At 41.2% G+C, this 45384-nt stretch carries 42 protein-coding genes and 2 tRNA genes; 15 read left to right on the forward strand and 29 right to left on the reverse strand.

The genetic code is table 11. From position 1 onward, the window contains the following. Positions 1-120: 120 nt before the first annotated feature. Positions 121-1098: a phosphoserine phosphatase gene (gene serB / locus PR761_RS08245; protein ID WP_006815877.1), complete on the reverse strand. Its 978-nt coding sequence runs from the start codon at positions 1096-1098 to the stop codon at positions 121-123. 159 nt (positions 1099-1257) lie between these two features. Here serB and PR761_RS08250 point away from each other — a divergent pair, with 159 nt between their 5' ends. After that, on the forward strand, positions 1258-2016 hold the full coding sequence (locus tag PR761_RS08250; protein WP_006815878.1) for an AhpA/YtjB family protein: 759 nt from the start codon (positions 1258-1260) through the stop codon (positions 2014-2016). Between the two features lie 25 nt (positions 2017-2041). Here PR761_RS08250 and PR761_RS08255 read toward each other — a convergent pair whose 3' ends face one another. Then, positions 2042-2824 (reverse strand): energy transducer TonB, encoded by a 783-nt coding sequence (locus tag PR761_RS08255; RefSeq protein ID WP_039855640.1) that lies wholly within the window; start codon positions 2822-2824, stop codon positions 2042-2044. Between the two features lie 165 nt (positions 2825-2989). Between PR761_RS08255 and PR761_RS08260 the strand changes: the two genes are divergently transcribed. The 5 genes from PR761_RS08260 to PR761_RS08280 all read left to right on the forward strand — a co-directional run bounded on the left by PR761_RS08260 (position 2990) and on the right by PR761_RS08280 (position 11919). After that, positions 2990-3526, forward strand: coding sequence for an RNA polymerase sigma factor (locus PR761_RS08260; RefSeq protein WP_126436368.1), 537 nt, complete (start codon positions 2990-2992; stop codon positions 3524-3526). Beyond that, positions 3526-4503, forward strand: coding sequence for a FecR family protein (locus tag PR761_RS08265; protein ID WP_112836149.1), 978 nt, complete (start codon positions 3526-3528; stop codon positions 4501-4503). The genes PR761_RS08260 and PR761_RS08265 overlap by 1 nt, the downstream gene beginning before the upstream one ends. Before the next feature lie 129 nt (positions 4504-4632). Continuing rightward, the gene (locus PR761_RS08270) at positions 4633-7386 is read left to right on the forward strand and encodes a secretin and TonB N-terminal domain-containing protein (RefSeq protein ID WP_154611216.1); all 2754 of its coding nucleotides are present in this window, start codon (positions 4633-4635) and stop codon (positions 7384-7386) included. 47 nt (positions 7387-7433) lie between these two features. Further along, the gene (locus PR761_RS08275; protein WP_154611217.1) at positions 7434-9140 is read left to right on the forward strand and encodes an ABC transporter ATP-binding protein/permease; all 1707 of its coding nucleotides are present in this window, start codon (positions 7434-7436) and stop codon (positions 9138-9140) included. Beyond that, complete coding sequence (locus PR761_RS08280) at positions 9130-11919, forward strand: M16 family metallopeptidase (protein ID WP_154611218.1); 2790 nt, start codon at positions 9130-9132, stop codon at positions 11917-11919. Before PR761_RS08275 ends, PR761_RS08280 begins: the two co-directional genes overlap by 11 nt. A 79-nt stretch (positions 11920-11998) precedes the next feature. On the opposite strand, the gene PR761_RS08285 is transcribed toward PR761_RS08280, so the two are convergent. Beyond that, positions 11999-13006 carry a hypothetical protein gene (locus PR761_RS08285; protein WP_154611219.1) on the reverse strand — a complete coding sequence of 336 codons (1008 nt, stop codon included), beginning with the start codon at positions 13004-13006 and terminating at the stop codon, positions 11999-12001. Positions 13007-13175: 169 nt separating this feature from the next. Here PR761_RS08285 and PR761_RS08290 point away from each other — a divergent pair, with 169 nt between their 5' ends. After that, positions 13176-13676, forward strand: a complete 501-nt coding sequence (locus PR761_RS08290; RefSeq protein ID WP_115163966.1) for a GNAT family N-acetyltransferase — start codon at positions 13176-13178, stop codon at positions 13674-13676. 44 nt (positions 13677-13720) lie between these two features. On the opposite strand, the gene PR761_RS08295 is transcribed toward PR761_RS08290, so the two are convergent. From PR761_RS08295 to PR761_RS08370, 16 genes are all read right to left on the reverse strand, one after another. Then, positions 13721-14080 carry a helix-turn-helix domain-containing protein gene (locus tag PR761_RS08295; RefSeq protein WP_039855678.1) on the reverse strand — a complete coding sequence of 120 codons (360 nt, stop codon included), beginning with the start codon at positions 14078-14080 and terminating at the stop codon, positions 13721-13723. A gap of 2 nt (positions 14081-14082) precedes the next feature. Further along, positions 14083-14388: a type II toxin-antitoxin system HigB family toxin gene (locus PR761_RS08300; protein ID WP_115163965.1), complete on the reverse strand. Its 306-nt coding sequence runs from the start codon at positions 14386-14388 to the stop codon at positions 14083-14085. A gap of 139 nt (positions 14389-14527) precedes the next feature. Beyond that, entirely contained in the window at positions 14528-15244 is a 717-nt protein-coding gene (gene deoD / locus PR761_RS08305; protein WP_006815890.1) for a purine-nucleoside phosphorylase, read from the reverse strand. Positions 15245-15327: 83 nt separating this feature from the next. Continuing rightward, positions 15328-16551, reverse strand: coding sequence for a phosphopentomutase (deoB, locus tag PR761_RS08310; RefSeq protein WP_006815891.1), 1224 nt, complete (start codon positions 16549-16551; stop codon positions 15328-15330). 80 nt (positions 16552-16631) lie between these two features. After that, a complete protein-coding gene (gene deoA / locus PR761_RS08315; RefSeq protein ID WP_115163964.1) occupies positions 16632-17954 on the reverse strand; it encodes a thymidine phosphorylase in 1323 nt (440 codons plus the stop codon). A 101-nt stretch (positions 17955-18055) separates the two neighbouring features. Beyond that, entirely contained in the window at positions 18056-18835 is a 780-nt protein-coding gene (gene deoC / locus PR761_RS08320) for a deoxyribose-phosphate aldolase (protein ID WP_006815893.1), read from the reverse strand. Positions 18836-19295: 460 nt separating this feature from the next. Next, positions 19296-20591 carry a NupC/NupG family nucleoside CNT transporter gene (locus PR761_RS08325; RefSeq protein ID WP_154611220.1) on the reverse strand — a complete coding sequence of 432 codons (1296 nt, stop codon included), beginning with the start codon at positions 20589-20591 and terminating at the stop codon, positions 19296-19298. 295 nt (positions 20592-20886) lie between these two features. Further along, a complete protein-coding gene (locus PR761_RS08330) occupies positions 20887-21672 on the reverse strand; it encodes a TatD family hydrolase (RefSeq protein ID WP_006815895.1) in 786 nt (261 codons plus the stop codon). Then, entirely contained in the window at positions 21662-22741 is a 1080-nt protein-coding gene (locus PR761_RS08335) for a patatin-like phospholipase family protein (protein WP_115163963.1), read from the reverse strand. The genes PR761_RS08330 and PR761_RS08335 overlap by 11 nt, the downstream gene beginning before the upstream one ends. 136 nt (positions 22742-22877) lie before the next feature. Next, positions 22878-23291, reverse strand: a complete 414-nt coding sequence (locus tag PR761_RS08340; protein ID WP_006815897.1) for a BON domain-containing protein — start codon at positions 23289-23291, stop codon at positions 22878-22880. 216 nt (positions 23292-23507) lie between these two features. After that, entirely contained in the window at positions 23508-23756 is a 249-nt protein-coding gene (locus PR761_RS08345) for a Hok/Gef family protein (protein WP_272519350.1), read from the reverse strand. Positions 23757-23940: 184 nt separating this feature from the next. Further along, complete coding sequence (locus PR761_RS08350) at positions 23941-24084, reverse strand: Hok/Gef family protein (protein WP_006815898.1); 144 nt, start codon at positions 24082-24084, stop codon at positions 23941-23943. Positions 24085-24372: 288 nt separating this feature from the next. Further along, positions 24373-25962 carry a peptide chain release factor 3 gene (gene prfC / locus PR761_RS08355; RefSeq protein ID WP_006815902.1) on the reverse strand — a complete coding sequence of 530 codons (1590 nt, stop codon included), beginning with the start codon at positions 25960-25962 and terminating at the stop codon, positions 24373-24375. A 186-nt stretch (positions 25963-26148) separates the two neighbouring features. Next, positions 26149-27219, reverse strand: coding sequence for a tartrate dehydrogenase (locus PR761_RS08360; protein WP_115163962.1), 1071 nt, complete (start codon positions 27217-27219; stop codon positions 26149-26151). Between the two features lie 113 nt (positions 27220-27332). Beyond that, positions 27333-27803 carry a ribosomal protein S18-alanine N-acetyltransferase gene (gene rimI, locus PR761_RS08365; RefSeq protein ID WP_006815904.1) on the reverse strand — a complete coding sequence of 157 codons (471 nt, stop codon included), beginning with the start codon at positions 27801-27803 and terminating at the stop codon, positions 27333-27335. Next, positions 27772-28182 (reverse strand): DNA polymerase III subunit psi, encoded by a 411-nt coding sequence (locus PR761_RS08370; protein WP_006815905.1) that lies wholly within the window; start codon positions 28180-28182, stop codon positions 27772-27774. Before PR761_RS08370 ends, rimI begins: the two co-directional genes overlap by 32 nt. 135 nt (positions 28183-28317) lie before the next feature. Here PR761_RS08370 and rsmC point away from each other — a divergent pair, with 135 nt between their 5' ends. The 3 genes from rsmC to PR761_RS08385 all read left to right on the forward strand — a co-directional run bounded on the left by rsmC (position 28318) and on the right by PR761_RS08385 (position 29873). Continuing rightward, complete coding sequence (gene rsmC / locus PR761_RS08375) at positions 28318-29331, forward strand: 16S rRNA (guanine(1207)-N(2))-methyltransferase RsmC (protein ID WP_115163961.1); 1014 nt, start codon at positions 28318-28320, stop codon at positions 29329-29331. A gap of 165 nt (positions 29332-29496) precedes the next feature. Beyond that, positions 29497-29582, forward strand: a tRNA-Leu gene (locus PR761_RS08380). Positions 29583-29787: 205 nt separating this feature from the next. Further along, positions 29788-29873 (forward strand) — tRNA-Leu (locus PR761_RS08385). 50 nt (positions 29874-29923) lie between these two features. On the opposite strand, the gene PR761_RS08390 is transcribed toward PR761_RS08385, so the two are convergent. From PR761_RS08390 to PR761_RS08405, 4 genes are all read right to left on the reverse strand, one after another. Next, positions 29924-30178 (reverse strand): DUF1435 family protein, encoded by a 255-nt coding sequence (locus PR761_RS08390; RefSeq protein ID WP_039855648.1) that lies wholly within the window; start codon positions 30176-30178, stop codon positions 29924-29926. A gap of 167 nt (positions 30179-30345) precedes the next feature. After that, positions 30346-31785 (reverse strand): alkaline phosphatase, encoded by a 1440-nt coding sequence (phoA, locus tag PR761_RS08395; RefSeq protein ID WP_115163960.1) that lies wholly within the window; start codon positions 31783-31785, stop codon positions 30346-30348. Between the two features lie 140 nt (positions 31786-31925). Next, positions 31926-32540 (reverse strand): DUF3156 family protein, encoded by a 615-nt coding sequence (locus PR761_RS08400; RefSeq protein WP_112836129.1) that lies wholly within the window; start codon positions 32538-32540, stop codon positions 31926-31928. Then, a complete protein-coding gene (locus tag PR761_RS08405; protein ID WP_039855650.1) occupies positions 32515-34008 on the reverse strand; it encodes an APC family permease in 1494 nt (497 codons plus the stop codon). Before PR761_RS08405 ends, PR761_RS08400 begins: the two co-directional genes overlap by 26 nt. A gap of 396 nt (positions 34009-34404) precedes the next feature. Between PR761_RS08405 and PR761_RS08410 the strand changes: the two genes are divergently transcribed. Then, a complete protein-coding gene (locus PR761_RS08410; RefSeq protein WP_006815913.1) occupies positions 34405-35073 on the forward strand; it encodes a LuxR C-terminal-related transcriptional regulator in 669 nt (222 codons plus the stop codon). A gap of 65 nt (positions 35074-35138) precedes the next feature. On the opposite strand, the gene PR761_RS08415 is transcribed toward PR761_RS08410, so the two are convergent. From PR761_RS08415 to PR761_RS08435, 5 genes are all read right to left on the reverse strand, one after another. After that, entirely contained in the window at positions 35139-36632 is a 1494-nt protein-coding gene (locus tag PR761_RS08415; protein WP_154611225.1) for an aldehyde dehydrogenase family protein, read from the reverse strand. A gap of 29 nt (positions 36633-36661) precedes the next feature. Then, positions 36662-37030, reverse strand: a complete 369-nt coding sequence (locus PR761_RS08420; protein ID WP_154611224.1) for a cupin domain-containing protein — start codon at positions 37028-37030, stop codon at positions 36662-36664. A 54-nt stretch (positions 37031-37084) separates the two neighbouring features. Continuing rightward, positions 37085-38386: an NAD(P)/FAD-dependent oxidoreductase gene (locus PR761_RS08425; RefSeq protein ID WP_006815916.1), complete on the reverse strand. Its 1302-nt coding sequence runs from the start codon at positions 38384-38386 to the stop codon at positions 37085-37087. 287 nt (positions 38387-38673) lie between these two features. Continuing rightward, a complete protein-coding gene (locus PR761_RS08430) occupies positions 38674-39420 on the reverse strand; it encodes a helix-turn-helix transcriptional regulator (RefSeq protein WP_006815917.1) in 747 nt (248 codons plus the stop codon). Positions 39421-39653: 233 nt separating this feature from the next. Continuing rightward, the gene (locus PR761_RS08435) at positions 39654-40640 is read right to left on the reverse strand and encodes a glycosyltransferase (RefSeq protein ID WP_006815918.1); all 987 of its coding nucleotides are present in this window, start codon (positions 40638-40640) and stop codon (positions 39654-39656) included. Positions 40641-40850: 210 nt separating this feature from the next. Here PR761_RS08435 and PR761_RS08440 point away from each other — a divergent pair, with 210 nt between their 5' ends. From PR761_RS08440 to idi, 4 genes are all read left to right on the forward strand, one after another. Then, positions 40851-41780: a DUF808 domain-containing protein gene (locus tag PR761_RS08440; protein WP_006815919.1), complete on the forward strand. Its 930-nt coding sequence runs from the start codon at positions 40851-40853 to the stop codon at positions 41778-41780. A 66-nt stretch (positions 41781-41846) separates the two neighbouring features. Then, complete coding sequence (gene narX, locus PR761_RS08445; RefSeq protein ID WP_039855652.1) at positions 41847-43625, forward strand: nitrate/nitrite two-component system sensor histidine kinase NarX; 1779 nt, start codon at positions 41847-41849, stop codon at positions 43623-43625. Between the two features lie 37 nt (positions 43626-43662). Further along, positions 43663-44301: a two-component system response regulator NarL gene (gene narL, locus PR761_RS08450; RefSeq protein ID WP_006815921.1), complete on the forward strand. Its 639-nt coding sequence runs from the start codon at positions 43663-43665 to the stop codon at positions 44299-44301. Positions 44302-44460: 159 nt separating this feature from the next. Beyond that, positions 44461-44985, forward strand: a complete 525-nt coding sequence (idi, locus tag PR761_RS08455) for an isopentenyl-diphosphate Delta-isomerase (protein WP_006815922.1) — start codon at positions 44461-44463, stop codon at positions 44983-44985. Positions 44986-45165: 180 nt separating this feature from the next. Here idi and PR761_RS08460 read toward each other — a convergent pair. Beyond that, the coding region (locus PR761_RS08460) for a hypothetical protein (RefSeq protein ID WP_272519351.1) at positions 45166-45384 on the reverse strand (219 nt) is incomplete at its 5' end.

The raw sequence follows: 45384 nt of genomic DNA on the forward strand, positions 1-45384 counted from the left end.
CTAAATAGTTCGGCGTTGTAGGTAGGCGGCAATTGAGGATATTCCTAGGAGCATACATAAGTATGTGACTAGGATAGCCGAAAGAAGCCAACACCCCTACAATCCGAAATATGACGAAAATTAGCGTTCCTCGTGCTTGAGCCCCCCGCTCAGGACACACAAAACCCCCATGAGATCCGCATGCTTAATCCCCACTTTCGCCCTCGCATACACTTTCGGCTTCGCATGATACGCAATTCCCAACCCTGCTTTTCTGAGCATTTTGAGGTCGTTTGCTCCATCACCAATAGCCACAGTCTGTTCCAGTGGAATGTCTAATTTTTCAGCCAGTTTTACGAGGGTTTGTGCTTTGTATTTGGCATCCACGATAGGGCCTTTAACTTTCCCCGTCAGTTTGCCATTTTTCACTTCGAGTTGGTTAGCCACGGCCGCGACCAGTTTTAAGCGTTGGCGCAAGTTATCCGCGAAGAAAGTGAAGCCGCCGGACGCAATCGCAATATGCCAATCCATCGCTTGGAGTTTGCGAACCAAGCTGGTCAATCCGGGCATCAGTGGCAAGGTTTCAAGGACTTGATCGAGGATTGCAGCATCTGCACCTTCGAGAAGTGCAACACGAGCACGCAGACTTTCTGTAAAGTCTAGCTCACCTTGCATCGCCCGCTCAGTCACTTCAGAAACTTGTTCACCCACACCGACTAGTCGAGCAATTTCATCAATACACTCGATTTGGATCGCCGTAGAATCCATATCCATCAGCAAGATCCCAGGAGATCGTAAACGCGGAATTTTACCTAATGGCACCACATCCAATTGACTATCATCGGCAAGTTTTTTAATTCTAGGAGTAATGCTGCCGGCGATGCGGACAACTTGATAGTCATCAATGCGCCAAGAAGAGACGATCACAATAGCGATCCCTAAACGCTGCTGGAAATCACTGATCCGGGCTTTATCTAAACCACGGCCATATAATAACCACCCTGTGTCCCCTGCACGATAATCTAATGGCATCACTTCTTCACCACTTAGTGAAAGTGGTAAACCCGGCCATTTCTGGATTTCATCGGGCAGATAACAATAGGTCAAACTCGTTGACATGAAAATTAGCTCCTGTAGTGGATACAAACTTTTGTGGGCACAACCTTTTTTTTGTAATGTATACCCTGAATAAAATTACTATACTTAGATTTTCCAGCACGTTATCGTTTTGCTATTCACGCCATTGCGGTCAAACAGACAAAGAGCACCATTAATCTTATGAAACTCCCGTTTAGGCTACACAAAACCGTTATTATCGTTATTTGCGTTGCACTGGTAACCTTGCTGATGCATGGGGTTTCATACTTGGGCTATAGCCAAAATCAAAATCGAGTGGAACAATTTAAGCAATTAACTCAGGTATTAGCTGAGCAAGTGGCATTCAGCTTATCCGATTATATGGTTCCCGGCAGCAAAGATTTTAATTTAGAACGAATTAATGCCAATCTTAATCATCTCGCCCGAGATAAATATATTTTAGATGCGAGTTTATATACTGCCGCAGGCGTGCTAGTCACTCAAGTCGGTGAGCCTACAACCGTCAAAGAAAGGTTGGCTATCGATAGCAATGTCGCACTGCAAAATTTTCAATATCAGCTAGTCGTCCCCGTTCAAGGGGAAAAAGAACCGAAAGGCTATTTACGCCTAACTATCGATACTGAATTGCTCATCGCAGATACTCAACAAACCGATAACAGCACAAATATTATGCGCACTTTTATATTATTAGCATTGTGCATCGGATTTATCTTGGCAAATACGTTATTCCGTTTGAAGAAAAAGAAAGGTCAGCAGCAGCCGTTAATTGTCACGCCAGAAGAGAATGATGAAAGTGATAATGGCAAGGGAGCCGTACAACAAAACAGCCCCCCACTAAAAACACCGAATAAACGTCCTCACGGAAAACGCCGTAAGGAACCGAGTGCACATCGTTCCAGACGAGTGGTAAAAAAACACGTCAATAAACCAGAAAATTAATCGAAAAAAACAACCCATTTATTCTCTAGATTGACGTCGTATCGAACACGATCGGCGCAATTAGCTCCACTTTTCCTTCAACAAGTAACGTTTCTGGTGGTACAGGGAATGGCGCTGCTCGCTGGATAGTCGCCATTGCCTCTTTATCCAGAATCTTAGTTCCTGATGAGTTAATCAAACTCGCACTCACCAGCCCGCCATGGTTATCAACGATAATTTTTACCTGCGATACTCCTGTAGAACGAAAACGCAATGCCGCTCTTGGGTAACGCTTGGATTTTGCTAGTCGCTGATGGACTTCACTTTGCCATCCTTGATGGCCGCTCACCGCTGCCGCAGCATTGCTGGAAAAATTAGCGCTGTTATTCGATGCACTACCGGATGTCGGCACGGAAGTCACCATTGATTCTTGAGGGGAAACCGGCGCGTCTTCCAACACTTTTTTCTCTTGGATTTGTTGCTTTTTCGGTGGACGTTTTTTCTCGGTAACTCGGGTTAACGTTCCATTATCTACGAGGGGAGTTTGGGGTAATTTTTCTACTTTTTCAACGACTTCAGGTTGAATTTCCTCACGCGTCGCCATCTGCTGTTTTGGGGCGTTATTCACCTCAGGCTCATTCTGCTGTTCAAGCTGATATAGCCCCAGCTGCAAAGAGATTGCAGGTGGCAAAACCCCAGTTCTCGGAAGATTCGACGTGAACCATCCAATAAAAATCATTGCGAGTGTTCCATGGAAAACAAGACTAACAAATAAACCGCCCAGAGGACGAAAAATTGGGCGATCCAGCTGACCCATACTGCTGTTCATATTTTGCCTCACATCTTTATTTTTCGCCGATTATAGGCATAATACAAATCAAAATGATATTCATTATTATTAATAAAATAACAATAGTAACTACAAGGTATTGATTTATTTTACAAAGTAAATTTGAGCAAATAATTTGAACTCTTTCACTTTTGACACCAGAAAATGACTATCGATAAATCCCTTGCCCGCAAGATTAGTGGGGCGTACCAATCAACCCATAGCCAGCTTGTGCGATTTTTCCGCAATCGGCTAGGTAATAGTAACGATGCGGATGATTTATCACAGGATGTGTTTACACTATGGCTGAACCGTAAAGCGGAGGATCCCGTCAAAGAGAGCCGCGCTTATCTGTTCAAAATTGCCAGTAATGTGTTAATTGACCATTGGCGACGTAATCAGCAACAAAATCAATCAGCGACTTCGATTGATGATGTCGCTCATGAGCATAGTTTCGAGCAAACTGCGGCAGATCCCAGTGAAATATTGGAACATCAGCAACGTATTACGCAGTTAAGTGAAGCCATTGATCTCTTGCCTCCTCGTCGTCGAGAAGCGTTTTTGCTGTATCGCTTTGATGGCTTATCTCAAAGTGAGATTGCTGAACGGATGGAAATTTCTATCAGTATGGTTGAAAAACATATTGCTGCGGCATTAGTTCACTGTAAAAAACACCTTGAAGATCAGGGCAATAATAAGTAATGGCAGACTCAAAAACTCAGCAACTGGATGAACAACAGCGCATCGATGAAGACGCGGCGCTGTGGTTTACTCGCGTACATAGCCAGCGGCTTAGCGACCAGCAATCTCAGCAATTCAAAGCTTGGCTACAAGCTTCGAAAGCTCATGCTGATGCTTTTGAATCTATCGCCGGAATTTGGCAAGATTTTGATGAAATGCCACGTCCGACGAGTACTGATATCACGATACCCAAACGCCAACTTTCTTTTTTTTGGAAGCCAATGGGTCATCTTGTTGCCGCCTGTTTTATTGCCGCCGTACTCTTTTTACCCTATAGCCACCTACCGTCCATGTTATTAAATAACATGACATTAGCCGCCACTGATTCCCCTAAAGAAGTCACTCTATCCGATGGCTCACGACTGTTTCTTAATCACAATACTCGAATCCGCGTCGCCTATGAGACCCAAGTTCGCCAAGTGTATTTAGACCAAGGCACCGCTTACTTTAAGGTAAAGTCGAATCCTTATCGTCCATTTATTGTTCAAGCGGATCAACGGCGGATCCAAGTGGTAGGAACTGAATTCGAAGTCAATAAACAAGGGCAGCAAGTCGCGGTAAATGTCAGCCAAGGTATCGTCACCTTTCAAAGCCAAAAAGAGGCTAAACCGGTATTTTTACTCGCTGGGCAAAGTGCCGTAAGTCCGAAAGTTGATGGCCAAATCGCGTTACGTAACGTTAATCCCCAAGATGTGGCGAGATGGCGTTACGGTGAACTGGTTTTTGTGGATAAACCGCTTTCTGATGTTCTTGCAGAATTAAAAACCTATTCAAGTTTCAATGTTGAACTTTCGCCAAGCACATTAGCCGATCGAAAAATCTCTGGTCGAATAAATCTCCAGCGTCCTGAAGCCTTTTTTCAGGCTCTTCCCTCATTGCTTCCTGTACAAGTTGTCTATCAAGACAAAACTAATCTATTGATTATTCAGAATAAATAAAAATAACTGAAAAATATTTTCATTTGCAGGTGAGGATAATTCTCATTTCACCCTCTTCTTAAGTAGCTTCATTTTTTATTGAACATTTTATCGCACACTTTTTGTGCAGCTTAAGAATAAGGGATATCCATGGCAATTCAATTCACAATCGGCCGATTTAAACCGATTGCGCTGTCAGTGGCGGTCGCTAGCGCCTTAGTCAGCCAATCAGTTATCGCTCAAGAACTTACGTTTTCACTACCCGAACAAGGGCTTGCTAGTTCCATTGAGCAAATTAGCCGTCAAGGGCAAGTTGCACTGTTATACGATAAGGGGCAGCTTAACGGCTTACGCGCCCCCGCATTATCAGGGACTTATTCTCCGCAAACCGCATTACAAAAAATCCTCATTGGTAGCGGGTTAGAATTAGTCAATGAAAATGGCATGTTAGTGATCCGCCCGCAGAATTTAAACCAAGGCACATTGGTTCTGCCCGAAACCCAAGTTTCTGGCGCGGTGCAAAATCACCCATCAATGGATGTGATGTCGGCACCACAATATGTCACCGCAGAAGAAATTAGCCAAAAAAACACCGGTGACGGCAACATCACAGATTTAATGAAAACCAACCCTGCGGTGCAATTTGCCAATAACGATAGTAACTCCATGAACCAAGGGGAAATCAAGCCTTCCCGTATTTCTATTCACGGTTCGAGCAGCTACCAAAATGCCTATCGCCTTGATGGCGTCAGTTTCAATAATGACTTTGACCCTGCCGATAATGGCTTAGGGGAAACGGCAACGAAGCTCAGCAGTAGCGATCAAGGGATCTACATTGATAGCCGCTTGATTGATAGCATGGCAGTCTACGATAACAATATTCCTGTGGAATTTGGTGGTTTTACTGGGGGCACCGTTGAAGTAAATAGCCGCCGCTGGCAAGGTGAAAATAGCGCCCATGCCTATTATCGCTTGACCCGCTCTGGCTGGAATAATCTGTTCCACGATTCAACCCAAGCCATTGATACCAGCAAGAATGACACCGCAAACCCTGCTCGTTTCCAGAATCGCTATGATAAAAATGATTTTGGTGGTTGGTTTGAACTGGGTGTCACCGAAAATTCTGGGGTGGTATTCTCCGCATCACGCCGTAGCTCGACAATCCCGATGACCGTGACGGGAGGAACAGGCGTCACACTGAATGGTAATGGGGAATTAGAAGAAATTTATTCCGCTGAAGGTACCCGTAAACAACGCCGAGATTCAGATAACTTTTTCCTCAAGTACAGCATGAATCTTTCCCCACGAGATTCTGTCGACTTATCAATAAACTATGCCAAATATGATAGCTATCTTTTTGCTAGCTCCGTACTGAACTCTGGCTATGACAGCACCCATGATGGTCTTGGCTTTACCGGTGTTTTCAAACACGAATATGACATTGGTAAATTAGAGTTAACGGCAAGTACTCAAGATCTCAAAGACGATCGTAAAAACGACCAAACAGACTATGTTGAGTTACTGGATTATAGTGACTGGAAAAATCCTCAATCATTACGTAGTGGTGGTCAAGGGGATCTCACGACAGAACAGAGATTGCATTCGGCAAAAGCCGCCCTGCGTTTCAATCCAATCATTGATGGTTTAGGAATTACTCACCAGCCGACAATCGGTTCAGAGATCGCTTACACCAAAGGAACTTATAAACGAGATAAAGATTATTATCGTTACCGTTTTGTTGGAAATGCCGATAATCTTCAATGGGTTGGTTCAGCCCAAAATATTACTCGTTTCCAAGCTGGTACGCACTCAGCTGATTATACAAACTACGCGATTTTCCTCGATGATAATCTTCAGTACGGCAAACTAACCCTACGCCCAGGATTGCGTTTAGATCGCGATGATTTTGTTAACCGTACCAACATCGCACCTCGTCTTTCAGGAACTTATGATTTATTTGGAGATCAAAAAACTCAGCTGATTGCAGGAGCTAACCGTTATTATGGTCGCTCAATGCTGACCTATGCTCTGTATGGTGCACAAAACGCTGGTATGCAAAACTGCCTTTTCATGTGCGATGTTGACCCAAGTAAAAACGAATGGAACGATGCCCGTGACTACGAAGGGATTGATTCACTTAAAACACCTTACAATGATGAGTTAACCCTCGCACTGCAACAAGAAGTTTTATCTACGACTTGGCGTTTACAGTATGTTCATCGTGAAGGCTACGATGAAGTTCGTTCCCGTACAAAATATAATACTCGAGATGCCGATAAACGTAGTATCCGTATGTATGATAATGGTGGTCGTAGTTCCCACGATACAGTGACTTTATCTGTTAAAAATAGCCAACCTTGGGAATGGGCAGAAGCCTCCCATGTGATGAACGCATCCTTTACTTGGCAACAAAGCGAAAGTAATACCCCAAAAGACACGGGTTATAACGCTTACGATCCAGCAAATAAAGTCAATCTCAATAAAGTCTGGTACGACGGAAAAGTTATCGATTCATCGAAGCTCCCATCCACTAGCTTTAACTCACCAATCAAGTTGAATCTCGAACTAACCAGTGTGTGGGATGAATATAATGTGACATGGTACAACCGCCTGCAATGGTGGGGGTCACGTGACCAAGCTGTTCGTTATGACAACACGTATTACAACGATGCTGAATATGGGCAACTGCGTAAATACACCAAACAAAACTTCGCCAGCAAATATACATGGGATACCCGCTTAGGCTGGAAACCTAACTTCGCTTACGGTTTTGGTTTCTCCGTTGAGGTTAATAATATATTGAATAATAAGAATATTGCAGACCGCTTTATGTTCGATGACCGCGAACTTAAATCCTATGATCCTGGCCGTCAATTCTGGCTACAAGTGAATTACGACTTATAAGTTACCGCAATGAGCAATGTCAAAAACCATAACCAAGAAATAGTGCGATGAAGACTATTAAACAATTTTTCTATTTAGTAACACCTTTTTGGGGGCAGCGTGCTGCCCTTTTGTGCTGGCTATTACTGTTTGCCTCACTGGGATTAACACTCTCCTCCGTCTGGTTCAATGTCAAAATGAACATGTGGAATGGTGACTTTTATAACGCTCTGCAAAAGTTAGATGGACAAGCACTTTACGGGCTATTGCAGTATTTTGTTATTTTAGTCAGTGGGCTAATTTTTGTGGTCGTCATGGGCTCTTACCTCAAGCAGATGCTTATTATCCGCTGGCGTAAAGGTATGACCGAACAAGTTTTGAGTCGTTGGTTATCCAGTAATAGTAAACACTATATGCTGAGATTAGCCTCCCAAGAACCTGATAACCCAGACCAACGTATCGCGGAAGATATCCGCTTACTGATTGAGTCCACCTTGAATTTGCTGGTAACGTTCCTGCACTCCATGCTAACACTAATCTCCTTTGCCGCCATTTTATGGACGCTATCTGGCAGCCTCTCGTTTAGTTTCGCAGACAGTGTTTGGACCATTCCCGGCTATATGTTCTGGGCATGTATTATTTATACTATCTTCGGGATCGCTCTAACCCAGCTGATTGGTTATCCATTACGTCGTTTGCATATGGATAAACAGCGTCGTGAAGCCGATTATCGTAGTAGTTTAATTAACTGCCGCCAGCATGGTGATGCCATCGCCGGACAGCGGGGTGAGAATCAAGATCGTAAAGAATTAATGGGTCGTTTCAGCGAAATCATCCGTAACTGGAACCAGCTAATTCGCTGTGAACGTAACCTTTCGTTTTATACCGTTGGCTATCAGCAAGTGACCGCATTAGCCCCTGTATTACTGGCACTGCCAAAATTTTTGGCAGGGGAAATTATGCTTGGTGGACTGATGCAATTACGCCAAGCATTCTCCAGCGTTGCCACATCATTAGGCTGGTTTATTTTTGCCTATAAAGAAATTGCCGCATGGCAAGCAACCGTTGCTCGTCTATATAATTTCGTGGTTTTACTGGAGCATGATAAAACCCCTGAAGTCACTATTGAAGAAAATCAATCACCACTCAAGGCGACCGTTAGCTTATTTACCGCAGACCATCGCCCTCTATTGGATAACGTTTCTCTCAATGTCAAAACTGGCGAATTAGTGCTAGTTTCCGGTCGCTCAGGGATTGGCAAATCGACCTTACTACGAACGTTAAGCGGTCATTGGCCATTCTTTCATGGCGATATCACGCGAACTCACAACGTAATGTGGCTACCTCAGCGCCTCTATCTCCCCGTCAGTCGTCTCGATAACTTGTTAGCGTATCCACAAGATGCCAGTAAATTTTCACAGGCTGAATTGCAACATGCGTTGAGCCTCGTTGGATTAGAAAAGCTTCACCATCAGCTCGCCTTAGAAACGGACTGGAATAACCGCTTATCGGGCGGTGAGCAGCAACGGGTGATGTTTGCCCGACTGTTACTCAACCGACCAAAACTGATGTTATTGGATGAAACCACGTCTGCATTAGATGAAAACAGCGCGTTAGCCCTGCTACAACTGCTGAAAAACCAGCTCCCTGAAAGCAGCATTGTGTTAGTGAGTCATCAACGCTTTGTCGGTCAGCTCGCTGATCAACATGTTGATTTAACTGAGTCCCGCAATGATGCCCCTTTAATGACAGGAACCCCTGAATATGTTTCGTAAAATTACTTTAGCTGCCGCTGTTGCCCTGCTGCTTGGTGGCTGTGCTGGCAATATGTCGCCAAAAAATCATGGGCAACAGTTGTTGCCTGTTCGCCAAGACTTACAACATTATCAACTCGATAATGGCTTACAAGTTTACTTGCTACAACGAGACCAGCCGGGTGTCGAACTGCGTTTATTAGTCAACGCGGGGTCGTTACAAGAAACTGAGCAGCAGCTAGGATTAGCGCACTTTACTGAGCACATGGCATTCAAAGGTACTAAACATTTCCCGGGAACCACTGGCTTTAAACAGTTGGAGCAACAGGGACTGAAATTAGGAAGCCATGTGAATGCAATCACCAGCTTAAACAGCACGTTGTACAAACTATCGTTACCTAATGCAACACCAGCGCAAGTGACCAGTGGATTGCAGGTCATGGCTGATTGGGCGGCGAATATGACCTTCGATACAGATGCTTTTGAAAAAGAGCGCCCTGTGATTATCGAAGAGTGGCGTTTACGCCAAGGAATGGGCTACCGCATCAATGACAGCTTAGAAAAATTACGCTACCACGGTAGCCGCTATGCCGAACGCAATCCGATTGGTTCACTCGATGTGGTTCGCCAAGCCCCCATTGAACAAGCTAAAAACTATTACCAAACGTGGTATCAGCCTCAACGTATGAGCTTATTGATTATTGGGGACTTTAATTCTTCGTCAGTTCGCAATGAGGTTAACACCTTATTCGCACTTCCGAAGCCAGAAAAAATTTCCCAAGATTCACCGGAGTGGAAGCGCTTTACCGATTCTAATAATATGTTAGTTCAAGGGATTTTTGATAAAGAGCAAGGAGCGCGTTATGTTCAGTTTGCTCTGCAAAAAAATGTCTCTGCGCCGCTAAATACTCGCCAAGGTCAAGCTGAAGATTTGATGGATAATTTATGGTTAACCATCCTAAATCAACGTTTTTCTGTGATGGTGGATAATGGCATTCTGCCGTCTATCAGTATCAATGAGCAGGGATCAATGCTGGATAATCAACGTCTCCAGCAACTCATGATTATCCATCCAAAAGGCAATGATTATGCGGGAGCCACTGAAGTGTTATTCACGGAGTTGCAGCGTCTTGCCACAGAGCCAGTGACTCAGCAAGAATTAGACACAGCAAAACAAGCTATGCTGAAAAAACTCAGCCAACAAGCAGGTTCCGAACAACGTTACAGTAATGACTATATGGCTGGGCAACTGACCACCGCACTCGAATATGAGATGCCAATGTGGAATAAGCGCCAGCAATTAGATAACAGTTACCAGTTAACAAAAGATATCAAGCCACAAGATTTACAACGTCACGTTGCAACACTTTTGCAGGTTGCCTCTCCACGTTTAGCGTTAATTGGCCCTGATACCGATGCCAACAGTGTTAATAAAGCCACCTTTAGCGAACAATGGCAGAAAATTCGCCAAACCTCTCCGGGTCCTTTTGCCTTACGATCTCAGGCGATTAATTTGCAATTACCCGCAGTTACTAAAGGCTCAATTGCACAAGAATCTGACTTACTGATCGCCAAAACAGAGCAATGGATATTAAGTAATGGAATCAAGGTTATTGTTAAATCAGATAAAAATCTGAAAGATGATATTCAATTCAATTTACAGTTACCCGGTGGACGCTCCTTAGAAACCCCACAAACCGCAGGTTTAACCGATTGGGCGTTAAAACTCCCCGAAACCAGTGGTTATGGTAGCTATAGTGCTCGTGATCTAGCCTTGCTCGCAAAACAAAATCAAATTAGTGTGCGACCATACAGTGAGCTACTGACTCACGGTTATCGCGGTAAAACGCCAGTCGATAATTTAGAAACTGCACTAAAACTTCTTAACTTAAAACTAACTGCTCCACAATTTAGTGGTGCAAAGTTAGAACAACAGAAACAAGCATTTGAATTAAATCTGGCAAAAACGCCTGTTGAACGCACTTTCCTCGATCATATTAATCAGCAAAGTTATCAGCACGGCGAGCTATTAGTGATTTCACCACAAGGTGCTTGGAAGCAATTCACCGCCCAACAATTGCAGCAAGCTAACCGCCAATTATTAACGTCGACGGCAGATATGACGTTGGTGATCACCGGAGCCATGAATGCCCGTGAACTGAAACCTTTGTTAGAACAATGGGTTGCTTCTATCTCAGCTCATGATGGTAAGTTGGTATGGCGTAACCAAGGGATCATGCCAAAGATGGAGAGCTTTAATCAGCAATATCCCATCAGTAGCAGCGATAAAAGCATGGTCAGCATTCAATTTGCCGCACCAGCCCAGTGGTCACAGCAAGATCAATTAGCCATGCAGTTAATTGATACGATTGTTAGCCAGCGTTTACGTGGGGAACTACGTGAGAAAGCGAGCGGTATCTATGCCCTTGGATTCTCTCAAATGTTAGCAAAAAGACCGCAACCTTATTATATGGGACGCTTGAATTTTACTACCTCTCCAGAGCGCGCTTCTGAGATGGTACAAATCGCCCAAAAAACGGTGGAAAAAATTCGTCAATCCGGTGTGACAGAGAAAGAGTTAACTGAAGCCAAAAATATCTGGCTCACGGAAAATTCGCAGGTAACAGACAGCTCAAGTTATTGGACTGAAGCGTTAGCTCAAGTGGCAGCGGATGATAAACAGTTCCAACGTATCACTCAAGAGCAAGCAATTATTGAAAAGCTCAGTACTCAAGATATTAACCGGCTTACTAAGCAATATTTAGGTCAAAACCAGAAAGTATTTATGATGACCCCGTAGTGAGATAAAAACAGCCAACCACGGGAAAAAATACCTGTGGTTGGCTAAATTATTCGCTATATTTTCTTCGAGAATCAAATCATAGCATTAGTAAATTTCTGGCTGCTAACTTAATATTTTCTGCTGATAAACTTAATTTATCTATCAAATAGTTACCTACTTGTTTTTTACTTAAAAAATTACCTTCAGTTTTTATTAATTTCGTTACGTAATGTATTCTGATTGTTAATTCATCAGGAATAATCATATTCTCCAATTTATTGATATGCTCTGACACTTTATTTATTTCTTTACTAGAAATATGCAAACTTTCCAGATTTGCTAATAAAATGGTTTTGATGATATTTAAAGATGGAAAATACTCTTCCGGCTCACTGATTTTTCTGACTACATTTTTTTGTGGTGATTCAAGAGTAACTAATTGAGGTTTTACCTCTTCTCGGCGATTGACTTCACATAGTTTATTATTAAGCCCACTTATAATCTTATTATGTGACTTTGCTTTTAACTGGTTATCCACTACAATGTTTTGGATATCCTCTATAATTTTCACTGCCTCTATTTTTGTTTTACCATCAATAACTCTATCAACTCTTGAAATGATTTCATTAACTGTTTTATTCGAAACTGTATCATTATCTTTTTTTATTATGACGATATCTTCAAGTGTATGTTCAGGTTGAATATGACTAATATTTTTTTTATTCAAACTAGTTAGTGAGCTATATAATTTTTCCGTTTTATGCGAAAAATTGTAATTTGCTTCACTTTGATTGGCTAAAGTAGTCTTAGGCTTAGCCAATGCCTCCGCTCCCATATTTGATATACACATAGGAATACTTAATACTTTATCAATTTTACTAGCGACACCATGATTTTTAAAACTAAACAATTCACTCCTTGCAGATTCTATTTGAATTTTAAAATCGTATTCTGAATAGGAATTTTTCATACCAATGATAATTTCACTTATTTTCCTTAATGATTTATCGGTAATTTTTTCATTATTCTTTTTTTTAGCAACAGCATCTATTAATGATGTTTTTCCTGTAATTCTACTACTAAAAATATTCATTAAATTATTCACCACTATTCCCTTATACGTTTTTCTCTGAAGTGAAATAATATATATAAAGAAAAGTAGCTGGATATCAGATATCGCTGCTCATTAGTATTATTGAATAAACAAATTTTCTCTATTGACAGTCAATTTCATTAATGTGATTACTATATGTTATAAACACCAGGAGAATTTTATGAATGACGTAATAATACGTAGAGCGACATTGGAAGATGTACCTGCGATAACTCAAATGCATGCGGACTATTCAACCTATGCTAACACTTTACAGCTTCCTTACCCAACGACCAAAACATGGGAGGTTCGATTAGGCGCGAATGATCCTCTAGTAACACAATTTGTTGCGACAATTTGTGAGGATGCTGTAGGGTTACTGGTCATTCACCAGCCACCACAAATCCGCCGCCGTCACGTTGCGACTTTTGGGATCACCGTGAGTGAGTCTCATCAAGGCAAAGGAATTGGCTCGCAATTAATGCAAGTGATGGTGGATTACTGTGACAATTGGCTCAATATCCATCGCATTGAATGTGAGGTTTTTGCCGCCAACGGCAGCGGTGTTGGGCTATATGAAAAATTTGGATTTACGCAGGAAGGCATCATGCGTGATTATGCATTCCGTGATGGTAAATATGTAGATGCGATCATGATGAGTCGAATTAGACAAAAAAATTGATGTTATTCCCTCGAAAAATGCCACTCAAAAGTGGCTTTTTTCGATCACACACCAACCAAACTACGCAATGGAATACCAAATTGACAATGTAAGCGGCGGATCATCGGAAGTGTTAACTTACGTTTTCCATTAAGAATTTCATATACTCTATTAGCTTTACCAATCGCAGGCTCTAAATCCTTTACAGTTAAACCCTGCTGCTCCATTCTGAATTTAATTGCTTCAATAGGATCCGGCGCCTCAATCGGGTAATGCCGTTTTTCATACTCTTCTATTAATAAACACATGACTTCAAAATAATCGCCTTCGGGGCTATTTATTTCAGGTTCATTATCAAACATTGGAGAAATAGCTTTCAATGCAGCTTCATAGTCTTGTTCGGTTCTGATGGGTTTAATCTTCATAATCATGATAGTAACTCCACCGTTTCTGCATCAATTTCATCATATTGTTCATGAGTACCTACGAACTTAACAAATATCCATCCACGCTGATATGCAATCGCCACAATCAATCGGTAACTATTTCCTTTTATATTAAAAACCACACGCTTATTTTTTAAAATACTCGCGTTTCGGTACATTCCTTTGATATCTGCGGGTGTTTTCCATGCAGCTTTTACAGCTTCATCGACCCAAGCTCTCAATGGCTGCTCCGTTTCAGGGTATCGACCCCAAAAATCTTTCAGAGTTTTTATGGATATAATTTTCATATCCAGATTTATAGTCCCACTCTGGGATGAAGTCAAATTATAGTCCCATTTTAGGACTAACTTCAAGCAGTAATCAAATACAAAAAAAATGCCACTCAAAAGTGGCATTTAATCTTTAGATTTAAACTCTAATAAACGATTATTTATCGCCTAGCAGAACTGAATCCAGTGCGATTTCAATCATTTCGTTGAACGTAGTTTGACGCTCATCTGAAGTGGTTTGTTCGCCAGTTTTGATATGGTCAGAGACGGTACAGATAGTCAGTGCGCGTGCGCCAAACTCAGCAGCGACACCGTAAATACCCGCAGCTTCCATTTCCACACCCAAAATGCCGTATTTTTCCATCACTTTGAACATGTCTGGATCTGGAGAATAGAACAGATCCGCAGAGAATAAGTTACCCACACGAACATTAACATTTTTCGCTTTTGCTGCTTCAACTGCGTTATGCACTAAGTCATAATCTGCAATTGCTGCAAAGTCATGGTCTTTGAAACGCTGACGGTTTACTTTCGAGTCTGTGCATGCGCCCATACCGATAACAACGTCACGCAGTTTGACATCATCCATGACTGCGCCACATGAACCAACACGGATCAGGACTTTAACGCCGAAATCAGTGATTAATTCTTTTGCGTAGATTGAACATGAAGGGATACCCATGCCGTGACCCATCACCGAAATCTTACGGCCTTTATAAGTCCCAGTGAAACCTAACATGCCACGAACGTTGTTCACTTGGCGAACGTCTTGAAGGAATGTTTCTGCAATGTACTTCGCGCGCAGTGGGTCGCCCGGCATCAATACGACGTCAGCAAAATCACCCATTTCTGCATTAATATGTGGAGTAGCCATTATTATTCCCTTTTAATCATCAAAATTATTAAAAATAAATAAGGTGGTTACCCACCTTATTATTAAATCACAATGTCACCAGCTTAAAACATTGGCTTGCCGTATTCCATTGGTGATAAATCAAAATATTTCGCGACGGTTTGGCCAATATCTGCGAAAGTTTCACGGTGGCCTAATGAACCAGGTTTTACTTTTGGACCATAGACCAGAACAGGAATGTGCTCGCGAGTATGGTCAGTGCCCGGCCAAGTTGGGTCGCAACCGTGGTCAGCCGTTAAAATTAGAATGTCGTCTTCTTTGACCAGTTTCAGCATTTCAGGTAAGCGGCTATCGAATAATTCGAGGGCAGCAGCATAACCAGCAACATCACGGCGATGACCATAAGCAGAGTCGAAATCAACAAAGTTAGTGAAAACGATAGTATCGTCTCCCGCAATTTTCATCTCTTCTAATGTCGCATCAAACAGTGCATTGATGCCGGTCGCTTTGATTTTTTTGGTGATACCTACATGTGCATAGATATCAGCAATTTTACCGATAGAAACCACTTCACCTTGTTTTTCATCGACTAATTTTTTCAAAACTGTTGGTGCTGGTGGCTCAACAGCTAAGTCATGACGGTTACCCGTACGCTCAAAATTACCCGCTTTGTCACCAACAAATGGACGCGCAATAACACGACCGATGTTGTAACCGCCTTTGGTTAATTCTTCACGCGCGATTTCGCACAGTTCATACAGTTTGTCTAAACCGTAAGTTTCTTCGTGGCACGCAATTTGGAATACAGAGTCAGCAGAGGTGTAGAAAATCGGTTTGCCGGTTTTCATGTGTTCTTCACCCAGCTGGTCAAGAATGACAGTACCAGATGAGTGGCAGTTACCTAAATAACCCGGTAAGTTAGCTTTTTCTACCAGCGTATCCAGTAGTTCTTGTGGGAAGCTGTTTTCGTGTTTCTCGAAATAGCCCCAATCAAATAGCACGGGTACACCCGCGATTTCCCAGTGACCTGACGGTGTATCTTTACCAGAAGAAAGTTCACTGGCATAACCGTATGCACCGATGATTTCCGCGTTAGGATCCAGACCCGCAGGGAATGTTCCGCTCGATTCTTCCCCTGCTTTACCTAATCCTAATTTTGTTAAGTTAGGCAGGTGTAATGGACCTTTACGGCCTTTATCAGCTTCTCCGCGAGCACAAGCTTCTGCAATATGGCCAAGTGTATTCGAACCTACATCACCGAATTTGTGGGCATCGCCCGCTGCGCCGATCCCAAAGGAATCCAATACCATAATAAATGTGCGTTTCATGTTTATTCTCCTGCGATACAGTTTATCTGTTCATCGCGTCAATCTACCCGCACTCTTCAATGAAAAATGCGGGTATCGGTTTATTCACTAATTTGACGATAGACCATTGGCGTTGCTTCCGGAGCTTTATCCCCAATAACCATAGCAGCGCGGACTTCTTTCGCCGCTTCTTCCCATGATTTTTCGTTATTGGCATGAATAATCGCTAATGGGGTTTGGGTATCAACTTTGCTACCTAATGCTGCGATCTCACTTAAACCAACACTATAATCAATGGAGTCTGTCGCTTTGCGGCGTCCACCACCTAACGTTACCACAGACATCCCCAACGCACGTGTATCCATTTGTGTGATAATGCCCGCTTGAGATGCGTAAACCGCTTTGCTCAGTACTGCTGTTGGCAGATATTTGTTGTAGTTTTCAACAAAATCTTTAGGTCCATTCTGAGCTGCAACCATACGGCCAAAGACTTCTGCCGCTTGACCATTATCCAGAACGGCTTGTAATTTTTGACGAGCTTCATCGCGGTTAGCCGCCAATTTTCCAGACACTAGCATTTCTACGCACAGTGCCATAGTCACTTCGAATAGACGTGGATTACGATATTCGCCAGTGAGGAACTGAACAGCTTCTCGAACTTCAACGGCGTTACCTGCGCTGGATGCCAGCACTTCGTTCATGTCGGTTAACAACGCAGTTGTATTGCAGCCAGCACCATTTGCCACTTGAACAATTGACTCAGCAAGCTGCTCCGATTTTTCATAGGTTGGCATAAATGCACCAGAACCTACTTTCACGTCCATGACTAACGCATCCAAACCTTCGGCTAATTTTTTCCCTAAGATAGACGCTGTAATCAATGGGATAGAGTCTACGGTTGCCGTGATATCACGAGTTGCATAGAAGCGTTTATCCGCAGGCGCTAAGGAGTTGGTTTGGCCAATAATCGCCACACCCACATTTTTGATGATATCGCGGAAGCGTTCATCATCAGGGAAAATATCAAAGCCTGGAATGGCTTCTAATTTATCTAATGTTCCACCCGTGTGGCCTAAACCACGTCCTGAAATCATTGGAACATAACCACCGCAAGCCGCAACCATCGGACCTAACATTAGTGAAGTCACGTCACCTACGCCACCGGTAGAATGCTTATCAACTAATGGACCATTCAGGTTTAATGATTTCCAATTCAATACGCTTCCTGAATCACGCATCGCTAATGTTAGCGCAACACGTTCCGGGGTCGTCATATCATTGAAATAGATCGTCATCGCCAGTGCAGCAATTTGACCTTCAGAAACGGTGTTATCACGTACGCCATTAATAAAGAAGCGGATTTCTTCTTCACTTAACACCTTGCCATCACGCTTTTTACGGATAATTTCTTGAGCTAGAAACACAATAGGCTCCTTAATTCACATTGAATTCTTAGGCTAAAGAGTTATGGCTATCACTCAACTTTCGTTGAGCAATAGTCTGATATAACTCGTCACTGCGATTATTAATAGCTGCTGGTTGATTTTTTAACGTCAAAACCCAGTGTATTTAATAAATTCGCTAATAGGCTTGATGCACCAAAACGGAAATGGCGCGCATCAGCCCAATCATCGCCTAAGATTTTGCTTGCTAAGGCTAAATATTGTGCTGCTTCTTCAGCGGTACGAACACCACCAGCAGGTTTAAAACCAACGCTCTTAGCAACGCCCATATCATGAATAACTTGCATCATGATTTCAGCACTTTCGAGGGTGGCATTAACAGGCACTTTACCTGTTGAAGTTTTGATAAAGTCGGCACCTGCTTTGATGGAAATTTCAGATGCTTTGCGGATCAGTGCCGCGTCTTTTAATTCACCCGTTTCAATGATTACTTTCAGCAATACATTGGAAGCTGCACAAGCTTCTTTACAGGCTTTCACTAAATCATAACCGATTTGTTCATTGCCTGCCATCAGCGCACGATAAGGGAATACCACATCAACTTCATCCGCACCATAAGCAATCGCCGCTTTGGTTTCTGCCAATGCGATATCGATATCGTCATTACCATGAGGGAAGTTGGTGACCGTTGCGATACGGATGTCAGGAGTACCTTGCTCACGTAATGTTTTACGTGCAATAGGAATAAAACGAGGATAAATACAAATTGCGGCGGTATTACCTGCTGGGCTTTTTGCTTGATGACATAATGCAATCACTTTGGCATCTGTGTCGTCATCATTCAATGTGGTTAAATCCATCAGGGTCAGTGCGCGTTGCGCAGCTGCTTTTAAATCAGTCATATAACTCTCCAACGATGTTAATTCTATCAGAACGATACGTTCTTTGTTGGCGAGCGGGCTTGTTCCATAAAGATGCTAGTTGGGAATTTCCAAACACAGCAGCTGAGATCCTTCTCACCGCACGGTGCCCTAGAGTAACTTGACTCTAAGAACTATCAGTTCCGTGGCAACTTACTTGTACCTATTTGACCATGAAACCGGGTTGTTTTATGCGCTACAAATCACATTTATCGACTGAACGTTACATTATTTAATATATTATTGTGAAGATTATCACAATAGTCTGGATTTTGAATTACTCTTTCTCAGCCAATAATTCGTTGCTGATTATCTCATCTTAAATGGATTACGTTAAGAATAGTTGAAAAAGTAAGAATCACGATAAAAAACAGAAAAAGAATATCGCAAAAGAAAATGACAGCGGAAAGACAGATCGTCTTTCCGCGCCAAAATGGAGGAATTATAGTGCAGTCATTGCCGTCAATGTTAAGAAGAATCCAGCAATCGTTGCGCTCATTAAGTTAGATAATGTACCTGCCATAACGGCTTTCATTCCTAAACGGGCAACGTCACTACGACGATTTGGTGCCATTCCACCTAAACCACCAAGCAGGATTGCAACAGAAGACAAGTTGGCAAATCCACACAGGGCAAAAGAAATAATCGCTTTAGTATGATCAGACAGGACTTGTTTGCCTGCTGCGATTACATCCGCATCCGCCTTCATATATTCACCGAAATTCATGAAAGCAACGAATTCGTTCACTACCACTTTTTGTCCGATGAAAGAGCCCGCTATCGTTGCTTCGCTCCATGGCACACCAATCAAATAAGCAATTGGAGCAAATAACCACCCCAATAATAATTCAAGGGATAACTGTGGATAGTTAAACCATCCGCCAACACCACCTAAAATGCCGTTAATCAGTGCAATCAATGCAATGAAAGCCAGTAGCATCGCACCCACGTTCATGGCCAATTGCATACCTGATGCAGCGCCGGATGCCGCCGCATCAATAATATTTGTAGGGCGGTCTTCTTCGGCAATTAAATCAATAGCATTAACATTGTCTTTAGCGACTTCAGTCTCTGGCACCATTAACTTAGCAAATAATAAACCACCTGGCGCCGCCATAAAGGAGGCTGCAATCAGATATTCCATCGGTACACCCATTTGGGCATATCCCGCTAATACAGAACCTGCGACTGATGCTAAACCACCACACATAATGGCAAATAATTCAGACGTGGTCATGGTTGCAATATAGGGACGAACAACCAGAGGCGCTTCTGTTTGACCAACGAAAATATTCGCAGTTGCAGAGAGTGATTCAGTTCTTGAAGTACCCAGTACTTTTTGCAAACCACCACCTAAAACTTTGATGACCAGTTGCATGATGCCTAAGTAATACAGAACCGCAATTAATGATGAAAAGAATACAATGATAGGCAATACACGAAATGCAAATATAAAACCGCCACCACCAAACAGCTCGAACATCTTCTCGGAAACCAGCCCACCAAAGATGAAGCTCATTCCATCTTGACCATAGCCGATGACTTTAGAAACAGCATCAGATATGCCTTGTAATACGCTACGACCCGCAGGTACATACAGGACAAATGCCCCAACCGCTAACTGGATTAAAAAAGCACCGCCAACGGTACGAAGTCTAATCGCTCGACGATTGCTGGAGAAGAGAACGGCTATCGCAATAAGCACCGCCATCCCAACAATACTCATAATGAGTTGCATGGAAGTATCCCTGTTCACTTAATTCTAGGTTAATGTATAAAGAAACTCGCTAGAGTCCTTGAATCTTAGTTCGATGATTATAACCAGTCATCATTAATAACTCGCAACATTCATCACAAATACAAAGTGAAATAAGTAACATAAATTCAAATCTTGTGATGAAAATCACAATTAAGAGTCAGTTTAGTCTGGAATAGCATTTCTGATATAGCTGAGGGAAGTAAAAACTGAATGGCTTTTAGTTGGAATAACAATAAAATAGATAAGTAAAAATAATTAATTAATGAATTTAAATCTAATTTAGATTAAATAAAATTTTGCTATTGTTGTAAAGTTGTTGCGCTATTTCATCCGGTGATTCGTGGCGAAGTTCACATAATGCACGAAAAACCCACTGAATGCGTTCGGGTCTATTTGGTTCTCCTTGAAAACCGGATACTGGCATATCAGGTGCATCCGTTTCAAAAACTAAACAATTCAAGGGTAATTGCGCCATTACTTGCCGAGTTTTATTCGCCCTTTCATAGGTAATCGTTCCTCCGACACCAATGTAATAACCTAATTTCACGAAACTTTGTGCTTGTGACAAGCTACCGGAAAAACCATGCACGACTCCACGAGCTGGCACTTCATGTCGACGTAACATAGCGACTAATTGATCGTGGGATTTACGTGAATGTAAAATGACGGGAAGATCAAATTGTTTAGCGAGTTTTAATTGTCTCTGAAGCAGTGTTTGTTGCAATTCAAATAAAGGGTCTTGCATGTATAAATCCAACCCTATTTCCCCAATAGCGACACATTTTTGACTTGATTGTTTTAAATAAGAAACCAATTCGTCAAATTGAAACTCTTGGAATTGATTTAAATACAGTGGATGAAACCCCATTGCAGCATGTAACTGAGAATATTGATGAGCAAGCGCCCATACACGCTGAAAATTATCCGCACTCACCGAGGGGATAATAATATCAGTTATTCCAGCTTGTTTAGCCAATTCGAGATTTTCAGGGTATGAATCACTGAATGGGGGAAAATCAAAATGGCAATGGGTATCAATAAAACGAGGGCTATGCATCATGAAGTTGATTATCCGGCATGACTGGAGCGCCAAACGTTTCAATGCAATTTTCCACTAATTCTTCAGCGAGGACGTCTTCTTTATGAGCCATTTCTAATGACCGCTTGTGAGATGCAAAACGACTAAAATGGGCATCATTACTCGCAAAATGTTGAGCCAATGTCGCCACGAAATAGCGTCCACAACGCCGACCGACATGATAGTCCTGATTTAATGCACTAATTTTGCTGCCTAAAGCACTGCTTTTTAGTGGAGTTGGTGGATATATTTCAAAAATTTGGACACCATCAGGTGGATTTTCAATAAATTCTTGAGTTCGACGGTAGCTTTTTAAATGTACTTTCAGCATGGCAGCCATCCGTTGTAAAGCGCTGCTATCCCCCTCCAACCAACGAGTCATGCGTTTTAACCACTCAGGGGTAAAATACATTTGTGAAGGGACAGTACGAATAACCACAATCGTATCAGCGCCTCGATGATAAGCTTCCTCGACTGGAACTGCCGCACTAATTCCCCCGTCATGGTACAAACGACCATCAAGCTCAACACCCGTGCGATAAAAACCGGGAATCGCACTGGAAGCACGGATCATATCGAGCCATGAATCCGCATTAGGCTGCAAAAATTCAGCTGAAAAATCATCGCTACGGCTAGCCCCCATATAGAATTCTCGGCCAGAATTGAGTAATTCCAGCCCTGCATCCATGTTCAGTGGAAATTCTTTCGCCGTCGTAGAGATTAACCAATCTAAATCAATCAAATGACCGCCACGAATAAATCGTAATGGGTTAAAAAATTCTGAGTTAGTGGTGTATCGAGTGATCACTCGTCGGGCATATCCAGCCTGACCACAGATATAAGCAGAAAGATTTTGAGCTCCCGCAGACGTACCAATCATCAAATCGAAAGGGTTAAAGTTTTCGATTAGGAATTCATCCAGAACACCAGCAGTAAAGATCCCTCGCTGTCCCCCACCTTCACAAATAAGGGCAGTTTTACCTGAATTGATCTCATCAAAAAATGCGAGCGGCTCAATTGTGCCTAACGTGACTGGAACATGTTTTCCCATACTAACCCTTTTTGCCATTGGCGTATTTGCAACCAAACCCACGAAATAATGTGTTGATTGGTTTTCATTGAACTCTTTTCAGCGGGATAAAGAATGGCAAAATGAGCTTTCTAATGAAAGCTCATTTTTAGACAAATTACTTATTGGTAAGTACTAAGCCATTTTGTACAGATTTAACCCCTTTTGCGCTGGCGGCAATCTGTGTAATTTGATTGATTGTGTCACTAGATTTAATAAAGCCTGATAAGTAAACCACACCATTAACGGTTTTTACCGAGACGCTATTACTCGGGATCCCACTGGTACTCAGTAATTTACTTTTAATGTCAGCGGTAATCGCAGAATCATCGATATAGGTATCGGTGCTTTTCACACCGCTAGAGATGGCATTTCCCGTATCTTTGCCCGCTATCTCAACTGTTTTACCCGCACTATCCCATGTTTCTGACGCTTGTTTTTTCAATGCGCTATCGGATGATGAGCTACATGCAAATAATGCCCAACTCAACCCAATGACACCCAAAGAACGTAAGATGGCGATCTTTTTCATTGGAACCTTCCTCTTGCTATGATTATCAGACTAACGATGTTATAGCCTAAGTAAAAAACAGACAAAGATAAAGCCAAATAATAGGTTAATCAGTCTATTTCATAAGCAATTTGAATATTAGCAGAAAAACATTCTTAATCTGATGATTTAAAAAGGGTGCTTGTATCACCAGCCTCAACAGAAATGAGAAATGTGGGGGAAAGTTCCCCCACCAGACTACTCAGTGCAAGATAGAGTAGCTTGAACCGCCGTATTTCCACTGATCACGCTAAAAGAACACAGCCTATCGCGCATCAATAATGAAAGCCCTAAAACCGTGATACACACGGCTATCAGCCCCATCAGGAGTTGTTGAGGTTTGAGAAACTGCCTCGGGTTAATGGTAAAACATAACTCGGGGCTTTCGTCTTTTTGGCTCTTGGCAAATGCTTGAACCAAAATGATCCAAGCACCCACCGCCATCATAGCAAGAATATGCTAACAATCCGCCATGAAATATCATTATCAGATTGAATTTATTGATTATTTAGTGATTTAACTAACGGGAATAACTCATGTCATTGAGTGAATAATTTCGATATGAGAAAGGGCGCTTGTATCACCAGCCTCAACAAAAATGAGAAATGTGGGGGAAAGCTCCCCCACCAGACTACTCAGTGCAAGATAGAGTAGCTTGAACCGCCGTATTTCCACTGATCACGCTAAAAGAACACAACCTATCGCGCATCAATAATGAAAGCCCTAAAACCGTGATACACACGGCTATCAGCCCCATCAGGGTAAACTTGGTCATTCCTCTTGACTCCTGTATATAAAGGAGACAGAATCAAGTTGTTGAGCGTGAGACTGCCTCGGGTTAATGGTAAAACATAACTCGGGGCTTTCGTCTTTTTGGCTCTTGCAAATGCTTGAACCAAAATGATCCAAGCACCCACCACCATCATAGCAAGAATATGCTAACAATCCGCCATGAAGTGGCATTATCAGATTGAATTCATTAACTATTTAGCGATTTGAATAAAAAAATAGCTCATATTACTGAGCCACTTTGAATGGGATGAATTAATAGAACGGTTGTGAATTAGTGTTCCCGTGTCTTCCTGAATCTAACTTCAGGATAACGTTCACTCGTTAGATTTAAATTTACCATCGTTGGTGCGATATACGATAAATTATCGCCGCCATCTAACGCCAAGTTTTGTTCATTTTTGCGTTTAAATTCTTCGAATTTCTTCACATCATCACATTCAACCCAACGCGCTGTAGAAACGTTCACCGTTTCATAAATTGCTTCAACGTTATATTCGCTTTTCAAGCGAGAAACTACCACGTCAAACTGCAGCACACCAACCGCACCTACAATCAAATCATTGTTGGTTAATGGGCGGAATACCTGTACAGCACCCTCTTCGGATAACTGAACCAGACCTTTTAATAGCTGTTTCTGTTTTAACGGATCACGTAAGCGGATACGACGGAATAGCTCAGGAGCAAAGTTAGGGATACCCGTGAATTTCAGATCTTCACCTTGAGTAAAGGTATCACCAATCTGAATAGTGCCATGGTTATGCAAGCCAATAATATCCCCAGCATAAGCATGCTCAACTTGAGAACGATCACCCGCCATAAAGGTCAGAGCATCTGAGATCACCACATCTTTCTTAGTTCGCACTTGGCGTAGTTTCATTCCTTTTTCATAGGTACCTGAAACAATACGCATAAAAGCAACACGGTCGCGATGTTTTGGATCCATATTTGCCTGAATTTTAAAAACGAACCCAGTAAATTTCTCTTCTGTCGCTTCTACTTCACGTACATCTGTTTTACGCGCTTGTGGTGCTGGAGCCCATTTAACTAAACCATCGAGCATGTGGTCAACACCAAAGTTACCGAGTGCTGTACCAAAGAAAACAGGGGTCAATTCACCCTCAAGGAAAGCATCATGGTCAAACTCATGAGAAGCTCCTTGAACAAGTTCTAATTCTTCACGAAGTTGTGAAGCAAGATCTTCACCAACAGCGGCATCCAGTTCTGGATTATTAAGCCCTTTAACAATGCGAACTTCTTGGATAGTGTGACCTTGACCTGTTTGATACAGAATGGTTTCGTCACGCAGTAAATGATAAACCCCTTTGAATAATTTACCGCAACCAATTGGCCATGTGATTGGGCAACAAGCTATTTTTAGCTCATTTTCCACTTCATCCAATAGCTCCATTGGGTCACGAATATCACGGTCTAATTTATTCATGAATGTCAAAATTGGCGTATCACGTAAACGGGTGACTTCCATTAATTTGCGTGTACGATCCTCGACCCCTTTACCTGAGTCAATGACCATCAAGCAACAGTCAACAGCGGTTAATGTCCGATAAGTATCTTCAGAGAAGTCTTCATGTCCAGGGGTATCAAGGAGGTTTACCAAGCAATCGTTATAAGGAAATTGCATCACAGAAGTTGTGATCGAAATACCACGCTGCTTTTCCATTTCCATCCAGTCTGATTTAGCGTGTTGGTTCGAACCACGCCCTTTTACTGTTCCTGCGCGTTGGATCGCGTTTCCAAACAGTAATACTTTTTCAGTAATGGTCGTTTTACCCGCATCGGGGTGAGAAATAATAGCAAACGTTCTGCGTGTGCTAACTTCATGAAGAAAATTCTGATCTGTCATTTAACCGTTCTTTTCGTTTATATCCAGATTTGTATTGGCATCGGGAAGAGGCTCTAGGTAGCTCTAAGCGCAGCAAATCCGTCTTGTTGATCGTAATTGGCGGTTATTTTCGCAGATCTTGGGGTTATAAACAATCAGAGCCTGCCATGTTCAGGTCTTCATTCCTTTGAAGACCCTTTATCAAAATTATTTCAACTGTGATACTAGTTGAGCAATTGACTGTCCCAGATCCTGTGTACTGGCATTTCCGCCCATATCACGCGTTAAATGACGACGTTCACGAATAGCCATTTCTACTGCGGTCATTATCGTGTCATGCATCTCTTGGCAACCTAAATGCTGCATCATCATCGCCGCAGCCCAAATGGTCCCTATAGGGTTAGCAATATTTTGCCCTGCAATATCTGGTGCGGAGCCATGAACTGGTTCAAACATGGATGGGAATTGTTTTTCAGGGTTAATATTTGCGGATGGGGCAATCGCAATAGTTCCCGTGCAAGCAGGACCTAAATCGGAAAGAATATCGCCAAATAAATTAGAACCAACAATCACATCGTAAAACTCCGGCATTCTCACTAAATTAGCCGCAAAAATATCGATATGGAATTGATCAACTTTGACATCCGGATACTGTTTAGCCATCTCAGCGACACGGCTATCCCAATAAGGCATTGAGTGAAATAAGCCATTAGATTTGGTTGCCGAACTTAAATGTTTTTTATCGCGAGAACGGGCAAGTTCGAAAGCATATTTTAAAATACGGTCAGTGCCTTTACGGGTAAAAATACTTTGCTGGGATACCATTTCATCTTCAGTACCTTCATATTGAATCCCACCAATAGCCGAGTATTCCCCTTCAACATTTTCACGTACCACATAGAAATCAATATCACCCGGTTTTTTATCGGCTAATGGGCATTTAATACCGTCAAATAAACGGACAGGACGCAGATTAACATATTGATTAAATGCACGGCGAATTGGCAGTAATAAACCCCATAATGAAATGTGATCAGGAACGCCGGGAAAGCCTACGGCACCAAGAAAAATAGCATCAAATTTTTTGAGTTGTTCTAAACCATCCTCAGGCATCATTCGCCCCGTTCGATGGTAGGTTTCACATGACCAGTCAAAGTGGGTGAAGTTTAATTTTATATCATGCTTTTTCGCTGCTGCTTCTAAAACGCGTAAACCTTCTGGGATCACTTCCGTACCGATACCATCGCCCGGTATCACCGCTATATTGAACTGTGTCATTCGCAACGCCTCTTATTATTGTGTCTTCATATGCTCCAATACAAAAAACCACGAATCACAATAAATTGCTACATCGTGGTTTCTTTTTTAAATCTATTTGACGGAATAATTTATTATGCTTTCTGGCTAAACATATCTTCACTAAATAATGTTAGTGCCAATACCAACGCATCTTCTCGACCTGTTTTTGTTGGATAATAATCTTTGCGCACCGTTGCTTGTTGAAAACCTAATTTATCATATAAATGAATAGCGGAAGCATTCGATTCCCGAACCTCTAGCCACAGGGTCATGATCCCTTTTTTTATCAGATCATCAATTAATTTTTCTAAGAGTTGCCGACCATAACCATGTCCTTGAAAATCAGGATGGATAGCGATATTAAATAAAGTTGCCTCATCCAGAACATACTGGGTTATCGCGTACCCAATGATTTGATTATTAACCGAAATTTTTAAATTATGATATTTCTCACCTTGATTGCCATAAAAAACACGTTCAGTCCATGGAAAATCATGGCTTAGTTTCTCAATTAAGAAGGCAGTGGCGAGGTCAGATTGCTTTAGTGTTGAAATTTTCATCATATTGATAAATCTGTTTCCATAGCGCCTGTTTAGCATGACTGCTTGCTATCAGTTCAGATAAAACAGGAGAAATAAATGTGAATTTTGAACCCTCGGGATGAATTTCATTTCCTAATACCCAACAAGGAATTGTTATTGGTGTTGGGATTAACTTTAACTGCTCAGAATTAATACACACCATATCCGTCTCATCGATATCCATGGTGAAAAAAATATCTTTTAACAGTTGGCTGTTTAAATCGAGGTTCTCATCAGTAATAATAATAAGCTTAGTCGACTCGGGAATACGAACACCTCGTTCACCACGTAACACAGCCGGATTTCTCACCATCCATTGAGTAATCCCCATTTGTTCTAAAAGTCTGTCACGTCGTGTCATTGCTTTTTCCCGTCGTTATTTTACGACCACATCTTATCAAAGGGGATTAATAGCGCCAACAGAGCAATGCTATTTATCTTTTTTCTGGTAAGGTAGCGACCGTGGTTAATTATCATTTTAGGAGATAGACAGGATATGTCATTACTGACACCCGCCAGCGAAGTTATTGAACGTCATTTAGAGCACTTTACAGATCGTCATGTTATCTTGGCTGGTGACATTCAGGATGAACTGGGCGCTACCCTTGAAGCCGCCAGTGTGCGTGTTCTGACTAATCAGTATCATCGCTGGAAAAATTTACAACCCACCTTAGGTGACAATGTTGTATTTGCGACAACGGTACCCGCTGAATTTATCCAACCTTGCGATACCTTAATTTATTTCTGGCCAAAGAATAAACAAGAAGCTGCTTTCCAACTGGATGACCTTTGTACCCACCTTGCTGTGGGCAGCCAGATCTTTGTTGTTGGTGAAAATCGCAGCGGCGTTAAGAGTGCCGACGCGATTATGGAAGGCATCTCAACATTACAAAAAATTGATTCTGCACGCCGTTGTGGGCTCTATCACGGTGAAGTAGAGCATCCAACCGAATTTAATATTAGTCGCTGGTGGCGTAATTATCAGCTCGATAATGTGGTTGTTAATGCACTACCGGGCGTATTCAGCAACAGCGAGTTAGATATTGGCAGCGATTTACTCTTGTCCACCCTAACTGAGCCTATGAATGGCAATGTCCTGGACCTGGCTTGTGGTAATGGTGTACTTGCAGCCGTTGTTGGCTCACAAAATCCGAATGTGACCTTAACACTCAGTGATGTGAGTTCCGCAGCCCTAGATTCAGCAACGGCCACTCTCGCAGCGAATAAACTGACTGGAAAAATTATTCCTAGTGATGTCTACTCAGAGATTAATGACAAGTTTGATTGGATCATTTCGAATCCGCCATTCCACGATGGAATCAATACAAGTTATAACGCAGTAGAAACCTTAATTTCACACGCACCTAAGTACCTGAAAAAAGGTGGTCGCTTGCGAATTGTCGCAAATGCATTCCTACCTTACCCAGACTTACTGGACAAAGCATTTGGTGGTCATGTCGTGTTAGCTAAAACCGGTAAATTCAAAGTTTACGAAGCCATTAAACGTTAATTTACGTTAGCTGTTTATCGCATTTTAACGGTCAGCTTTATCCGCTGGCCGTTTTTTCATCAAATGAAAATTGAGCGATAAAAAATTATTGACGCCAGCAGAAATTAGCCTAAAATCCGCACCGTACTATTGATGCATGAGCAATTATGCAAAAGAGTTAGTATTGCGAGGGTGGCGGAATTGGTAGACGCGCTAGCTTCAGGTGTTAGTGTCCTATGGACGTGGGGGTTCAAGTCCCCCCTTTCGCACCACTTACTCTTCATAATTTCAATTATCTAGGCGTTGACTTCTCTTCGCTATCCGTATCACATAGTTGTCTATGTTCAACGGAATAGCCGCGCTTGTCGCCTTAATCTAATTGAAATTCTTTTGAGTAAGAACGCTTATTTCATAATTTCAATTATCTAGGCGTTGACTCAGAAACAAGCATCAATAGAAAGAATTTTGACAGTATTTGCGAGGGTGGCGGAATTGGTAGACGCGCTAGCTTCAGGTGTTAGTGTCCTATGGACGTGGGGGTTCAAGTCCCCCCTTTCGCACCACTGTTAATATTCGTAGCCCGCTTTAAACTTCAATGTATTCCGCTCTAAATTTAGCTTCTCAAAATAAATGCTAATAAGAAACAAGCCAAAGATAAAACCGCAGGAATAATCAACAAGCGTCGAGAGCCTCGATTAAATAACATACCTGCCGTTGCAATCATCAGTGTGACCATCAATACCCTTAAAGGGTCAACACCCATATTACTCAACAGATAAATAATACTGAGTAAAACTACCGCAAAGACGCCCCACAAACCAGCGCCGATACGTCGCAACCCAGTTGCTTTTGATACGCTAGTTCCCATAACGCCTCCGAAATCACAAATGATAATGATTATCAATCATATCTTTGTTTCTGTAAAAATCAATCAGATTTTTATGGGGTATTTCGCTAAGAAAAAATGATGACAGGGAAAAACAAAAAATTCTCCGTAACATCCTGTCACGGAGAATTTTTAACTACGGGGTTGGTTTATTGCTTCAGTCCCATTGCATCGCGCATGGTAAAGAACAAATCTGTTTGGTCGGTTAGACCCATTACATTGGCAGCATGTGGACCGTATGCGGCAACACGCAATTGAGCACCAGTATGCTCTTGTGAATCTTCTTCCTCAGAGTTACCGTAGTTCACTACCATCACTGAACCATCTTTGGTGATCAGTGCCTGAGTTAAACCCGATGATTTAGTCCCTTCAGGAATAATTTGGCTAGAATGCGAGTGGTCAGCCGTCACGATGACTAGCGTATCGCCATGTTTCTTCGCAAAATCTAAGCCAACTTGAACCGCTTGGTCTAATGAAATTGTCTCACCGATTTGTCCGCATGGATTCGCTTTATGATCCTGCTTATCGATAGATGCGCTTTCAACTTGTAGGAAGAAACCATTCGGATTCACTTGCAACAAATCAATCGCTTTTTGCGTCATCTGAGCCAATGTTGGTGCATTCGGGTCGAGTTTAGCGTTTGGTTTACACTCTAACGGCGGGTTATTCAAGTTGCCATGATACGTGGCTTTTGGACCTTCTAATGCAATGGTCATGTTACCATCATGGAACAGGCCTAATACTGGCTTATCTTGATTGGCTTCTTTGATTGCATCTAAAGATTTCGCATCACGAACGATACTAAAACCACGTTCGGTTGCCTGTTGTTCTAATGTTTTTCCTTTGTAATCACCGGCTTTAGCTTCCTGCTTAAAGCTCTTCGCGCCACCGCCTAGCGTAACATCAGCACGCGTAATTAATAGCTGTTCAGAGATAGAACCACGACCGCCATTTTCTAAAGCATTTGTCGCACATTTCTCACTAGTCTCTTCCGGACCGTAACATTTACGCGCTGTGACGTGAGAAAATTGTGCCGCTGGTGTCGCATCTTGAATTTCCGAGGTTGTCACGTTACCCGTCGCTTTACCACTACGCTTAGCAAGCTCAATCAGCGTGTCATGGTCCTTGCCAAATACATCAACCCCTAATGCGCCATTATACGTTTTTACACCTGAAGACCATGCTGTCGCCGATGCCGCAGAATCTGTAACATAATCTGGTTTTTGGGTCTTTTTATCTAACGCATAGTGAGTATATTGACCTGTAATTGGCAATGCATCGATACCTTTAAAGAAACCGCCAGCACCTTCTGCATAGTTACGTGCAACAGTAATTTCAGAATCACCCATCCCATCGCCAATAAATAAAATCACGTTTTTTGCTTGGCCATTATGCAGAGCGGCTTTCATGATATCCGTTTGCTCTGTGGATAAACGACGAGCTCCGCCAAACTTAGTGATATCCCCTTTCGCGGCACGACTTTCTGAAACGGCTTCATTTTTATCTACCGCATAAGCTGGAATTGCAGTACCTAAAATTAACGTACTTACAGCAACGGCTAACATAGATTTAATAAACTGACCTGTCATAACTGTTTTCCTTGCCAATCAATAAATAAAATAAAATGGATTTACTTCGAATAATGACCAGCATGCTAAAGCAGCCAGATGACAGTTGAATGACGGTTTTATGTCGATATAAAGATGATTGTCATAAATGCGAAACGCCCTTACTGGGCGTTATTTGATAAATCATTTTTATTTATTAGCTGGTGTATCAGCTGTAAAGCACTGAGTAAACGATGCCTCTGCAACTGTGTTAAGCGTAAATATCGCCGAGCCGCAGGAAGCCGGCTAACCATTTCAGATGCAGTGAAAGGCTCAATTTCACAACGCCAAACGCCATCTTGGATTTCAATAGAGCAATGCGTAAAATCCAGCTCCTCAAGTGTTTGTTGGATCACAGGATATTGATTTAACTGGTTGATGAACATCTGTCCATCCACTTGTTTAGACGTATAATGCACCTGTTTTTTTCGTGTGGTTCCTGCTGTTTTTACATCAATACGTGCCACTAACGTTTCATTACACTGACCAGATATTGCAAAACGGCTATGTACAATGAAAGCCATAAATAACGTTTTTACCCGTTCAGTCACTTGAACAGTTAACCCCTGAGGCAGATGAATGAGTAGCTCCCCTGGCGTCCGCCACTCACAAGGATAGGGCGTAATATCCTTTTCAATCCGATTGAGCGTTAGCCCTGCTTGATAACCCGCAGGAAGACGCTTTTGAGTTAATTTCTGCCACCATGAATATTTAGGCAAGGTTACGTAAAGGCTCAAGTTCTACCTCCTCAATACTTTCATCAGCAAAAGAATTCGATAATACTTGCTCCACCGGAACAGGTTTGAACGGATTTACTTTCTGTACCAGTACTGTCCAGCCCAATGCATAGCTAGCGGTGAGCCCTAACATGATGGCAAATGGAATATATACATCCGCTTTATTCATACCCGGCGGGGTGATGTAAACAATGGCTAAAATGATCCCCACACTAGAAATGATTTGCGGAATTGGGAAGAACGGAGAACGATAGGCTCGATGTAAGTCAGGGCGACGAATTCGCAATAAAACAACAGAAATAGTGACTAATAAATATGCCGTTCCCCAAGAGCAAACTGCCGCCAAAACCAGAGGAATGATACGTTCCAAATCCCCTTGAATAGCAAAGGCATGTAAGCATGGGATCATGACTGCGATTAAAATACCAAATACAGGGGTTTTAAAACGTGGATGTAAATACGCAAAGATCCGAGGCAATGCCCCATCCAGCGCCATCCCATACAGAATACGAGGAACCGCTGCCATCAAGGTATTGATCGTCGCTCCGCCAGCAAGCAGTAATGCGATCCCAATCCAATATTTACCGAAATCGCCCATAATTTGACCCGCAAATGCAGGGATCGCCATAGGTGTTTCTAATAAGCTCACTCCATTTTGTGGATCAATAATCACGTTTTCGACTTGATTCGTCAGCGCCGCGCCGAAAAGGAACATACAAAATGCAACACCGCATAAGCCGGTTGCCATTGCCCTAGGGATCACTTTCGCCGAATTTTTAATTTCAGGAGCCATCGGAGTGACTAATTCACACCCCACAAACATGAACATCGCCATGCCAATAAAACTTAATACCAAGGTGGGATCTGAAATATTTAGCCCTTGTCCAAACCAGCCATCAGTAGAGACATGAAATGGCATGAGTAATCCACAAATACTGAAAATAACCAATGTGCTCCACATGGCAAAAGTCAGCACTACTTCCACCTTACCAAAGGCTTCAATCCCAAATGCATTCAATAACCCGAACGCAATCACTAAACCCACCCCAACCATCCAAGAAGAGTTATTAGTTTCTAGTACGGTATTGAGGCTTTCAAAATTGACTAATGCCATAATTCCCGACAGGATGGTTTCCGCGGTTCCAGCAAAAACATGCACAATCAGGTAAGCAGACAAAGCACCAGTAATAGCCCAAAATCGCCCCATCCCACACGAAATATAGTCGTAAACAGATCCAGAAGTTGGCAGGATTGCCGCAGCTTCAGAGAAAGTCGTTAACTGAGCCTGCATCATAATAAAACTTAATAAAACCGCTAAAGCAAAAGTGTCTCCGCCAATGCCAAATCCGCTTGTCACAGTCAAAATCACGGGACTTGCCATGATCACACCGACGGAACTGGCTAGTGTCGTTGGAAAACCCACCTTCCCGTTCTCAATATGTGAGGATAATTTTGAGGATAAATTCATTTTGTTTCCCTCTCTTTGCAACAACCATAATTGTGAAATTTTGGTAAAAACAGAGTGGCTGTATTCTCACTATAGAAATAAGCATAAACATGTCGCTATCGTCCTTTTGGACGATACCTAGAGGGAGGGGAGTCTGAATTTATTACGACGAAAAGTCCTGTTTTATTTTAATGAAAAAATAATAATTATTAAGATATCAATAAGTAACCAATAAGACGCTCATTAATATATTAATAAAAAAACAGCGAAAGATACCAAAAATTAGAAAACTGCATTTCTTATAGAAAAAACAAGTTTTAAATAGTGTAATCAAGCTCACGTTATTAATATGTTTACTTTATGTTAACACCAATACATAGCATGATGGTTTATAACCTAACTATTAATGGAGATTGAATGGAACAGCCTCTATTTAGCTACCATCAACAAGCATTAATCGACTGTTGCCTAAATACGATTGCCCATATCATTCCTATTTCCGCCGCCGTTTACTATCTCGTTAATGATTATTGGCAACCTGAAAATCATGTGTTGTATGGAATATCACCGCATATGCATCATGAATATCTAACGCATTTTTCTCATCACGATCCGTTACATCCCGATCACTTTCGTGGTGAGGATTTACGATTAGTCAAAATGGCGCCCGAAATGCGTCAGCAAAATAAAACTTTTTTCCATGACTTTATGCAGCCTAACCAACTAGCGGATATGGCAGAAATTTTTATTCGTCGTAAAAATAAAATTATTGCGGGAATCTCCGTGCTCAGAGATAAACCTTTCACACCACAAGAGGTCGTGAGACTGAATGCGATTCTACCCATTGCGGAATTGATGACATTTGATGTCCTTCCTGACTCATTAGTTTCATACACGCCTAAAGAGCAGGAAATTATTCATTTAGTACGAGAAGGCGCCAGTAATAAGCGAATTGCGTTGCTACTGGGAATATCCCTTTCTACAGTAAAAACTCATTTGAGGAATATTTTTACTAAGGCGAATGTGAGTAACCGAACCGAGTTAGTATCATCCGGCTTCATTATTCGCCAAGACAAAATTTTGTAAAAAAATCCCGGCTAAAAAGCCGGGAAAACCTGTTGCTTTACAGAAAAAACAAAACCACCAGAACGCTAATAACGTATCATTACCGATTTCAATTCTGTGTAATGCTCAATGAAAGCACTACCAAACTCCCGTCCAATTCCGGATGATTTAATCCCTCCAAAAGGAACCGCAGGATCAAGGAAAGTATGCATATTCACCCAAACTGTCCCAGCTTCAATTTGAGACACCATCCGCATGGCTTTACCAAGGTCATTCGTCCATACGCTAGCCGCTAATCCAAATGGTGTGCTATTCATCATGCTAATTAATTCATCTTCATCGTCATAGCTTAAGAATGTACCCACTGGACCAAAAGTTTCTTCCTGCATTAAAATATCATTTGGGCTATTTGCACGAATGATGGTTGGAGGAACAAAATATCCCGCACCAGCAATCGGCTGACCACCATAAATAATTTCACTACCATCTTGGCATGCTTTTTCAAACAAGCTTAGAATTTTATCGTAGTGTGCCTTATTGGCTAATGGTCCCATTTCTGTCGTTTCGTCTAATGGAGAACCAATTTTCATTGTTGATAAACGTACTTTTAATGCATCAAGAACGTCATCCATCAGCTTCGATGGAATATAAAAACGTTCTGCCGCTGCACAGATTTGGCCTTGGTTTAAATAACCAGCCTCAATGATGCCATTAACAATCTTATCAACAGGCAAGTCTGCCAAGAATGCGGCTCCATTCTTTCCACCCAGCTCCAGAGTTACGCGAGTCAGTTTGCTTTCCATAGCCGAGCGTCCTACCGCTAATCCTGTAGGAACCGAACCAGTAAAAGTCACTTTTGAGCAGAGTGAATGATGAATTAATGCAGGACCGACTTCACGCCCACCACCATTAACAATGTTAATCACACCATCGGGAATACCCGCTTCCTTCGCTAATTCAGCAACCCGTAACATTGTTAGCGGTGTAAATTCACTGGGTTTCAGTACAATCGTACAACCGCAGGTTAATGCCGCAGCCAATTTCCAAATGGAAATCATGATCGAGAAATTCCAAGGAATAATGCCAGCAACCACACCGACGGGCTCTCGTTGAGTAAATGCTGAATATTTTTCACCATGAAATGAAGGTAGCGAAACGTTCAGAGTTTCACCACTAATCTTGGTTGCCCATCCAGCAAAATAACGTAAGAACTGGGCAGCAGAGCCCACCTCAAGAAAACGCGATAATTGAATAATTTTTCCTGAGCTTAAGGTTTCTAACTGAGCTAACTCTTCTAAATGCTTTTCCAATAAGTCGGCTAAGCGGCTCAGGCAATTACCTCGCTCCATTGGCGTGGTATTTGCCCATGAACCTTTAAATGCAGTATAAGCCGCATCCATTGCAGCATCGACTTCGGCCAATGTTCCTTCTTTGACTTTAGCTATAACCTGCTCGGTGGCTGGATTCACAACGTCGAAATAAGTATTTCCCTTGCCAGAAACAGGCAATCCATTGATAAAATGTCCATGTTGGCGTTTAAGGAATTCTGTAACTTCTGGTAATAGGGCTAACTCACTCATCGTTATCTCCACCTCGTTAATTTATCTAATTACGCATTCACGCAAGCTAAATAATGTTTCACAAAACGCTCAGCATTAATTTCCCACAGTACTTCAGTGCATTTCTCTGCAAACCAAGTATCACCTTTATGGTATTCCACTGTAACCCCAGTTTTTATGTCAGTTAATTTCACCGAACCTTCATGCACTGTTGCCATCTCATCAAATGGGTAAACCATTTTGAACTTACCTTTGGTGCACGCAAAAATGCCGCAAGTCAGATTATCCGTTGGTTCACCATGGATCATAGCGACGCTAGCCTGTGGGTCACCTTCAACGACAACAGATCCTAAATTAGTTACGCTACCGATATTCAGTAGCTCAGGAAGTGGTTTGTTTAACAGTAATGGGCTGATCATATTTATTTACCTTGTATTTAATGAAATCAAAAAGCTAAAACCAATTGAGAGAATTTAACGGCGCCCTTGCCAATATCCAGAGACTTGATGCCAACATTTTGCGAGGGATACAATTGCATTTCTCATGCTATCTTTCCCCACGATATTGGCATGGGGAATCGAGCTCATCAGGTCATAGCGACTAGAGCCTTCTGCCATCCCTTCCGCTAGCACTTTACAAACAATCTGGCTTGGAGTGACGCCAAAACCGGAATACCCTTGCACATAAAAAACATTGTTATGACCAGGAATAGTGCCAATTTGTGGGAATAAATTGGCACTGCAAGCCATTGGACCACCCCATGCCAACTCGATTTTCACATCTTTCAAGTATGGGAAAACGTTCAACATTAACTTGCGGTTCCACGCTTTTAAGTCGGATGGAATATACTCAAGAAAATAGGTTGAGCTTCCAAACAACAAGCGGTTTTCATTTGTCACACGGTAGTAGTCAATCACAGGGCGAATATCACTGTATGCGCCACGAATAGGGCTGATACGCTCAATCAGCTCATCAGAGAGCTCTTCCGTCATCAGTTGATAGGCATAGGTATTAATCGTTTTTGGATACAGCGTTGGCTCAAGACCATTTAAAAATCCATCACAAGCCCACAGCATTTTCTTCGCTTTGACCGATCCCATTGCCGTGCGAACAGTAACGGTATCGCCATATTCAACATTCAGTACTTGGCTATTTTCAAAAATTTTCGCGCCATATTCACTGACTGCTTTTGCCTCACCTAACAGCAAGTTAAGGGAATGAACATGCCCTCCCCCCATGTGTTTTATTCCACAGGTATAAGCATCAGAGCCAATGATTTGTTTTAAATCGGACCCGGTATAAAATTCAATTTCTTCATCCGGAGCAACTGCTTTGAAATCTGTTAGCCAGCTACGTAATGTTTTTTCTTGGCGCTTATTACTGCCTAAATAGGCATAACCATGGCAAAAATCCGCATCAATATTATATTTAGCAATGCGGTCGCGCATAATGCCTGCGCCCATATTGCTAAGTTTAAAAATTGTTTCTAAACCTTCAGAACCAACATGCTTCTTGATTGCATCTAAGTCATGACCAATGCCAGCCATCACTTGTCCACCATTTCGCCCTGTACCACCATAGCCAAGATGACGCCCTTCAAGGATAGCAATGTTAGTGATGCCTTTTTCACACAGCTCCAGTGCGGTATTTATGCCTGAAAAACCACCACCGATAATCACGACATCAACGTCCAGATCTTCTTTTAATGTAGGAAAACGCAGATCATATTTTTTTGTTGCTGAGTAATAAGTTAATGATTCTACTTGGTTATTCATAATGGATACCCTGTCTAGTATCTTACAATAACCTTGATTATGTTAACCTGGCATTAACATTTACATAGCCCTTTAGGGACATTCTAAAACATAAAATTAACATCTGTGATGCAAGTACAGTATTAACTTATAAATGATATAAAAAAACTTTAAATATTCTTTTTAAATTTTAATAACTTAATTGATTATTTTTATATTAATGGAAATGGTTATCCACAACTAAACGAGATGAAAAATGAGGAGGTAAGCTAAAAATATTTCTCTGAAAAAATTATTCAGTGCCAATATTATTGCTTTATTGGTGTCATTAATAAGTTAAATAACTCGACTTGTGAGCCTATACCGAGTTTTTGATAGATATTTTTTCGGTGATTTTTCACGGTTCCTAAACTGATGAATAAGGTATCTGCTATCTGCGGGGAACCTTTACCTTCCAAAATTAACTCAACAACCTCACACTCTCTTGGCGTTAGGCCAAAACAGGTTTGTAAATCTGTATGTCGATAATCACTAGAGACTGAATTAGGAACCACATCTTTATGGAGCCTAGCGATACTCCTAATAATATCAAAAGCTTCTTTCAATGGTGCCCGCTTACTTTCTTCTGATAACAAAGGCTTTTCTTCATTACCAAAAAAGATAGCCAGCTGCCTATCACGAGAGATCTCCAACAGTAAGCCCGCCTCATCACACCATCCCGTTTTACGGTAAAAATTCAGATAATAATCCGTATGGTGAAAACCTTTTGGTGCTAGCTCTTTTAAGGTCAATACCTTAGAACTTCCCCCCTTTAGCAGTTCTTGATAAAAGGGGTCCATTAAATAAGCGCCACGTTGATATAAGCGATTAATATTATCGCTATTACGCGTTTCAACTTTAGAGAGAAAACGAGGAGCTCCCCCTTTTTCGAAGGCATAAATAATCGCGTTATCAAAAGCAATAAAAGAAGAGAGCCAAGATAAGAGGTTAGGATAGAACTGGTTGGTAGCAACAGAATCAATAAGATGGGGTAACTTATTTAGATAATTATCCATTATACCCCCTATTCATTAACTCATTAATAAGCCCCTGCCAAACATATTCGAGCAGGATAGAGTGGTATAAAAACCATATTATGAAAGGAATCTCAATTAGTTTGTTATTACTATGTTAATCAAATCACAATGAATACTGTTTTTGTTAAAATTTTTTAACAATCACTTGATAAATTGAAAAGAAAATTCAGAGAGGATATACAGAAAAACAGCCCCGAAAGGCTGTTAATGCATTAATGTTTAATAATGGCTTTTAACTTGGAATAGCGGCGAATTAAACGCCATTTTAATTTCAGGGTTGTCGCATGTTTCCAGACGATTTCCCAGTAACCTTTATCAAAGAACATTTGTACCATTTGTTTTTGAATTTCAGGGGATTTTATCGCTAATAGCGCTTGTACGACTCCTAACCCCTCTTTACCTACTTGCCATAAACAGGCTGGTGCTTGCTTAACGTGTTCCGGATAGCGTTGATAAATAGCCAATAACATATCAAGGATTTTCAAATAGGTATTAATCTTGCGTACAGATCTTTCATCACCCGTTAATGAGTGAGAAACTGACTGATTATGAATCAAATATTCATAATACTGTTCATTGATAAATTGCACCCGTTTTGCCACTAACAACATTTCTGTAGTCCAAGGAATATCCTGATGATGCAGCTTTGGCTCAAAGAAAAAGTGATATTCCCTAATAAGCTCTAAACGATAGATATTTAACCAAGTCACATGTAAAAATTTACGGGAGCTCAACCCCATTTGTAGCCATTGTGGCCCAGTGATCACGCCGGTTGATGGCACTTTATTTGGCGGAAAAATTGCTTTAGGCGCATCACCATTGGTATACACATAAGTACCATTACATGTTGCAACATCTAAATCTCCCTCAAGTGCGATCTCTAATAAACGACCATACATTTTCGGGTTAATTTCATCATCAATATCAGGGAAAGTGATATATTTTCCCGTAGCCTCTACCATTCCCGTATTGCGAGCAACAGAAACACCTTGGTTTTCCTGAAAGAGAACTTTGATATTCTCAAATTTATCTTCATATTGACGAATAACGCCTTCACTATCATCTTTAGAACCGTCGTTAACAACGATCAGTTCCCAGTTTTCCAATTTCTGCGCGATCAGGCTATCAAAAAAATGAGGTAAAAATTTTTCACCGTTGTATACGGCTACAACGATACTCAAAACAGGTTGAGAAGACATGTATTAACCTTAAACTAATCAAAAAGATTATAATTAAAAAATATATTCGTTCATTTCATATAAATTTTATAATTAAATCAATATAGTTATGATAGAAGTTACTGATATGGCTCTATTATTACTCAAATACCCAAATAGTTGTGAACTAATTTTTACTTCTTTGATCTAACAAACATCAATTATACCTCACGATAACAGAAGGATCCTCCCGTGGCTGGAAGTAGCTTACTTGCCTTATTAGATGATATTGCCGCAGTATTAGATGACGTATCCGTCATGACAAAAATGGCAGCAAAGAAAACATCGGGAGTTTTAGGGGATGACCTCGCCTTAAACGCTCAACAAGTGACTGGGGTACGCGCCGATAGGGAGTTGCCTGTTGTCTGGTCCGTTGCAAAAGGCTCTTTTCTCAATAAGTTAATTTTGGTACCACTGGCATTATTGATTAGTGCATTTATTCCCTGGGCAGTGACTCCACTTCTAATGGTAGGAGGTGCATATCTTTGTTTTGAAGGGGCAGAAAAGCTAGCGCATAAATTTTTGCATAAAAATAGCCAAGAGCCGTCGGAAACACAGCAAGTTGAGCTATCTCCAGAAGATATTGCTGAATTTGAAAAACAAAAAATTAAAGGCGCAATTCGTACCGATTTTGTGCTATCCGCTGAAATCATCGCTATCACTCTAGGTATTGTCTCCTCAACGACTTTTCTCAATCAAGTTGTAGTCCTATCACTCATTGCTATTGTCATGACTATCGGAGTGTATGGATTAGTTGCAGGGATAGTAAAACTCGATGACTTAGGGTTTTATTTACAGAAAAAAGCATCAGCGCTCTTACGTAAATGCGGTAATGGGTTAATTTATGCCACGCCTTATCTCATGAAAACGCTTTCCGTCGTTGGAACCGCAGCAATGTTTATGGTCGGTGGAGGTATACTCACACATGGAATTTCTTACCTGCATTCATGGATAGAAAAAGTCGCTGAAATGTCGGCGATGACCCCCGCAATTGGTGCTATTTTGCAATTTTTAATGCCTTCTATTCTTAACTTAGTGTTCGGGTTGGTTATTGGTTTAATCATTGTGCTAATCTTCAGTGTTTTCGCTCACGTTAAAAAAGCCAAACCCTCGCTAAAATAGTTGATAAATAGCATTAATCTTATGTGATAATTCGTGAATTAGCGTTGCGCCAGAGGAAAAAGAATTATGCCGACACTTTACCGCCGTTTCTCAATTATCAATCAAGTCATTGGATTGATGTTATTAATTGCGATCCTAGGTATTATCGGCATGACTATATCTAATCGCATGATCATCAGTGCGCAAGGCAATGCCCATGCAATTAATACCTCTGGCTCATTACGTATGCAAAGCTACCGCTTACTTTCCTTGACGCCTCTAAATCAACAAAATCAAAGCTATCTTAATGAGCTAGAAAACGACTTATTAAGCCCCGAATTAACCCAAGTTGTCAAAATCGAAAACTTAACACCGCAATTTAATAAAATACATGACTTTTGGCTAAATACCCTAAAGCCAGCACTTACTCAGGCTTCATCTCCAGATGACGCCCGCTACGAAGTCATTACTTTTGTTAATATGCTCAATGAGCTCGTTCATAATATTGATGATATTACCGAGAGAAAAATTGCCTATGTTGCGATGACACAACTCATTTTTATCAGTCTCGTTTTCTTATTATTAACAGGAACTATATGGCATCTAAGACGAAAAATTTACTACCCTTGGATGAAGTTACTTTCTATGGTGAATGCGATTGGTCAAAAGGATTTTAGCCAACGTTATCCATTAAAAAATAATAAACAAGATGAGCTCAATGCCCTTGGCGAAACACTAAACCACATGTCTGATGAACTAGCACAAAGCTATCATCAGCTTGAAGAACGGGTTGCAGAAAAAACAGCTGACCTATTAGCTAAAAATCGTGTTTTATCTTATCTGTACCAGTCAAATCAAATTTTGCACTCTTCAGATACACTCTATTCAAGGCTACAAAAGGTCTTAGTAGAATTAAAAAGTATCACGCAATTAAAAAATCTACGTATAAGACTGTATGAAGATAGTAATGAAAAATACTTTCATGAAATCTCTTATTTTTCTAGTCCTGCTGCTCAGGATATGGAATTAACTCATGCGGTTGATCCGTTTAGATCTCAGGAAATGATTTTTAATAACCCACAAATACTACAGTGGGATCTATCTGATAACATGCATCGATATGGTGTTATTATCGGTGAAATTGAGCAAAACCAACCATTTGCAGATGAAAAAAATAAACTGGTACTGATGTTAGCTAAGCAAATTTCAGGCATGTTAACAATGGAGCAGCAAATAGAACAGCAGCAGCAATTACTCATTATGGACGAGCGTGCAGCCATTGCTCGAGAGCTGCATGACTCAATTGCACAGTCGCTCTCATGCCTAAAAATGCAAATTAGCTATCTACAAATGCAACCCGAACCTCTACCGGAAACGACTAAACATTTACTCAATGAGATGCGTACTGAAATCAATACTGCGTATAGCCAATTACGTGAATTACTGACGACATTCCGTTTAAAATTGACTGAGTCTGGTTTATTGCCCTCACTTAAAAGCACGCTTGATGAATTTAGTGAACGTATTGGATTCAAGATTCAACTTAGCTATGACATACCAGCTAAAAGTATTTCACCTCATCAATCGATTCATATAATTCAAATAATACGCGAAGCGCTAAGCAATATTTTAAAGCATGCGAATGCAAACTGGGCAGCCATATCCCTAAGCCAAGATCGAGGAATAGTCACCATTACCATTGATGATAATGGTCGAGGAATAGATGACAATCCCAATAAAATCAACCACTATGGTTTAATCATTATGAGAGAAAGAGCGCTCAGCTTGAATGGTGAATGCTATATAACACCACGAGTTCAAGGGGGAACCGAGGTTAAAGTAACTTTCCCTCTGTCAGAAGTTTAATACGCCGGAAAAAATCATTCATGGAGACCAAAAATAAATGAACGAAAAATCAACGATCTTACTCATTGATGATCATCCGATGCTAAGAAATGGTGTAAAACAACTAATTAGCTTAGAGCCTTCATTACAGGTCATCGGAGAAGCAGGTGATGGGAAGACAGGGATCCAAATTGCAGAAGAACAAGATCCTGACTTAATTCTTCTGGATCTTAATATGCCAGGGATGAATGGATTTGAAACCCTTGATGAATTAAGAAAGCGCGAACTCTCAGGTCGGATCATTTTATTTACTGTGTCCAATTATAGTGATGATCTTGTGAGTGCATTAAAAAGAGGTGCCGATGGATATTTACTAAAAGATATGGAGCCTGAAGAGTTAATTATTGCACTAAAAGAAGCGGCAAGTGGCAAGATGGTCGTTAGCCCAACATTAACTTCAGTGCTAGCTGAATCGCTAAGAGATCATCAGACACAATCGGAAAGTGATGCTGTAGCCTTAACCCCAAGAGAGTCGGATATTTTGGAACTCATTGCTCAAGGGTTATCTAATAAAATGATTGCGCGAAATTTAGATATTGCAGAAAGTACAGTAAAAGTACATGTCAAACATTTACTAAAAAAGTTAAATTTAAAATCTAGAGTAGAAGCTGCCGTTTGGGTATTACAACAGAAATAAGATGTTAAATAATTCATAGCTACATGACCACATCATCTAGCTATGAATTTTCCTCGTTACTATCCCCCACAATAAACCCATATCAATAGCTCTAATCTACAAGCTAATTTTTTCCAGTTATAATAAGCTCGTTGAAGACTTATCTATGAAAAATACGAAATGATGAAAGAAGAACAACTTATTTTAGTTAATGAACAAGATATTGAAATTGGTACGATGCCAAAATTACTTGCTCATCAAGAAGGTCGTTTACATCGGGCATTTTCTATTTTTATTTTTAATAATAAAAATGAATTGCTGATTCAGCAACGAGCTTTCCATAAATATCATTCCGCAGGTCAGTGGGCTAATTCATGCTGTAGCCACCCTAGACCTCAAGAAAATACATTAGATGCCGCTATACGCCGGTTATATGAAGAACTTGGGTTCAAGACTGAGCTAAAACATGTCGATGCTTTTATCTACTATGCAGACGTTAATGGTGGATTGATTGAGCATGAGTATGACCATATTTTTGTTGGTTATTATAATGGTGACTTTAAACCTAATTCCAATGAAGTGAATGCGGTCCGTTGGGTTGGAATTGAATTGCTAAATCAAGAGGTTCATGAGGAACCCACAAAATTTACCCCATGGTTTAAAGCAATTTTAGCAAAATATCCTTTATTGAACTTTACTATCTGATTTTAAAATACCTTAATTCAGTAAAATTGGCTCTATGACATTTATCTCTATTTAAGATAAAAATGCTAATAAATAGCTGTTTATACCCCAAGGCCTAAAATATCCCTTCAGTTATTTCCCACTAAAACCCGATGTATTACACATTAATATTCCAAATCGCTTATATTTTTTCGTCATTAATCAGAACTGACTCAGCACAAGAAGATATACGCCAGGAAAAGTACAAGAAAGAAAAGAAGAAAAGAAGAAAAAAAGAAAGGAAGAGCGGAAGAAAGGGATCGAAAAAAAATCACCTAGGGGTTCAATGACGGATTGGGTTAATTGACGGATGAGTTTCAGTACTTTTGCCAACTTAAAATTGGAAAACGATTGAACCTCTTCAACTGTCACCAAGCTCCC

It is taken from the genome of Providencia sp. PROV210 (genome assembly GCF_028479445.1).
In the GTDB taxonomy this organism is placed as follows: domain Bacteria; phylum Pseudomonadota; class Gammaproteobacteria; order Enterobacterales; family Enterobacteriaceae; genus Providencia; species Providencia rustigianii.

Bases quoted from the DNA above. Each gene is read 5' to 3' on its own strand.
- serB (WP_006815877.1), bottom strand. From the start codon at position 1,098: ATGTCAACGAGTTTGACCTATTGTTATCTGCCCGATGAAATCCAGAAA.
- PR761_RS08250 (WP_006815878.1), top strand. From the start codon at position 1,258: ATGAAACTCCCGTTTAGGCTACACAAAACCGTTATTATCGTTATTTGC.
- PR761_RS08255 (WP_039855640.1), bottom strand. From the start codon at position 2,824: ATGAACAGCAGTATGGGTCAGCTGGATCGCCCAATTTTTCGTCCTCTG.
- PR761_RS08260 (WP_126436368.1), top strand. From the start codon at position 2,990: ATGACTATCGATAAATCCCTTGCCCGCAAGATTAGTGGGGCGTACCAA.
- PR761_RS08265 (WP_112836149.1), top strand. From the start codon at position 3,526: ATGGCAGACTCAAAAACTCAGCAACTGGATGAACAACAGCGCATCGAT.
- PR761_RS08270 (WP_154611216.1), top strand. From the start codon at position 4,633: ATGGCAATTCAATTCACAATCGGCCGATTTAAACCGATTGCGCTGTCA.
- PR761_RS08275 (WP_154611217.1), top strand. From the start codon at position 7,434: ATGAAGACTATTAAACAATTTTTCTATTTAGTAACACCTTTTTGGGGG.
- PR761_RS08280 (WP_154611218.1), top strand. From the start codon at position 9,130: ATGTTTCGTAAAATTACTTTAGCTGCCGCTGTTGCCCTGCTGCTTGGT.
- PR761_RS08290 (WP_115163966.1), top strand. From the start codon at position 13,176: ATGAATGACGTAATAATACGTAGAGCGACATTGGAAGATGTACCTGCG.
- PR761_RS08295 (WP_039855678.1), bottom strand. From the start codon at position 14,080: ATGAAGATTAAACCCATCAGAACCGAACAAGACTATGAAGCTGCATTG.
- PR761_RS08300 (WP_115163965.1), bottom strand. From the start codon at position 14,388: ATGAAAATTATATCCATAAAAACTCTGAAAGATTTTTGGGGTCGATAC.
- deoD (WP_006815890.1), bottom strand. From the start codon at position 15,244: ATGGCTACTCCACATATTAATGCAGAAATGGGTGATTTTGCTGACGTC.
- deoB (WP_006815891.1), bottom strand. From the start codon at position 16,551: ATGAAACGCACATTTATTATGGTATTGGATTCCTTTGGGATCGGCGCA.
- deoC (WP_006815893.1), bottom strand. From the start codon at position 18,835: ATGACTGATTTAAAAGCAGCTGCGCAACGCGCACTGACCCTGATGGAT.
- PR761_RS08325 (WP_154611220.1), bottom strand. From the start codon at position 20,591: ATGCAACTCATTATGAGTATTGTTGGGATGGCGGTGCTTATTGCGATA.
- PR761_RS08330 (WP_006815895.1), bottom strand. From the start codon at position 21,672: ATGATGCATAGCCCTCGTTTTATTGATACCCATTGCCATTTTGATTTT.
- PR761_RS08335 (WP_115163963.1), bottom strand. From the start codon at position 22,741: ATGGGAAAACATGTTCCAGTCACGTTAGGCACAATTGAGCCGCTCGCA.
- PR761_RS08340 (WP_006815897.1), bottom strand. From the start codon at position 23,291: ATGAAAAAGATCGCCATCTTACGTTCTTTGGGTGTCATTGGGTTGAGT.
- PR761_RS08345 (WP_272519350.1), bottom strand. From the start codon at position 23,756: ATGATGGCGGTGGGTGCTTGGATCATTTTGGTTCAAGCATTTGCCAAG.
- PR761_RS08350 (WP_006815898.1), bottom strand. From the start codon at position 24,084: ATGACCAAGTTTACCCTGATGGGGCTGATAGCCGTGTGTATCACGGTT.
- prfC (WP_006815902.1), bottom strand. From the start codon at position 25,962: ATGACAGATCAGAATTTTCTTCATGAAGTTAGCACACGCAGAACGTTT.
- PR761_RS08360 (WP_115163962.1), bottom strand. From the start codon at position 27,219: ATGACACAGTTCAATATAGCGGTGATACCGGGCGATGGTATCGGTACG.
- rimI (WP_006815904.1), bottom strand. From the start codon at position 27,803: ATGATGAAAATTTCAACACTAAAGCAATCTGACCTCGCCACTGCCTTC.
- PR761_RS08370 (WP_006815905.1), bottom strand. From the start codon at position 28,182: ATGACACGACGTGACAGACTTTTAGAACAAATGGGGATTACTCAATGG.
- rsmC (WP_115163961.1), top strand. From the start codon at position 28,318: ATGTCATTACTGACACCCGCCAGCGAAGTTATTGAACGTCATTTAGAG.
- PR761_RS08390 (WP_039855648.1), bottom strand. From the start codon at position 30,178: ATGGGAACTAGCGTATCAAAAGCAACTGGGTTGCGACGTATCGGCGCT.
- phoA (WP_115163960.1), bottom strand. From the start codon at position 31,785: ATGACAGGTCAGTTTATTAAATCTATGTTAGCCGTTGCTGTAAGTACG.
- PR761_RS08405 (WP_039855650.1), bottom strand. From the start codon at position 34,008: ATGAATTTATCCTCAAAATTATCCTCACATATTGAGAACGGGAAGGTG.
- PR761_RS08410 (WP_006815913.1), top strand. From the start codon at position 34,405: ATGGAACAGCCTCTATTTAGCTACCATCAACAAGCATTAATCGACTGT.
- PR761_RS08415 (WP_154611225.1), bottom strand. From the start codon at position 36,632: ATGAGTGAGTTAGCCCTATTACCAGAAGTTACAGAATTCCTTAAACGC.
- PR761_RS08420 (WP_154611224.1), bottom strand. From the start codon at position 37,030: ATGATCAGCCCATTACTGTTAAACAAACCACTTCCTGAGCTACTGAAT.
- PR761_RS08425 (WP_006815916.1), bottom strand. From the start codon at position 38,386: ATGAATAACCAAGTAGAATCATTAACTTATTACTCAGCAACAAAAAAA.
- PR761_RS08430 (WP_006815917.1), bottom strand. From the start codon at position 39,420: ATGGATAATTATCTAAATAAGTTACCCCATCTTATTGATTCTGTTGCT.
- PR761_RS08435 (WP_006815918.1), bottom strand. From the start codon at position 40,640: ATGTCTTCTCAACCTGTTTTGAGTATCGTTGTAGCCGTATACAACGGT.
- narX (WP_039855652.1), top strand. From the start codon at position 41,847: ATGCCGACACTTTACCGCCGTTTCTCAATTATCAATCAAGTCATTGGA.
- narL (WP_006815921.1), top strand. From the start codon at position 43,663: ATGAACGAAAAATCAACGATCTTACTCATTGATGATCATCCGATGCTA.
- idi (WP_006815922.1), top strand. From the start codon at position 44,461: ATGATGAAAGAAGAACAACTTATTTTAGTTAATGAACAAGATATTGAA.